The sequence below is a fragment of the Streptomyces pseudovenezuelae genome (assembly GCF_029892565.1).
GTDB lineage: Bacteria > Actinomycetota > Actinomycetes > Streptomycetales > Streptomycetaceae > Streptomyces > Streptomyces pseudovenezuelae_A.
In genome coordinates this window covers 112,256-166,523 of sequence record NZ_JARXVH010000021.1, presented here as the reverse complement: position 1 = coordinate 166,523, position 54,268 = coordinate 112,256, and the positions used below count along the sequence as shown (strand labels likewise).

Annotated in this window: 37 protein-coding genes and 1 rRNA gene; 16 read left to right on the top strand and 22 right to left on the bottom strand. The window is 71.5% G+C overall.

Annotated elements, in window-relative coordinates; all coding sequences use genetic code 11:
- A 5S ribosomal RNA gene (gene rrf, locus M2283_RS43005) occupies positions 1–87 on the top strand; the annotation flags it as partial.
- Between the two features lie 100 nt (positions 88–187).
- Here rrf and M2283_RS43000 read toward each other — a convergent pair.
- Genes M2283_RS43000 through M2283_RS42980 form a run of 5 tightly spaced genes read right to left on the bottom strand, consistent with a single transcriptional unit; the run spans position 188 to position 5,822 of the window.
- A complete protein-coding gene (locus M2283_RS43000) occupies positions 188–1,498 on the bottom strand; it encodes a DUF58 domain-containing protein (protein ID WP_280882025.1) in 1,311 nt (436 codons plus the stop codon).
- Positions 1,498–2,487, bottom strand: a complete 990-nt coding sequence (locus tag M2283_RS42995; protein ID WP_280882024.1) for an AAA family ATPase — start codon at positions 2,485–2,487, stop codon at positions 1,498–1,500. The genes M2283_RS43000 and M2283_RS42995 overlap by 1 nt, the downstream gene beginning before the upstream one ends.
- Positions 2,487–3,680 (bottom strand): DUF4350 domain-containing protein, encoded by a 1,194-nt coding sequence (locus M2283_RS42990; protein ID WP_280882023.1) that lies wholly within the window; start codon positions 3,678–3,680, stop codon positions 2,487–2,489. Before M2283_RS42990 ends, M2283_RS42995 begins: the two co-directional genes overlap by 1 nt.
- Positions 3,677–4,456 carry a DUF4129 domain-containing protein gene (locus tag M2283_RS42985; protein ID WP_280882022.1) on the bottom strand — a complete coding sequence of 260 codons (780 nt, stop codon included), beginning with the start codon at positions 4,454–4,456 and terminating at the stop codon, positions 3,677–3,679. Before M2283_RS42985 ends, M2283_RS42990 begins: the two co-directional genes overlap by 4 nt.
- A gap of 4 nt (positions 4,457–4,460) precedes the next feature.
- Positions 4,461–5,822, bottom strand: a complete 1,362-nt coding sequence (locus tag M2283_RS42980; RefSeq protein WP_280882021.1) for a DUF7544 domain-containing protein — start codon at positions 5,820–5,822, stop codon at positions 4,461–4,463.
- A gap of 140 nt (positions 5,823–5,962) precedes the next feature.
- Here M2283_RS42980 and mtnA point away from each other — a divergent pair, with 140 nt between their 5' ends.
- The 7 genes from mtnA to M2283_RS42945 all read left to right on the top strand — a co-directional run bounded on the left by mtnA (position 5,963) and on the right by M2283_RS42945 (position 14,868).
- Positions 5,963–7,105 (top strand): S-methyl-5-thioribose-1-phosphate isomerase, encoded by a 1,143-nt coding sequence (gene mtnA, locus M2283_RS42975; protein ID WP_280882020.1) that lies wholly within the window; start codon positions 5,963–5,965, stop codon positions 7,103–7,105.
- A 4-nt stretch (positions 7,106–7,109) separates the two neighbouring features.
- Positions 7,110–7,799 carry a two-component system response regulator MtrA gene (gene mtrA / locus M2283_RS42970; RefSeq protein WP_016438163.1) on the top strand — a complete coding sequence of 230 codons (690 nt, stop codon included), beginning with the start codon at positions 7,110–7,112 and terminating at the stop codon, positions 7,797–7,799.
- Position 7,800: 1 nt separating this feature from the next.
- On the top strand, positions 7,801–9,888 hold the full coding sequence (mtrB, locus tag M2283_RS42965) for an MtrAB system histidine kinase MtrB (protein WP_280882019.1): 2,088 nt from the start codon (positions 7,801–7,803) through the stop codon (positions 9,886–9,888).
- Between the two features lie 37 nt (positions 9,889–9,925).
- Positions 9,926–11,722, top strand: a complete 1,797-nt coding sequence (locus M2283_RS42960; RefSeq protein ID WP_280882018.1) for an LpqB family beta-propeller domain-containing protein — start codon at positions 9,926–9,928, stop codon at positions 11,720–11,722.
- A 136-nt stretch (positions 11,723–11,858) separates the two neighbouring features.
- On the top strand, positions 11,859–12,908 hold the full coding sequence (locus M2283_RS42955; protein WP_280882017.1) for a ComF family protein: 1,050 nt from the start codon (positions 11,859–11,861) through the stop codon (positions 12,906–12,908).
- A 315-nt stretch (positions 12,909–13,223) separates the two neighbouring features.
- Positions 13,224–13,916 carry a ribosome hibernation-promoting factor, HPF/YfiA family gene (gene hpf, locus M2283_RS42950; protein WP_280882016.1) on the top strand — a complete coding sequence of 231 codons (693 nt, stop codon included), beginning with the start codon at positions 13,224–13,226 and terminating at the stop codon, positions 13,914–13,916.
- A 205-nt stretch (positions 13,917–14,121) separates the two neighbouring features.
- Complete coding sequence (locus M2283_RS42945) at positions 14,122–14,868, top strand: response regulator transcription factor (protein WP_280882015.1); 747 nt, start codon at positions 14,122–14,124, stop codon at positions 14,866–14,868.
- 28 nt (positions 14,869–14,896) lie between these two features.
- On the opposite strand, the gene M2283_RS42940 is transcribed toward M2283_RS42945, so the two are convergent.
- Both M2283_RS42940 and M2283_RS42935 read right to left on the bottom strand, forming a co-directional pair.
- Positions 14,897–16,105 (bottom strand): winged helix-turn-helix domain-containing protein, encoded by a 1,209-nt coding sequence (locus M2283_RS42940; protein WP_280882014.1) that lies wholly within the window; start codon positions 16,103–16,105, stop codon positions 14,897–14,899.
- 154 nt (positions 16,106–16,259) lie between these two features.
- On the bottom strand, positions 16,260–16,829 hold the full coding sequence (locus M2283_RS42935; protein ID WP_280882013.1) for a GNAT family N-acetyltransferase: 570 nt from the start codon (positions 16,827–16,829) through the stop codon (positions 16,260–16,262).
- A 280-nt stretch (positions 16,830–17,109) separates the two neighbouring features.
- Here M2283_RS42935 and secA point away from each other — a divergent pair, with 280 nt between their 5' ends.
- Positions 17,110–19,953 (top strand): preprotein translocase subunit SecA, encoded by a 2,844-nt coding sequence (gene secA / locus M2283_RS42930; protein WP_280882012.1) that lies wholly within the window; start codon positions 17,110–17,112, stop codon positions 19,951–19,953.
- Between the two features lie 149 nt (positions 19,954–20,102).
- Here the strand turns inward: secA and M2283_RS42925 are convergent, their stop codons facing one another.
- A complete protein-coding gene (locus M2283_RS42925; protein WP_348538964.1) occupies positions 20,103–20,972 on the bottom strand; it encodes an Rv3235 family protein in 870 nt (289 codons plus the stop codon).
- 363 nt (positions 20,973–21,335) lie between these two features.
- Between M2283_RS42925 and M2283_RS42920 the strand changes: the two genes are divergently transcribed.
- Positions 21,336–21,851, top strand: a complete 516-nt coding sequence (locus tag M2283_RS42920) for a DUF6912 family protein (RefSeq protein ID WP_280882010.1) — start codon at positions 21,336–21,338, stop codon at positions 21,849–21,851.
- Positions 21,852–22,100: 249 nt separating this feature from the next.
- Entirely contained in the window at positions 22,101–22,766 is a 666-nt protein-coding gene (locus tag M2283_RS42915; protein WP_280882009.1) for an HAD family hydrolase, read from the top strand.
- Between the two features lie 341 nt (positions 22,767–23,107).
- Here the strand turns inward: M2283_RS42915 and M2283_RS42910 are convergent, their stop codons facing one another.
- Complete coding sequence (locus M2283_RS42910) at positions 23,108–23,674, bottom strand: DJ-1/PfpI family protein (RefSeq protein WP_280882008.1); 567 nt, start codon at positions 23,672–23,674, stop codon at positions 23,108–23,110.
- Positions 23,675–24,254: 580 nt separating this feature from the next.
- Between M2283_RS42910 and M2283_RS42905 the strand changes: the two genes are divergently transcribed.
- Positions 24,255–29,210, top strand: a complete 4,956-nt coding sequence (locus M2283_RS42905; RefSeq protein ID WP_280882007.1) for an NAD-glutamate dehydrogenase — start codon at positions 24,255–24,257, stop codon at positions 29,208–29,210.
- A gap of 104 nt (positions 29,211–29,314) precedes the next feature.
- Here the strand turns inward: M2283_RS42905 and M2283_RS42900 are convergent, their stop codons facing one another.
- Together M2283_RS42900 and M2283_RS42895 are read right to left on the bottom strand one after the other, a co-directional pair.
- Complete coding sequence (locus M2283_RS42900) at positions 29,315–30,181, bottom strand: ABC transporter ATP-binding protein (protein WP_280882034.1); 867 nt, start codon at positions 30,179–30,181, stop codon at positions 29,315–29,317.
- A gap of 37 nt (positions 30,182–30,218) precedes the next feature.
- A complete protein-coding gene (locus tag M2283_RS42895) occupies positions 30,219–31,136 on the bottom strand; it encodes an ABC transporter permease (protein WP_280882006.1) in 918 nt (305 codons plus the stop codon).
- Between the two features lie 286 nt (positions 31,137–31,422).
- Here M2283_RS42895 and M2283_RS42890 point away from each other — a divergent pair, with 286 nt between their 5' ends.
- Positions 31,423–32,049 carry a TetR/AcrR family transcriptional regulator gene (locus tag M2283_RS42890; protein ID WP_280882005.1) on the top strand — a complete coding sequence of 209 codons (627 nt, stop codon included), beginning with the start codon at positions 31,423–31,425 and terminating at the stop codon, positions 32,047–32,049.
- An 80-nt stretch (positions 32,050–32,129) separates the two neighbouring features.
- On the top strand, positions 32,130–32,774 hold the full coding sequence (locus M2283_RS42885) for a response regulator transcription factor (RefSeq protein ID WP_280882004.1): 645 nt from the start codon (positions 32,130–32,132) through the stop codon (positions 32,772–32,774).
- Positions 32,775–32,801: 27 nt separating this feature from the next.
- On the opposite strand, the gene galE is transcribed toward M2283_RS42885, so the two are convergent.
- Positions 32,802–33,782: a UDP-glucose 4-epimerase GalE gene (gene galE, locus M2283_RS42880; RefSeq protein ID WP_280882003.1), complete on the bottom strand. Its 981-nt coding sequence runs from the start codon at positions 33,780–33,782 to the stop codon at positions 32,802–32,804.
- A 229-nt stretch (positions 33,783–34,011) separates the two neighbouring features.
- Here galE and M2283_RS42875 point away from each other — a divergent pair, with 229 nt between their 5' ends.
- Entirely contained in the window at positions 34,012–35,655 is a 1,644-nt protein-coding gene (locus tag M2283_RS42875; RefSeq protein WP_348538963.1) for a glycosyltransferase family 39 protein, read from the top strand.
- On the opposite strand, the gene M2283_RS42870 is transcribed toward M2283_RS42875, so the two are convergent.
- Positions 35,606–36,088: a MarR family winged helix-turn-helix transcriptional regulator gene (locus M2283_RS42870; protein ID WP_280882002.1), complete on the bottom strand. Its 483-nt coding sequence runs from the start codon at positions 36,086–36,088 to the stop codon at positions 35,606–35,608. The genes M2283_RS42875 and M2283_RS42870 overlap by 50 nt on opposite strands.
- 126 nt (positions 36,089–36,214) lie before the next feature.
- Here M2283_RS42870 and M2283_RS42865 point away from each other — a divergent pair, with 126 nt between their 5' ends.
- Positions 36,215–36,628, top strand: a complete 414-nt coding sequence (locus M2283_RS42865; RefSeq protein ID WP_280882001.1) for an organic hydroperoxide resistance protein — start codon at positions 36,215–36,217, stop codon at positions 36,626–36,628.
- Positions 36,629–36,643: 15 nt separating this feature from the next.
- On the opposite strand, the gene M2283_RS42860 is transcribed toward M2283_RS42865, so the two are convergent.
- The 9 genes from M2283_RS42860 to M2283_RS42820 form a co-directional block, all read right to left on the bottom strand.
- Positions 36,644–38,239, bottom strand: coding sequence for a hypothetical protein (locus tag M2283_RS42860; RefSeq protein WP_280882000.1), 1,596 nt, complete (start codon positions 38,237–38,239; stop codon positions 36,644–36,646).
- 64 nt (positions 38,240–38,303) lie between these two features.
- The gene (locus M2283_RS42855) at positions 38,304–39,581 is read right to left on the bottom strand and encodes a hypothetical protein (protein ID WP_280881999.1); all 1,278 of its coding nucleotides are present in this window, start codon (positions 39,579–39,581) and stop codon (positions 38,304–38,306) included.
- Positions 39,578–41,809: a bifunctional glycosyltransferase/CDP-glycerol:glycerophosphate glycerophosphotransferase gene (locus tag M2283_RS42850; protein ID WP_280882032.1), complete on the bottom strand. Its 2,232-nt coding sequence runs from the start codon at positions 41,807–41,809 to the stop codon at positions 39,578–39,580. Before M2283_RS42850 ends, M2283_RS42855 begins: the two co-directional genes overlap by 4 nt.
- Positions 41,810–41,817: 8 nt before the next feature.
- Positions 41,818–44,016: a bifunctional glycosyltransferase/CDP-glycerol:glycerophosphate glycerophosphotransferase gene (locus M2283_RS42845; protein ID WP_280881998.1), complete on the bottom strand. Its 2,199-nt coding sequence runs from the start codon at positions 44,014–44,016 to the stop codon at positions 41,818–41,820.
- A gap of 153 nt (positions 44,017–44,169) precedes the next feature.
- Positions 44,170–46,431, bottom strand: coding sequence for a bifunctional glycosyltransferase/CDP-glycerol:glycerophosphate glycerophosphotransferase (locus M2283_RS42840; RefSeq protein ID WP_280881997.1), 2,262 nt, complete (start codon positions 46,429–46,431; stop codon positions 44,170–44,172).
- 142 nt (positions 46,432–46,573) lie between these two features.
- On the bottom strand, positions 46,574–47,455 hold the full coding sequence (locus M2283_RS42835) for a carbohydrate ABC transporter permease (protein WP_280881996.1): 882 nt from the start codon (positions 47,453–47,455) through the stop codon (positions 46,574–46,576).
- Positions 47,452–48,801 (bottom strand): carbohydrate ABC transporter permease, encoded by a 1,350-nt coding sequence (locus M2283_RS42830; RefSeq protein WP_280881995.1) that lies wholly within the window; start codon positions 48,799–48,801, stop codon positions 47,452–47,454. Before M2283_RS42830 ends, M2283_RS42835 begins: the two co-directional genes overlap by 4 nt.
- A 9-nt stretch (positions 48,802–48,810) precedes the next feature.
- Entirely contained in the window at positions 48,811–50,196 is a 1,386-nt protein-coding gene (locus M2283_RS42825; RefSeq protein ID WP_280881994.1) for an ABC transporter substrate-binding protein, read from the bottom strand.
- A 299-nt stretch (positions 50,197–50,495) separates the two neighbouring features.
- Positions 50,496–54,218 (bottom strand): FHA domain-containing protein, encoded by a 3,723-nt coding sequence (locus M2283_RS42820; protein ID WP_280882031.1) that lies wholly within the window; start codon positions 54,216–54,218, stop codon positions 50,496–50,498.
- Between the last annotated feature and the right edge of the window lie 50 nt (positions 54,219–54,268).

Here is a 54,268-nt window from a genome sequence, read left to right as displayed (position 1 = left end):
GGTTACATTCCGAACCCGGAAGCTAAGCCTTACAGCGCCGATGGTACTGCAGGGGGGACCCTGTGGGAGAGTAGGACACCGCCGAACAATCTTTAAGAAAGCCCCGTACCGGGATGGTACGGGGCTTTCTGCATTTCTGGACTCTTTGATTCGGATGGCGGGGCTTTAGGGAAAAGCCCCGCAGTTGCTACAGACGTCCCGCCGCCTTGAGAGCCAAATACGCGTCCGCCAATGCCGGCGCCAGTTCGTCCGGCGTTTCATCGACGACCGTAACGCCGTGTCTGCGGAGTTGTTCCGCGGTGCGGTGGCGTTCGCTCTGGGCTTGGGCCGCTGCTGCCGCCTCGTAGACGGCGTCGGTGTTTCCGCGGGCCGTTGCCATGCGGGCGATGTACGGGTCAGCTACTGATGCCACCAGAATCGTGTGGCGCTGGGTGAGTTGGGAGAGGACCGGGAGCAGGCCTTCTTCGACGGGGGCCGTGTCGAGGCTTGTGAGCAGCACGATCAGGGAGCGGCGGGGGGCCGTACGGAGCGCCGTGGCGGTCAGGCCCCTCGCATCCAGTTCGACCAGTTCGGGTTCGATCGTCGCCATCGCGTTGACCAAGGACGGGAGGACGTCTCGGGCCGTGCGGCCCTGGACGAGGGCGCGTACCCGGCGGTCGTACGCGAGGAGGTCCACTCGGTCGCCGGCGCGGGAGGCGAGGGCTGCCAGGAGCAGGGCCGCGTCCATGGAGGCGTCGAGGCGTGGGGCGTCGCCGACGCGGCCGGCGGAGGTGCGGCCGGTGTCGAGGACCAGGAGGATGTGGCGGTCGCGTTCGGGGCGCCAGGTGCGCACGGCGACCGTGGACTGGCGGGCGGTGGCGCGCCAGTCGATGGAGCGGGTGTCGTCACCGGGGACGTACTCGCGCAGGCTGTCGAACTCTGTGCCCTCGCCGCGGGTCAGCAGGCTGGTGCGGCCGTCGAGTTCGCGTAGGCGGGCGAGTTTCGAGGGCAGGTGCTTGCGGCTGGTGAACGGGGGCAGGACGCGGACCGTCCAGGGGACTTTGTGGGTGCCCTGGCGGGAGAAGAGGCCGAGGGGGCCGTCGGAGCGGATGGTCACGCGGTCTGCCTGGCGGTCGCCGCGGCGGGTGGGACGTAGCCGTGTGGTGATGCGTCGGCGTTCGCCGGCGGGGACCGTCAGACGGTGGCGGGAGGCCTCGACCTCGGTGCCGGGCTGCCAGCTGCTGGGGGGCCAGGCGTCACGCACGCGTGCGCGTAGCGGGCGGCCTAAGGGGTTGGTGATCGTGAGGGTCACGTCGGCGGGTTCGCCCAGGCGGGCCGAGGCGTCGCCGGAGCGGGTGAGGCCCAGGCGGCGTACAGGGGTGGCAAGGGCGTAGTCGCAGGCGCAGGCGAGGGCCAGGGGGCCGTTGACCGCGAGGATGCCTGCCCAGCTCGGGTCCAGGATGCCGATGGGGAGGGAGCCAAGGGCCGCGAGGAAGGCGGCGCGTCCGGTGAGTGCCATCAGCGGGGGACGGGGACGTGGGCGAGGATCGCGTTGATGACCGAGTCGGCCGTCACGCCCTCCATCTCGGCTTCCGGTCGGAGTTGTACGCGGTGGCGGAGGGTGGGCAGGGCGAGGGCCTTGACGTCGTCGGGGATGACGTAGTCGCGGCCCGTGAGCCATGCCCACGCGCGTGAGGTGGCCAGGAGGGCCGTGGCACCGCGCGGGGAGACGCCCAGGGTGAGGGACGGGGACTCGCGGGTGGCGCGGCAGATGTCCACCACGTAGGCGGTGATCTCCGGGGAGACCGTCGTCTTCGCGACGGCGGCGCGGGCGGCTTCGAGGTCGGCGGGGCCCGCTACGGGGCGTATGCCGGCGGCGCGCAGGTCGCGCGGGTTGAAGCCCTCGGCGTGACGGGTGAGGACGTCGATCTCGTCCTGGCGGGAGGGGAGAGGGATCGTCAGTTTGAGGAGGAAGCGGTCGAGTTGGGCTTCGGGGAGGGGGTACGTGCCCTCGTACTCGACCGGGTTCTGGGTCGCGGCGACCAGGAAGGGGTCGGGGAGGAGGCGCGGGGTGCCGTCGACGGTGACCTGGCGCTCCTCCATGGCTTCGAGGAGGGACGACTGGGTCTTCGGCGGGGTGCGGTTGATCTCGTCCGCGAGGAGGAGGTTGGTGAAGACGGGGCCGGGCTGGAAGGAGAACTCCGAGCTGCGGGCGTCATAGACGAGGGAGCCCGTGATGTCGCTCGGCATGAGGTCCGGGGTGAACTGGACGCGCTTGGTGTCGAGTTCGAGTGCGGATGCGAGGGCGCGGACGAGCAACGTTTTGGCGACCCCGGGGACTCCTTCTAGTAGAACGTGTCCGCGGCAGAGGAGGGCGACGACGAGGCCGGTCACGGCGGGGTCCTGGCCGACCACGGCTTTGGCGATCTCGGCGCGCAGGGCTTCCAGGGAGGCTCGGGCGGTGCCCGGATCCCCGGTGTTCCCGGCGTTGTCAGTGGTCGGGTCCATCATGGACGGCGTACCTCTCTTTCGAGGGCGTCGAGTTGATCGGCGAGTGCGATGAGGGCCGTGTCGTCGCTGGGCGGCGGCCCGAAGAGGAGCGAGTGCAGGGTCTGGCCGTCGCCGCGGAGGTGGGCGGACAGAGCGGGGAGCAGGGTCTCGGGCGAGTGCGCCTGGGTGACGGGGACGCCTACGAGGGGGGCGAGGCGGGTGCGGGTGGTGGAGCGCAGAGCGGCGGACGCGCGGTCGCGGGCGTTGGCCTTGCGGTAGAGGCGCGCGCGGCCTTCGACGGTTTCGGAGGCGCGTATCGCCACGGGGAGTCTTTCGGGCACGAGGGGGCCGAGTCGGCGTGCCCGCCACAGGGCGGCGAGGAGTGCCGCGACGAAGAGCTGAAGTGTGCCCCAGAGCCAGCCGGAGGGGAGCAGGTCGAGGAAGCTCTCCTCGCCGCCGTCGGTGGCCGAGGTGTCGGAGAGCGAGGGGAGGTACCAGACCAGATGGGGTCGGGAGCCGAGGAGTTGGAGGGCGAGCGAGGCGTTGCCCTGGTCGTCGAGACGGTTGTTGAAGAGGACGTCGGGCGCTCCGAGGACCACGGTGTCGCCGTCCCCGGAGGTGTCCGGGATGCGCAGCAGGGTGGCCAGGCGCTCGCTGGGGTAGCACTCGTCGGCGTCGAGGTGCGTGGTGGTGTAGCGGATGCCGCCCGTGTCGGCGGAGCCCGCGGTGCGTGCGGCGGGCAGTGCGCAGTGGGGGGAGAGCGTCGAGTCGAGGCTGGTGGCGGGGTCGGCGGTGACGCCGGGGGCGAGCCTCTCTACGGAGGCGCTGCCGGAGGCGACAAGGACGGTGCGTCCGCCGGAGCCGGCGGTCGCCGCGTGCAGCCGGGCCTGTTGACGGTCGGTCAGCAGGTCGGGGGCGGCGATCAGGAGCGTGGTGTCCGGAGCGGCTGCGGCGCGTGCCTCGCCCAGGGTGGTGACCACGCGCGTGGAGACGCCGCGGTCGGCGAGGAGTTCGGCGACGGCGCGGCTGCCGTAGGGGTCGACGGAGCGCGGGTCGAGTGTGCCGTGCCGGGCGTCGGAGCGGATCACGGCGATCACGACGGCCGTCACCAGGAGGAGTACGACGGCGAGGGCGATGCCTCGCGCGCGAGTCCATACCTGGCGTGCGGTGGGCGAGGCCGAGGTGGCGGGGAGCGTGGCCTCGGCGGTCATTCGGCGGCTCCCTGGCGGGCGTTGGGGGCCGTGCTGGGGCTGCTGCTCGTGAGCTGGGGCCTGGTGCGCTCGAGGTCGCGGTCGAGTTCGGCGATGCGGTGGTACGACTGCTCGCTCGCCCTGCGTCCGCCGTATGTCACGTCGTCGAAGTCCCGGGCGGCGGCGCGCAGCCGGTCTGTCTGGGAGGGCAGCGTGCGGCCGGCCTCCGCTGCTGCCTCGTCGGCGGTGCGCCCGGGGCGGATGTCGAGGAGCGCCCGTTCCTCCAGCGAGCGGACGATGGCGCGCATGCGTTCCTGGACGGCCTGGTTCCAGTGGCCCTGGGCGGCGTGTGCCTCGGCGGCCGCGCGGTGTTCGGCGGCGCTGCGGGGGCGGTCGTCGAACAGGGCGGCCGCGGAGACGGGTTGGCGGCGCGGTGTGCCCAGGCGCCACCACAGCACGCCCAGTACGGCGAGGACGGCCACGATGACGACGGCGAGGCCGAGCGCCCCGCCCGGCGTCGCGGTCGAGGCCGCGCCGAACAGCTTGTCGACCCATTTCCAGAAGGCGTTCAGGGCGCGCTCGAAGAGGCCGGGGTCGTTCTCGTGGTACATGCGCTTGGACAGTTCGCGCCGGGCCGCCTCCCGCGCGGGATCACGCGGGATCGTCACCGGCGGTTCGTCGCCGGAGCGCAGCGACAGTAGGGATGTGTCGCCGACCCGCAGCAGGGCCCGTACGGTCGATTCGGCGGCCCGCGGCAGTGCCGGCACCGCTGTGAGAACTCCCCCCGCCAGGCTCACCGCATCAGCTCCCCGAGCCGGCTGCGGTGCCGTAGTCCTGGACGCCGGCGGCGCGGGCCAACTCGAGGTCGAGGGCCTCGCGACGGATGCGCTGGTCGATGTAGAGCAGCACGGTGACGCCGGCCGTGATCGGGAAGGTGATCATCGAGCCGATCACGGCGCCGACGCCGCTGATGATGAGGTACGTCCAGCCGACGTCGCCGGCCCCGCTGTTGAGGAATCCGCTGACGCCGTCGCCGCTGAAGGCCGAGGCCACCAGCGTGAAGGGGATGACGACGATCGAGGCGACGATGTTGGCGATGACGGTGGCGAGGAGCTGGATGCCGAAGACCCGCCACCAGGAGCCGCGGACCAGCTTCACGGAGCGGCTCATCGACTTCGTGATGCTCTGCTTCTCCAGCATCAGCGCGGGCGAGGACAGCGAGAAGCGGACCATCAGCCACACGGCGACGACTCCGGCTCCGAGGCCGCCCAGGATGCCGAGGGCGGCGCCCGGGCCGCTCGCTCCGGCGACGGCCACGAGGAGGCCGGGCAGGACGCCCACGATGACGATGCCGAACGCGATGAGCAGGAGCAGGAAGATCAGGCCGAACAGCCTGAGCACCTGCGGGCGCGCGTCGCGCCAGGCCTCGCCGATGGTGACGGACTTGCCGAGTACGGCGCGGCTGGTGACGGTCGTGAGGAGAGCGGTGGCGGTGATCGTGCCGATCAGGGAGACCAGGAAGACGACGCCGCTGCTGATCATGGTGTCGCCCAGGGCGCGGGACAGCTCGTCGAAGCTGGCGCTGGGGTCGTTGAGGGCCTCTGTGCTGACGGTGTCGTTCAGGATCAGGCCCTGGACGAGGATGACGATGATCTCCGTGAAGACCGCGACGGTCAGCGAGATGCCGAGGACCGTGCGCCAGTAGGTGCGCATGGTGGAGACCGCGCCGTCGAGGATCTCGCCCACGCCGAGTGGGCGGAGCGGGATCACGCCGGGCTTGGCCGCGGGTGGCGGGCCTCCCCAGACGCCGCCTCCCCAACCGCCGTAGGGACTGCCTCCGTAGGGGCCCTGGCCGCCGTAGCCGCCGGGAGCGCCCGGGCCTCCGTAGCCGCCGCCGGGGGGCTGTCCGCCCCAGCCGGGGCCGGGTGGTGGGGGCGGCGGGGCCTGGCCGGGGTTCGGGGCGCCGGTGGGCGCGGACCACTGGCCGGCCGGAGGCTGTTCCTTGGACCACTTCATGCCTGGGTTCTGCGGGTCCGTGCCGGGCTGGCCGGAGGGCTCCGCGGGGCCTGGACGGTCGTTGGGTGCGGCCGGGTCGGACGCGCCGGGCTCCTGCCCGTCGGACGGGGCAGATCCGGGCGAGGCCCAGCCCGGAGTGTCGTTCATCGTCGCTCCTTCACGGTGCCCGTCCGCGGTCGCGGTGGCAGGTTGGCAGCCATCGTGCCATGGGGTGGTCACCGGGGTATCGGCCGCGGTATGGGCTGCGCACCTTCAATTGTCGGCCCGGTAAGGGGCAGACTGACCGCATGGCTGATCAGCACGCGCAAAGCGGCGAGGACCACAGGCCCACCGAGATACCGGCGATCCGATGGGAGGAGCCACCCGAAGGCCCCGTACTGGTCCTTCTCGACCAGACGAGGCTGCCGGCCGAGGAGGTCGAACTGGTCTGTACGGACGCGTCCGCGCTGGTGGAGGCCATCCGTTCGCTCGCCGTGCGCGGGGCGCCACTGCTCGGCATCGCGGGAGCGTACGGCGTCGCGCTCGCCGCCGCGCGCGGCTTCGACGTGGACGAGGCCGCGAACGTGCTCGCGGGTGCCCGGCCGACCGCGGTGAACCTCGCCCTCGGTGTGCGCAGGGCCCGGTCCGCGCACCGGGCCGAGTTCGCCAAGAGCGGTGACGGCGAGCTTGCCGCCCGGGCGGCGCTGGATGCGGCCCGGCGGCTGCACCAGGAGGACGCCGAGGCAAGTGCCCGGATGGCCGAGTGCGGGCTGGCGCTGCTGGACGAGCTGCTGCCCGGGGGCGGGCACCGGATCCTCACGCACTGCAACACCGGCGCGCTGGTGTCGGGCGGCGAGGGGACGGCGTTCGCGGTGGCCCTCGCGGCGCATCGGGTGGGGCAGCTGCGACGGCTCTGGGTGGACGAAACGCGTCCGTTGCTGCAAGGTGCTCGCCTGACGGCATATGAGGCGGCTCGCAACGGGATGGCGTACACCTTGCTCACGGACAATGCGGCGGGTTCGCTGTTCGCGGCCGGTGAGGTGGACGCCGTGCTGATCGGGGCGGACCGTATTGCGGCCGACGGTTCGGTGGCGAACAAGGTGGGGAGCTATCCGCTCGCCGTGCTCGCGCGCTACCACCACGTGCCGTTCATCGTGGTGGCACCGATCACCACGGTGGATCCGGACACGCCGGACGGGGCGTCCATCGAGGTGGAACAGCGCCCGGGGTACGAGGTGACCGAGGTCACCGCGCCCCAGGCGCCGGTGACGGGAGCGGGAGGCGGGATTCCGGTGGCACCCCTGGGGACCCAGGCGTACAACCCGGCGTTCGATGTGACGCCACCCGAGCTGGTGACCGCGATCGTCACGGAAGAGGGCGCCGTTTCGCCCGTGACGGCCGAGGCTCTTGCAGAGCTGTGTGCCAGGTCACGCCAGGTAACGATTAGCTAATGGGATGATGTCGTTTATGAAGGGACGAGTCCTTGTCGTCGACGACGACACCGCACTGGCCGAGATGCTCGGCATTGTGTTGCGTGGTGAAGGTTTTGAGCCGTCTTTCGTAGCCGACGGCGACAAGGCGCTGGCCGCTTTCCGGGAGAGCAAGCCCGATCTGGTGCTGCTCGATCTGATGCTGCCGGGCCGGGACGGTATCGAGGTGTGCCGCCTGATCAGGGCGGAGTCCGGGGTGCCGATCGTGATGCTCACGGCGAAGAGCGACACGGTGGACGTCGTCGTGGGCCTGGAGTCGGGCGCGGACGACTACATCGTGAAGCCGTTCAAGCCGAAGGAGCTGGTCGCCCGGATCCGGGCGCGGTTGCGGAGGTCGGAGGAGCCGGCGCCCGAGCAGTTGGCCATAGGAGATCTGGTCATCGATGTGGCCGGTCACTCTGTGAAGCGGGAGGGGCAGTCGATCGCGCTGACGCCGTTGGAGTTCGACCTGCTGGTCGCGCTGGCGCGGAAGCCGTGGCAGGTGTTCACGCGTGAGGTGCTCCTGGAGCAGGTCTGGGGCTACCGGCACGCCGCCGACACCCGTCTGGTGAACGTGCACGTCCAGCGGCTGCGCTCCAAGGTCGAGAAGGACCCCGAGCGGCCGGAGATCGTGGTGACCGTCCGAGGCGTCGGTTACAAGGCAGGGCCGAGCTGACATGTCCGGTGACAGTGCCGCTTCGGCGTCCGGGCGCAACGGGGCCCGCGCGGGGCGGCCTGTCGGCCCGGAGCCGGCGGGCTCCCGCTGGGGGAGCCTGCTGGAGGGCGGGTTGCTGCAGGGCGGCGTTCAGGGCAGCCCTGTGCTCCGCCTGTTCATGCGCTGGCTGCGCCGGCCGCTGCTGCCCGTCATGCGGCTGTGGCGGCGCAACATCCAGCTCAAGGTCGTCGTCACCACGCTGCTGATGTCGCTGGGCGTGGTCCTGCTGCTGGGCTTCGTCGTCATCGGACAGGTGCGCAACGGCCTGCTGGACGCCAAGGTCAAGGCCTCGCAGAGCCAGGCCACCGGCGGCTTCGCGGTGGCCAAGCAGCGCTCCGACGAGGCTGCGGCCGGGACCGGGGACGACGGTGCCGCGGCGACCGCGGACGACCGTTCCTCGCAGAACGTCATCGCCTGGATGAGCGACCTCGTGTCGTCGCTGTCCAGCGGCGGCCAGGGCGCCTTCGACGTGGTCACGCTCCCCGCCGGCGACGACAGCGGCGGCGGGCGCGGGCCGCGTGCCTCCGGTGGCGTCGACCCGACGGTGAGCGTGCCCGAGGACCTGCGCGCGAAGATCAACGACGGCTCCACGGCCGCCCAGAGCTACACCCGCATCGTCTACAAGGACGGCGGCAAGGAGTCCCAGTCGGCCCTGGTCATCGGCAAGCAGGTCAACGACCCGAACGGTGACCCGTACCAGCTCTACTACCTCTTCCCGCTCACCCAGGAGGAGAAGTCGCTGAGCCTGGTCACGGGCACGTTGGCGACCGCCGGGCTCTTCGTCGTCGTACTCCTCGGGGCCATCGCCTGGCTGGTGGTGCGGCAGGTCGTCACGCCGGTGCGGATGGCGGCCGGGATCGCCGAGCGGCTGTCGGCGGGGCGGCTGCAGGAGCGGATGAAGGTCACCGGCGAGGACGACATCGCGCGGCTCGGTGAGGCCTTCAACAAGATGGCGCAGAACCTGCAGTTGAAGATCCAGCAGCTGGAGGACCTGTCGCGGATGCAGCGGCGGTTCGTGTCGGACGTGTCGCACGAGCTGCGGACGCCGCTGACGACCGTACGGATGGCGGCCGATGTCATCCATGACGCGCGCGTGGACTTCGATCCGATGACCGCGCGGTCGGCCGAGCTGCTCGCCGACCAGTTGGACCGGTTCGAGACGCTGCTCGCGGATCTGCTGGAGATCAGCCGCTTCGACGCGGGCGCGGCGGCGCTGGAGGCCGAGCCGATAGACCTCAGGGAGGTCGTCCGGCGGGTCCTCAGCGGGGCCGCGCCGCTCGCCGAGCGCAAGGGGACGCACCTACGCGTGGTCGGCGATCAGCAGCCCGTCGTGGCCGAGGCGGACGCCCGGCGCGTGGAGCGGGTGCTGCGCAATCTCGTCGTCAACGCCGTGGAGCACGGTGAGGGCAAGGACGTCGTCGTCAAGCTGGCTTCTGCGGGCGGGGCGGTCGCGGTCGCGGTGCGCGACTACGGGGTCGGGCTCAAGCCCGGCGAGGCCACGCGCGTGTTCAGCCGCTTCTGGCGGGCCGACCCGGCACGCGCGCGTACCACCGGCGGTACGGGTCTGGGGCTGTCGATCGCCCTGGAGGACGCACGGCTGCACGGCGGCTGGCTGCAGGCGTGGGGCGAGCCGGGCGGTGGCTCGCAGTTCCGGCTGACGCTGCCGCGGACCGCGGACGAGCCGCTGCGGGGCTCGCCGATACCGCTGGAGCCCAAGGACTCGCGGCGCAACCGCGGACTCGACGAAGCAGGGCTGCCGCGCGGAGGCGGGGACAAGGTCGCCACCGTGCCCGCGCAGCCGACCGGGGACCAGATACCGATGACGCCGCGGCTGGCCGGCGTGGCCCCCACGGCCGACCCGACGGCGCTGCCCGGCAACGGCGCGCGCGTGGTGCCCCGGCCCGTCTCGGGCGCACGACGACCGGACGGGACGTCCGCCGCCGACGGCGCGCGGAGCGAGACCGCCGGCCGCCAGGACGCCGGGCCGGGGGACGCGAGCAGACAAGCGGGGGACGCGAACAAGCAAGGGGAGGCATTTCGTGGGCGCTGACCGCGAGGGGGGCGTTCGGCGGGGGGCTGCGCGCGGGATGGCGTACGCCGCCTGTGGCGTCGTACTGCTGGCGGGTTGTGCCTCGATGCCCGACAGCGGCGATCTACGCGGGGTCGAGTCCACACCCCGGCAGGACACACAGGTGCGGGTCTTCGCGATGCCGCCCCAGGACGACGCTCAGCCCTCGGACATCGTGTCGGGCTTTCTGGAGGCGCTGACCAGCGACGACCCGGCGTATTCGACGGCACGCCAGTATCTGACCCGCACGGCGTCGCAGACGTGGCAGCCGGGGCTGTCCACGACGGTCCTGCAGGACGGGCCGGGCACCGAGCCGAGCCGCTCGGACGACGTCAACGACCTGACGTTCACGCTGACGGGCACCAAGGTCGCCACGGTGGACGAGCAGCAGGCGTACGCGGCCGCCAAGGGGACCTATGGCGTACCGGTGCATCTGACGCGGGACAAGAAGACCAAGCAGTGGCGCATCGACAGGCTGCCGCAGGGCGTCGTCATGGGGAAGTCGGACTTCCAGCGCAACTACATGTCCGTCAACAAGTACTACCTCGCGTCGAACACCGCCTCGAACGCGCAGGCGCACACGGCGGCGGTCGCCGACCCCGTGTACGTGCGCCGATACGTGGACCCCACGACGGAGATGGTGCGGTCCCTGCTCAACGGGCCCTCGCGCTGGCTCAACCCGGTGGTCCGCACGAGCTTCCCGACGGGCGCGGGGCTGGAGAAGGGTGTCACCTCGCTCACGCCGGACGACCAGAACATGCTGACCGTGCCGCTGAACGAGAACGCCGCCCGGGTCGGCGAGACGAAGTGCAACGAGATGGCGGCCCAGCTGCTGTTCACCCTGCAGAACCTCACCCCGATCGTGGACAAGGTCGAACTCCGCTCCGGCAGCAAGCGGCTGTGCTCGCTCGGCGACGACCGGGAGGGCGCCGGCGCCGACGCCGTCGCCACGCGCGCGTCGTCGCAGCATCCCTCCTACCTGTACTTCATCGACAGCAAGAAGCGGCTGGCACGGCTGTCGGTCGCGACTCCCACCGCCAAGCCCGACCCGGTGCCGGGCGCGCTGGGAGAGACTGGCAAGGAGCTGCTCTCGGTGGCCGTGTCGCGCGACGAGCAGTCCGCGGCCGGGGTCGCCGACGACGGCAAGGACCTGTACGCCGCCTCGCTGGTGTCGGGCGGATCGCTCGGGGACGCCGTGCTGACCAGCCACGGCCCGACGGCGACGGACCGGCTGACGGCGCCCAGCTGGGACGCGCACGGCGATCTGTGGGTGGCCGACCGCGACCCCGACGACCCCCGGCTGCTGATGCTGGAGCAGGGCAGGGGCGAGCCGATCGTGGTGAAGGCCCCCGGCCTTGACGGGCGTATCCAGGACGTCCGGGTGGCCGCCGACGGAGTGCGGATCGCGCTCGTGGTGACCAAGGGCGATCAGACCTCCCTGCTCATCGGGCGGATCGAGCGGACCGGCGAGACGGGCGGCAAGGACGAGCGGCCGACGGTCTGGGTGCAGGAACTGCGCTCCGCGACACCGGAGTTGGAGGACGTCACCGCCATGTCGTGGGCCGGGGACAGCCGGCTCGTGGTGGTCGGGCGTGAGCAGGGCGGCGTGCAGACCATGCGGTACGTCCAGGTCGACGGCTCCACGCCGGAGGGACCCGCACCCGCGGCTCTGACCGGGGTCAAGGAGCTCACGGCGGCCGAGGACGACGGGCTTCCGCTGGTGGCGTACTCGGAGGACGGGATCGTACGGCTCCAGTCCGGGGGGCAGTGGCAGAAGGTGGTCACGGACGGGATGGCGCCGGTCTATCCGGGGTGACCGGTCCGTCCTGGGTGAGGCGCCGCTAGAGGGTTCTGCCTCGGTCACGGCAGCGGCTGCGTGTCGGGCGGAGTTGTCCACAGGGAGTTGTCCACAGGGGTGGTCGGGCGGCTCGGGCCTTGGCACAGTGGTGGGCATGCGGGGGTGGTGGCAGGATCTCACCGATCTGGTGCTGCCGGCCGAGTGCGGAGGCTGCGGGAGGCCTCGCACGGTGCTCTGCCCGGAGTGCCGTGCCGTCCTGAGCGGGGCCGCGCCGTGCCGGGTGCGACCGGTGCCGGAGCCGCCCGGGCTGCCCGTGGTGCACGCGGCCGCCCGGTACTCCGACGAGGTGCGGGCCATGCTGCTGGCCCACAAGGAGCGCGGCGCACTGGCTCTCACGGCACCGCTGGGCGCGGCTCTGGCGGGGGCTGTGCGGGCGGGGCTGGGGGAGGCCGAGACGTCAGGGGCCGAGATGTCACGGGGTGGGGCGCGATTCGGCGGGGCCGTACCGGAGCGGCGAGCGGGCGCCGGGGTGCAGGCTCAGGGCGACCTGAGCGGTGGCGCTCCCGTGCTGCTCGTCCCCGTTCCGTCCGCCGGTGGGGCGGTGCGGGCGCGCGGGCATGACCCGGCGCGGCGGATCGCGCTCGCGGCGGCCGGTGAGCTGCGGCGGACCGGGACCCGGGCCCGGGTGCTGGCGGTGCTGCGGCAGAAGCGCGCCGTGGCCGACCAGTCCGGGCTGAACTCCCGGCAGCGGCTGGACAATCTCGCGGGCGCGCTGGCGGTGGCTTCCGGCGGCGCGGGGCTGCTGCGCGGCGGGCGGGTCGTGCTCGTCGACGACCTCATGACTACGGGCGCCTCGCTGACGGAGGCGGCGCGGGCGGTGTGGGCCGCGCGAGCCGCGGGGGCGGCCACAGGGGTGAGGGCGGAGGCGGAGGGGCTGGTCTCGCAGGGGCGTGTTCCGGGGCGCGGGACGGAGCCTGGGACGGACCGGCGCGGCGAGCCGTACGGCCGCTCCCACGACTCCCACGGCCGCTGCTCGTACGACTCCCACGGCCACGCCCACGACGATCCGCGGACGCCCGTGTACGCGGCGCTGAGTCGGGAAGACGGTGGGGAACGTACGACTGGATCAAGCGATGCCGTTGACGTGATCTGCGCAGCTGTGGTCGCGGCGTCGCCTGATTCTTTCGAAATAAACCGGAACTGACTGGAAACTTGCATCGTTGCAGGTAATGAGAGGGTCAATTCACCGGAACGGAGGTACGCGGCGGTAGAGGGTGACGACATCCGTCCGGGCGAGATATGTTCGGTTGTGAGGAAAAGGCGCAGGCCATACCTCGCGTACCGGAATGCCGTGCTGCGGGTTTTGCAGAATCACCCGCACCGGTGGGGTGGAGATCTTGCCCGTGGGGGAGGAGGAGGTGGAAGTCACCGAGTCCGAGGTTCCGGTGGTTCACCGGGACCGGGTGCAAAGGGAGATGCTCCGCAGGCGAAGCGGGGCTATCCGGGAACGGAGTTCTGCGTGGACATCGTCGTCAAGGGCCGCAAGACCGAGGTGCCCGAGCGGTTCCGCAAGCACGTGGCCGAGAAGCTGAAGCTGGAGAAGATCCAGAAGCTCGACGGCAAGGTGATCAGCCTCGACGTGGAGGTGTCCAAGGAGCCGAACCCCCGACAGGCCGACCGTTGTGACCGAGTGGAGATCACGCTCCGCTCCCGCGGTCCGGTGATCAGGGCGGAAGCATCGGCCAACGACCCGTACGCGGCACTCGACCTCGCGGCGGAGAAGCTGGATGCCCGGCTGCGCAAGCAGCACGACAAGCGGTTCTCGCGCCGCGGTGCCCGCAGGATCCCGGCGGCCGAGGTCGCCGACCACGTCCCGGGCGCGGCGACGCTGAACGGGAACGGCCACCCCGTCCACGAGGACGAGTCGGACGGCGTTCCCACGAAGAAGATCGGCTCGCTGGAAGTGAAGGGTGACGGCCCCCTCATCGTCCGCGAGAAGACCCACGTAGCCTCCCCGATGACTCTCGACCAGGCCCTCTACGAGATGGAACTGGTCGGCCACGACTTCTATCTGTTCGTCGACTCCGAGACCAAGGAACCGAGTGTCGTCTACCGACGGCACGCCTACGACTACGGCGTCATCCACCTCAGCACGGACCCGATGGTGGCGCAGGCGCAATCTCCCGCGCCGGGGGGCACGCTGGGCGGCTGACCGGCCCCGCGGACCGCTGAGCCTGTGCCCCTGGAGCGCGTGTGCGCCCCCAGGGGCACCGGTGTGCGACCATTTCGCGCCTCGCGCGGTCACCGCGTTGTCATCCAGGCATGGAATCATGGCCACAGCGGCCCAACCGGTGGGCCGTTGCCTTGGGTTGGCGATGGCACAGCACCACAGGCCACAGCCTTCAGGGGGAGGAACGATGGCGGACAGCTTCGGACCGATGCATGACGGGGATGCCGACGGCGGCACCGTCGCCATGGGCCCGGACGTGGGCACACCACGCAAGGAGCCGATCAGGGTCCTGGTCGTGGACGACCACGCCCTCTTCCGTCGTGGCCTGGAGATCGTGCTCGCGGCCGAGGAGGACATCCAGGTCGTGGGCGAGGCCGGGGACGGCGCGGAAGCCGTCGACAAGGCCGCCGACCTGCTGCCGGACATCATTCTGATGGACGTGCGGATGCCCAAGCGCGGCGGTATCGAGGCCTGCACCTCCATCAAGGAGGTGGCCCCCAGCGCGAAGATCATCATGCTGACGATCAGTGACGAGGAAGCCGACCTCTACGACGCGATCAAGGCGGGCGCGACCGGATATCTCCTCAAGGAGATCTCCACCGACGAGGTGGCCACCGCCATTCGCGCGGTGGCCGACGGACAGTCGCAGATCAGTCCGTCCATGGCGTCGAAACTGCTCACCGAGTTCAAGTCGATGATCCAGCGCACCGACGAGCGCCGGCTGGTGCCGGCACCGCGGTTGACCGACCGCGAACTCGAAGTGCTGAAACTCGTCGCCACGGGGATGAACAACCGCGATATCGCCAAGGAGTTGTTCATCTCCGAGAACACCGTGAAGAACCACGTGCGCAACATCCTGGAGAAGCTGCAGCTGCACTCCAGGATGGAGGCCGTGGTCTACGCGATGCGGGAGAAGATCCTCGAGATCCGCTGACCCCGCTCGGCGCATCGCGTGATCCCGGTCAGCGCATCGCGGTGGTCAGCGCGCGAGACACCTCCTTGACGAGGGTGTCGCGCAGCTCAGGGGCGTCCACCCGCTCCACGCGTACGTTCGTGCAGTCCACCCAGCTCGCCGCCTCGACGAGCGCCTCCGCCACCTTCGGGACCGCCTTCGCGCCGTCCAGGGTGACCTGCCTGGCGACCAGGGTCCGGCCTTCGCGGGCCGGGTCCACCCGGCCGACGAGGCGGCCGCCGGCGAGGACCGGCATCGCGAAGTAGCCGTGGACGCGCTTCGGCTTGGGGACGTAGGCCTCCAGGCGGTGGGTGAAGCCGAAGATCCGCTCCGTGCGCGCCCGTTCCCAGATCAGGGAGTCGAAGGGCGACAGCAGCGTGGTGCGGTGGCGGCCGCGCGGGGGTGTCTCCAGGGCCGTGGGGTCGGCCCAGGCGGGCTTGGACCAGCCCTCGACCGTGACCGGCACCAGGCCCGATTCGGCGATCACCGCGTCGACCTGCTCGCCCTTGAGGCGGTGGTAGTCGGCGATGTCCGCGCGCGTGCCGACGCCCAGGGACTGGCCCGCGAGGGCGACCAGGCGGCGCACGCACTCGGCGTCGTCCAGGTCGTCGTGCAGCAACTCGTCCGGGATCGCGCGCTCGGCGAGGTCGTAGACCCGCTTCCAGCCGCGGCGCTCCACGCACACCACCTCGCCGTACATCAGCGCGCGCTCCACGGCGACCTTCGAACCCGACCAGTCCCACCACTCGCTGGTGCGCTTGGCGCCGCCCAACTCCGTGGCCGTGAGGGGGCCTTCGGCGCGGAGTTGCTTGACGACCTGGTCGTAGGTGCCGTCCGGGAGGTCGTGGTTCCAGTGCGGGCGGGCGCGGTAGGCGCGGCGGCGGAAGGCGAAGTGCGGCCACTCCTCGACGGGGAGGATGCACGCGGCGTGCGACCAGTACTCGAAGGCGTGCGGCCGGGCCGGAGCCGTGCCGGGGGCGGTCTTCCAGTAGGCGTCCTCGACCGTCCTGCGGCCCACCGCGCCGAGGCGGGCGTACGGGATGAGCTCGTGGGAGCGGGCCAGGACCGAGATCGTGTCCAACTGGACCGCGCCGAGATGGCGGAGGACGCCCCGGACGCCCGCCCTGCGATCGGGGGTGCCCAGGAAACCCTGGGCGCGCAGTGCGATACGGCGGGCCTCGTCTGCCGAGAGGTCGGTGAAAGGACGCGGGGTCGTCATGGTCCGCACGATAGAGGGCGGCACTGACAATGCGGCGTGAGCTGCGGGTTTGCCGCTGTGCCGGCCCCGACGAAAGCACCGGTCCCAGGCGAAGGCACCTGCCCTGCGAAGGCACCTGCCCTGCGCGGGCACCTGCCCTGCGCGGGCACCTGCCCTACGCGGGCGCCGGCAGATACGGCGCCGTCGACGGCAGTCCCAGGTCCGACGGCAGCAGGGAACCCACCCAGCAGTCCCGTCGTACGCCTTTGTTGTTGATCGAGGAGCGCAGGGTGCCCTCGACGACGAAGCCCGCCCGTTCCGCCACCGCGCGGGAGCCCGTGTTGCCCACCTCCGCGCGCCATTCGACGCGGTCGATCGACATCTTGGTGAAGGCCCAGTGGGAGGCGGCGAGGGCGGCCTCGGTGGTGTAGCCGTGACCGCGGTGCTCCTTGGCGCCCCAGAAACCGACCTCGGCCACCCCCAGGGAGCGCATCGAGAGACTGAGCATGCCCACCAGGTCGCCTTCGGGAAGGAAGGCGCCGAACGTGAACATGGAGGCGTTCGCCCAGCCGTCGGGGACCAGTTGTTCCGTGAAACTCTGCGCGTGCTCGGGCAGATAGGGAGACGGAATCGTGGTCCAGCGCTGGATATCGGGGTCCTGGGCGGCCGCGTACACGGCGTCGGTGTCCTGCGGACCGACCGTGCGCAGGAGCAGGCGGGCCGTCGTGAGCGTCACGGGTTCCATCGGCCGATTCTGCTCGGAACGCCCGCGAGAGCGCCATCTTTTAGCGCTCCGTGAGCGGGTGATCACAATTCGCGCAATTCGTCGGCGGGGCGCGGCACCATCGGCAGGGCCCGGCCGTTGTTCCCTTTGAAGAAGATTTGAAGCAGCGCGCGAAGCAGTGAGAGGTCGTCGTCGCGACAGGCCTCCCGGCTTGGTGGTGTCCTCGCATACGATGGCCGTTGCTCAGTAAGTCCAAGGAAACCGACTCTGCCAGGCCCGACCGGCAAGGAGACCAACCCCCGTGTCCGTCCTCTCGAAGATCATGCGTGCAGGCGAAGGCAAGATCCTGCGCAAGCTGCACCGCATCGCGGACCAGGTCAACTCCATCGAAGAGGACTTCATCGACCTCTCCGACGCCGAGCTGCGGGCCCTCACCGATGAGTACAAGCAGCGGTACGCCGATGGTGAGAGTCTGGACGACCTGCTTCCCGAAGCGTTCGCCACCGTGCGCGAGGCCGCCAAGCGCGTCCTCGGCCAGCGGCACTACGACGTGCAGATGATGGGCGGCGCCGCCCTCCACCTCGGCTACGTGGCCGAGATGAAGACCGGTGAGGGCAAGACCCTGGTCGGCACCTTGCCCGCATATCTGAACGCGTTGTCCGGCAAGGGCGTTCACCTGATCACGGTCAACGACTACCTGGCCGAGCGCGACTCCGAGATGATGGGCCGCGTCCACAAGCTCCTGGGCCTGGAAGTCGGTTGCATCCTCGCCAACATGACGCCGGCCCAGCGCCGCGAGCAGTACGCGTGCGACATCACCTACGGCACGAACAACGAGTTCGGCTTCGACTACCTGCGCGACAACATGGCGTGGGCCCAGGACGAGCTCGTCCAGCGCGGCCACAACTTCGCCATCGTCGACGAGGTCGACTCCATCCTGGTCGACGAGGCCCGTACGCCGCTGATCATCTCCGGCCCGGCCGACCAGGCCACCAAGTGGTACGGCGACTTCGCCAAGCTGGTCACGCGCCTCAAGCGCGGTGAGGCGGGCAACCCCCTCAAGGGCGAGGAGGAGAGCGGCGACTACGACGTCGACGAGAAGAAGCGCACCTGCGCGATCCACGAGACCGGCGTCGCCAAGGTCGAGGACTGGCTGGGCATCGACAACCTCTACGAGTCGGTGAACACCCCGCTGGTGGGCTACCTGAACAACGCCATCAAGGCCAAGGAACTCTTCAAGAAGGACAAGGACTACGTCGTCATCGACGGCGAAGTCATGATCGTCGACGAGCACACCGGTCGTATCCTCGCCGGCCGCCGCTACAACGAGGGCATGCACCAGGCGATCGAGGCGAAGGAAGGGGTGGACATCAAGGACGAGAACCAGACCCTCGCCACGATCACCCTCCAGAACTTCTTCCGCCTCTACAAGCGCCACGACCAGGCGGGCAAGGAGCAGTCCGGCCTGTCCGGCATGACCGGTACGGCGATGACCGAGGCCGCCGAGTTCCACCAGATCTACAAGCTCGGCGTGGTCCCGATCCCGACGAACAGGCCGATGGTCCGCAAGGACATGTCCGACCTGATCTACCGCACCGAGGTCGCCAAGTTCGAGGCGGTCGTCGACGACATCGCGGAGAAGCACGAGAAGGGCCAGCCGATCCTCGTCGGTACGACGTCGGTCGAGAAGTCCGAGTACCTCTCGCAGCAGCTCTCCAAGCGCGGCATCCAGCACGAGGTGCTGAACGCCAAGCAGCACGACCGTGAGGCGCCGATCATCGCCCAGGCCGGCCGCAAGGGCGCCGTGACGGTCGCCACCAACATGGCCGGCCGTGGTACGGACATCAAGCTCGGCGGCAACCCCGACGACCTCGCCGAGGCGGCGCTGCGCCAGCGCGGTCTCGACCCCGAGGAGCACATCGAGGAGTGGGCCCAGGCCCTGCCCGCCGCTCTGAAGAACGCGGAGCAGGCGGTCAAGGCCGAGTTCGAGGAGGTCAAGGACCTCGGCGGGCTCTACGTCCTCGGTACCGAGCGGCACGAGTCGCGGCGTATCGACAACCAGCTGCGCGGCCGCTCCGGCCGTCAGGGCGACCCGGGCGAGTCCCGCTTCTACCTCTCCCTCGGCGACGACCTGATGCGGCTGTTCAAGGCGCAGATGGTCGAGCGCGTGATGTCGATGGCGAACGTCCCCGACGACGTGCCGATCGAGAACAAGATGGTCACGCGCGCGATCGCGTCCGCCCAGTCGCAGGTCGAGCAGCAGAACTTCGAGACCCGCAAGAACGTCCTCAAGTACGACGAGGTCCTCAACCGGCAGCGCGAGGTCATCTACGGCGAGCGCCGCCGCGTCCTGGAGGGCGAGGACCTGCAGGAGCAGGTCGTGCACTTCATGGACGACACGATCGACGCGTACATCGGCGCGGAGACCGCCGAGGGCTTCCCTGAGGACTGGGACCTCGACCGCCTGTGGGGCGCCTTCAAGCAGCTCTACCCGGTGAAGATCACCGTCGAGGAGCTGGAGGAGGCGGCCGGCGACCGCGCCGGGCTGACCGCCGAGTTCATCTCCGAGTCCATCAAGGACGACATCCACGAGCAGTACGAGGGGCGCGAGACGCAGCTCGGCTCCGAGATCATGCGTGAGCTGGAGCGCCGGGTCGTGCTGTCGGTCCTGGACCGCAAGTGGCGCGAGCACCTCTACGAGATGGACTACCTCCAGGAGGGCATCGGCCTGCGCGCGATGGCCCAGAAGGACCCGCTGGTCGAGTACCAGCGCGAGGGCTTCGACATGTTCACCGCCATGATGGAGGGCATCAAGGAGGAGTCCGTCGGCTACCTGTTCAACCTGGAGGTCCAGGTCGAGCAGCAGGTCGAGGAGGTTCCGGTCGAGGACGCCGAGCCGGTCGACATGTCCAAGCAGGACGCGGTGCCGGCGCAGGCGAACGGCCGTCCGGAGATCCGCGCCAAGGGCCTGGACGCCCCGCAGCGCCGGAACCTGCACTTCTCCGCCCCGACCGTGGACGGCGAAGGCGGCACCATCGAGGGCGACTTCGCCGGCGACGACGAGCCGGTGCGCTCCGAGGCCGACGGCCTCACGCGCGCGGAGCGACGCAAGCAGTCGCGAGGCCGCAGCCGCCGCAAGAAGTAGCCACGAGAAGCATGTGACGGCGCCTGGAGCGCCGTAGCGCAGGAAGGGCCGGGCCACCCCAGGGTGCCCGGCCCTTCGGCGTGCGGTGGGGCGTGCACGGCGTCGGGGCCGGGGACGGGGCGCCGGGCAACGGGCCTCTGGGGCGGGGCCTAGTCGTCGTCTGCGGGGTGGGCCGGACGCGGGCCGCCCATCTCCACCGCCGTGCAGCGCCAGCGCAGGTCCGCGCCCTGTTCCAGGCGGAAGGCCATGGCCCGCACCTGGTCGCCGGCGCCGATCCGGGCGAAGGCCTCGATGGCACCGGCGCGCGGGACGAAGTAGCCGATGTCGCGTACGACGGGTCGGGCGCCACGCGTGCGTAGGGGCGTGCGGTCGGCGAGCAGCGCCAGTTCGTCGTAGGCGCGGCCCGCGGTGTGCCGGAGCATCCAGTGCACCGGGCGCTGACCGCTCAGCACCGCCAGGAGCCGGTCGGCGAAGAGGTCGGTGGGGCGGGGCTGCGGAGCGGGCGGCCTGCGGCGGGCCTGGGCGGGGACGGTCGTACGGCTCGGGGGACTCATCATGCCGCCGCTTGCGGTGACCGGGGCGAGGGCGGTGCCGGGTGGGGCGTGGGCGGGGGTGCGCGAGGAGGGCGCGGCGCCGGGGGCGGTATGCGCGGTGAGCCCAGCGGCGGCGGTGGCGGTACGCGCGGCAGGCACCCTCGTGATGTCCCGCGACGGCGTTGCCGGGACCGGAGCCGTGGTGTCCCGGGTCGGCGTGACAGCGCCCGGAGCAGGCGTGCCACGTGGCCGCGTGACGGTCCCCGGGGCGGTCGTGGTGCTCCTGCCCGGCCCCGTCGGTGGGCGGCCGTCCGTGGGCCTTGTGCGCGGGGTGAGGGTGCCCCCGCGGGAGCCCGGCGGGCGGTCGCCGTCCGGAGCAGTGAGGGGCGCGGTACCGCCCGGCGTGCGGGGCGGGGTGCCGCCGGGGCGGCTCGTGTCGCGGCGGGCCGGTGGGCGGGTGGCCGTGCGGTGCTGTGCCCTGGTCATGACCTTGTGCATGGGTGTCCCCGTTCGCTCGGCCCGATTCATACCGGGCAGTAACTTTTGCGTTGGGGATCTTGTACGGCGGCGGAGGCGGCCGGGGCAAGGAAGCGGTGGCCCGGGTCGGGGTGGCCGGAATGTTCACTTATCCGAGTGATCGAGGGGGCGTGAAACCCCGAGATCTCCGGGGTGCACCGGGTTAGTTCCGAGGACTGAGGTGGACGCCCTTCGAGGTGCGGACGGGGACTCGAAAGGGGACTCCAACCGAGTCCCGTACGAGTCCCGCACGTATCCTGAAGACCCTTCGGGAGGCGCGGCTCAGCCCTCCCCGGGACCCCTGCGGAACCCATCGACCGAAAGCGGCCAGCCATGCGCGTCTACGTCCCCCTGACCCTCTCCGGTCTCGCCGAGGCGTACAAGACGGGCGAGTTGGCGACCGGGCCGTTCCTCGCCTACGCCGTCACCCCCGCCTTGCGCGAGTGGTACCTCTCGGACGACATCGAGGAACTGGAGTACGCGGCGCTGAACCGGGCCGCGCTGGCCTCCCTGCGGCAGCTGGCCGCGGACGCGGCGGCGGTACGGCGCCGGGTCGTCGTCGCCGTCGACGTGGCGGACGGTGCCGCGGTCGCCGACCCCGACCGGGGGCTCGACCCGGCGGCGCTGGGTGAGGTGCGGGTCGCCGGGACCGTGGCGCTGGCGAAGGCGGCCGCCGTGCACGTGGACGCGGACGACGCGGAGACGGACTTGGCCGCCGCGGCCGACGCCGTCGGTGCGGCGGACGGTGGGGACGACGACGCGCAGTTCGTGGTGGACGGGGCCGAGGACCACGAGCTGCTGTGGTTCGCGACGCAGGAGATCCCGAACCTGGTCGGGCTCGCGGACTGAGTCGGCGCCTGCGCCTGTGCCTGTGCCTGCGGCGGGTGGTGCGGATGGCTGTGTCGGATGGCTGTGGCGGACGCCTGCCGTGCTCGCGTCGCCCCTCCGGCCCCGCGCCGGCCCGCCTCGCCCGCTTCGTCCTTCCCGCCTTCACCATCCCGCGGGCCCCGCCTTGCCTACCTCGCCCCTCCCACCGCTTCCGTACCCATCTGACCTGCGGTTCTCTTGATTGTCAGTGGCGACGGGTACGTTTTTGGCATGGGGATGCAGACAGGGGCCCACATCGTGTGGGACTGGAACGGGACGCTGTTTCACGACAACGACGCGATCATCGGTGCGACGAACGCGGCCTTCGCCGAGCTGGGCCTGGAGTCGATCACGATGGAGCGGTACCGGGCGCTGTACTGCGTGCCGGTGCCCAAGTTCTACGAGCGGCTGCTCGGGCGGCTGCCGACCGACGCCGAGTGGGAGGTCATGGACGAGACCTTCCACCGGTACTACACCGAGCACCGGGTGGGGTGCGGGCTCACCGACGGTGCGGTGGAGCTGCTCGCCGGGTGGCGGTCGGCGGGGCGCAGCCAGTCGCTGCTCAGCATGTACGGGCACGACGAACTGGTCCCGCTGGTCCGGGGATTCGGTATCGAACCGCACTTCCTCCGTGTCGAAGGACGGATCGGGCCCTCCGGTGGCAGCAAGGCCGAGCACATGGTCCGCCACCTCGGCGCACTGGAGTTGGTGGAGCCCGCGCGCACGGTGGTGATCGGGGACGCCGCCGACGACGCGGTGGCCGCGCTGCACGTCGGTGCGCGAGCCGTGCTCTACACCGGCGGTTCGCACGGCCGGGCGAGCCTGGAAGCGGTGGGCGTACCGGTGGTGGACACGCTGGCGGAAGCGGTCGCGGAGGCGGAGCGAATAGCGGCGTAGCCCTGCGGGGGGCGGAGCGGTGTGAACTCACCGGCGCGATGGGCGGTGTGAGCCTGTCAGGGTGCGGGGCGTGGCGCGACGCAAGCCCGTGGGGGGCCGTGTGCGGCGCGCATCCGTCGGCAGCGCACAGGGGCAGCGACGCGACTGCGTCGGGGTGCGACGCCCGAGAGGACACCGCGCCCCGCCGCCTGGTCGAGCCGGCCTCGCCGGCCGGTTGCGCCGGCGTGCGGACCGGTCACGTCGACCCGCCGAGCACTCACGCCCGGCCGACCCACCCCACCTCGCCGACCGGTCACGCCGACCCGAATCGACCCACCGACCCACCTCGCCCCGCCGACCGCCTAGGTCACCGGTGCCTTCGCGCGCAGCACCGTCAGGAACTCCCGCATCCAGGCCGGGTGGTCCGGCCAGGCGCGGGAGGAGACCAGGGTGCCGTCGACGACTGCCTCGGCGTCCTGGAAGGTGGCTCCGGCGGCCTGCATGTCGGGCTCAAGAGCGGGGTACGCCGTGACCCGGCGGCCGCGGAGGCTGTCGATCGCCGCGGTGAGCAGGGGGCCGTGGCAGATCTGGGCGACCGGTTTGTCCGCGTCGAAGAAGGACTTGAGGATCTTGCGCAGCTCCGGGTCGTTGCGCAGGTACTCGGGGGCGCGGCCGCCGGGGATGACGAGGGCGACGTACTGACCGGGGTCGACGTCGGCGAAGGCCAGGTCGGCCGGCCAGGTGTAGCCGGGCTTCTCGGTGTACGTGTCGAAGCCGGGTTCGAAGTCGTGGACGACGAACCGGAGCTGCTTGCGCGTGGGGGCCGCGATGTGGACCTCGTAGCCCTCTTCGCGGAGCCGCTGGTAGGGGTACAGGACCTCCAGGGACTCCGCCGCGTCGCCGGTGACGATCAGGATTTTGGCTGTCATGTCGGCAACGTGCCCCCGTCGGGCGCGCTTGCCAAGGGGGCGTGCGCCGAACGGAGGAGGGAGGGAGCGCATGGGGACTTTCACGGCGGACTGTCACCACTGTCCGCCCTGTCTGCGCTTGCGCGGGATACGCCCTCGGCGCGTACTTCGCTCCTGTGCAGAACGTCAAAGTTCCACCCCTGGTTTTGTACACATACGGCTCATGACGGGGCCCCCGCAGGGAGCGATAGCCTGGGTGGCGTGATCAGCGCGATAGCTCGCGGGGGCACTGTCGCCCCTGCCCTGCGCCCGGTGAACACGGACCACATCCGTGTCCGGGCGGCGGTCGCTGGTCCGCGCGGGCGGGACGGAGGCGTGAGCGCCGCCGAGGCGCCGCGCACCCCCCTGGAAGAGGCGCCGCCGAGAGCAGCGTCACACCCATCGGGGGCGCCGACATTGGCTGATAACCCCCCGCTCATCTCACCTTGCGGCATAGCGTCGGAGCAGACCGGAGACCCCGGGCCGTGGCGTCGAGCCGCAGGGGAAGACCCCGTACTTCCTTCTACGTCACGCAACGGCGCGCGACAGGAGCCAGAGGACAATGCAGACCAAGCTGGACGAAGCCAAGGCCGAGCTGCTGGAGAGGGCCGCTCGGGTAGCTGAGAACAGCCCGGTCGGGGGGAACCTACCGACCGGGACGGCGGACGAGGGCGATCCGGACACCCCGGACAGCGAATCCGTACTCGCGTTCCTCCAGCGCTACTACCTGCACACGGCCCCGGAGGATCTGGGCGACCGTGAGCCGGTCGACATTTTCGGGGCCGCCTTCTCGCACTACCGGTTGGCCGAGAACCGCCCGCAGGGCACGGCCAACGTGCGGGTGCACACCCCGACCGTCGAGGAGAACGGCTGGACGTGCAGCCACTCCGTCGTCGAGGTCGTCACCGACGACATGCCCTTCCTCGTGGACTCCGTGACGAACGAGCTGACCCGGCAGGGCCGCGGTATTCACGTGGTGATCCACCCGCAGGTCGTCGTCCGCCGTGACGTCACCGGCAAGCTCATCGAGGTGCTCACCACGCCGTCGGGCGGCGAGCTGCCGCACGACGCGCACATCGAGTCCTGGATCCACGTCGAGATCGACCGCGAGACCGACCGCGACGACCTCAAGCAGATCACCGCCGACCTGCTGCGTGTCCTGTCCGACGCCCGGGAGGCCGTCGAGGACTGGGACAAGATGCGGGACGCGGCGCTGCGCATGGCCGACGAACTGCCCAAGGAGCCCGTCGCCTCCGACCTGCGCGCCCAGGACGTCGAGGAGGCGCGCGAGCTGCTGCGCTGGCTGGCCGCCGACCACTTCACCTTCCTCGGCTACCGCGAGTACCAGCTGCGGGACGACGACTCGCTGGCCGCCGTGCCCGGCACCGGCCTCGGCATCCTGCGCTCCGACCCGCAGCACGCCGGTGACGAGAGCCACCCGGTCAGCCCGTCCTTCGAGCGGCTGCCCGCCGACGCCCGCGCCAAGGCGCGCGAGCACAAGCTCCTGGTGCTGACGAAGGCCAACAGCCGCTCGACCGTGCACCGGCCGTCGTACCTGGACTACATCGGCGTCAAGAAGTTCGACGCGGACGGCAACGTGATCGGTGAGCGCCGGTTCCTCGGGCTGTTCTCGTCCGCCGCGTACACCGAATCGGTGCGCCGGGTTCCGGTCATCCGCCGCAAGGTCGAAGAGGTCCTGGACCGGGCCGGCTTCTCGCCCAACAGCCATGACGGGCGCGACCTGCTGCAGATCATGGAGACGTACCCGCGCGACGAGCTCTTCCAGACCCCGGTCGACGAGCTGCAGTCCATCGTCACCTCGGTGCTCTATCTGCAGGAGCGCCGGCGCCTGCGCCTCTACCTGCGCCAGGACGAGTACGGCCGCTACTACTCGGCCCTCGTCTACCTCCCGCGCGACCGCTACACCACCGGCGTCCGGCTGCGGATCATCGACATCCTCAAGGAGCAACTGGGCGGTACCAGCGTCGACTTCACGGCCTGGAACACCGAGTCGATCCTCTCCAGGCTGCACTTCGTGGTGCGCGTCCCGCAGGGCACCGAGCTGCCGCAGCTGTCCGACGCCGACAAGGAGCGCATCGAGGCCCGCCTGGTCGAGGCCGCCCGCTCCTGGGCGGACGCGTTCGGGGAGGCGCTGAACTCCGAGTGCGGCGAGGAGAAGGCCGCAGAGCTGCTGCGCCGGTACGGCAGTGCCTTCCCCGAGGGCTACAAGGCCGACCACTCCCCGCGCTCCGCGGTCGCCGACCTGGTCCACCTGGAACAGCTCAGCGACCCCCACTCGGAGAGCGGCAAGGACTTCGCGCTCAGCCTGTACGAGCCGGTGGGCGCCGCACCCGAGGAGCGCCGGTTCAAGATCTACCGCAAGGGCGGCTCGATCACCCTCTCCGCGGTGCTGCCGGTGCTCAACCGGCTCGGCGTCGAGGTGATGGACGAGCGGCCCTACGAACTGCGCTGCTCGGACCGCAGCATCGCCTGGATCTACGACTTCGGCCTGCGCATGCCCAAGTCGCAGAACGGCAGCGGGGACTACCTCGGCGACGACGGCCGCGAGCGCTTCCAGGAGGCCTTCGCCGCCACCTGGACCGGCAAGGCGGAGAACGACGGCTTCAACTCGCTGGTGCTGAGCGCCGGTCTCAACTGGCGCCAGGCGATGGTGCTGCGGGCGTACGCCAAGTACCTGCGCCAGGCGGGCTCCACCTTCAGCCAGGACTACATGGAGGACACCCTCCGGAACAATGTCCACACCACCCGGCTGCTGGTCTCCCTGTTCGAGGCGCGGATGTCGCCGGACCGCCAGCGCGCGGGCCACGAGATCGTCGACGCACTCCTCGAAGAGGTCGACGCGGCCCTCGACCAGGTGGCCTCCCTCGACGAGGACCGCATCCTGCGGTCCTTCCTGACGGTCATCAAGGCGACGCTGCGGACGAACTTCTTCCAGGAGGCGGCGGGCGGCAAGCCGCACGCGTACGTGTCCATGAAGTTCGACCCGCAGGCCATCCCGGATCTGCCCGCGCCGCGACCGGCGTACGAGATCTGGGTGTACTCGCCGCAGGTGGAGGGCGTGCACCTGCGCTTCGGCAAGGTCGCGCGCGGTGGTCTGCGCTGGTCGGACCGCAAGGAGGACTTCCGCACCGAGATCCTCGGCCTGGTCAAGGCGCAGATGGTGAAGAACACCGTCATCGTGCCGGTCGGCGCCAAGGGCGGCTTCGTCGCCAAGCAGCTCCCGGACCCGAGCGTGGACCGGGACGCGTGGCTCGCGGAGGGCATCTCCAGCTACAAGACGTTCATCTCGGCCCTGCTCGACATCACCGACAACATGGTGGCCGGCGAGGTCGTGCCCCCGGCGGACGTCGTGCGGCACGACGAGGACGACACGTACCTCGTGGTCGCCGCCGACAAGGGCACGGCGACGTTCTCGGACATCGCCAACGGGGTCGCGGAGACGTACAACTTCTGGCTCGGCGACGCCTTCGCCTCCGGCGGCTCGGCGGGTTACGACCACAAGGGCATGGGCATCACCGCCCGCGGCGCCTGGGAGTCCGTGAAGCGGCACTTCCGGGAGCTGGACGTCGACACGCAGAGCGAGGACTTCACGGTCGTCGGCATCGGTGACATGTCCGGTGACGTGTTCGGCAACGGCATGCTGCTGTCCGAGCCCATCCGCCTGGTCGCCGCCTTCGACCACCGGCACATCTTCATCGACCCGCACCCGGAGGCGGCCCCCTCCTACGCCGAGCGCCGCCGCGTCTTCGAGCTGCCGCGCTCCAGCTGGGCCGACTACAACACGGAGCTCATCTCCACCGGCGGCGGCATCTTCCCCCGTACCGCCAAGGCCATTCCGGTCAACTCCCACATCCGCGAGGCCCTCGGTATCGAGGACAAGGTCGCCAAGATGACCCCGGCCGACCTGATGAAGGCGATCCTCAAGGCGCCGGTGGACCTGCTGTGGAACGGCGGCATCGGTACGTATGTGAAGGCGTCCACCGAGACCCACGCGGACGTCGGCGACAAGGCCAACGACCCGATCCGCGTCGACGGCGCCGACCTGCGCGTCAAGGTCGTCGGCGAGGGCGGCAACCTCGGGCTGACCCAGCTGGGCCGGATCGAGTTCGCGCTGGCCGGTGGCAAGATCAACACGGACGCGATCGACAACAGCGCGGGCGTGGACACCTCCGACCACGAGGTGAACATCAAGATCCTGCTCAACGGCCTGGTCACCGACGGCGACATGACAGTCAAGCAGCGCAACAAGCTGCTCGCCGAGATGACCGACGAGGTCGGCCGGCTGGTCCTGCGCAACAACTACGCGCAGAACACCGCGATCGCCAACGCCCTTGCCCAGTCCAAGGACATGCTCCACGCCCAGCAGCGGTTCATCCGCCACCTGGTGCGCGAGGGCCACCTCGACCGGGCGCTGGAGTTCCTGCCGACCGACCGCCAGATCCGCGAACGCCTCGCTCAGGGCCAGGGGCTGACCAGCCCGGAGACGGCCGTGCTGATGGCGTACACGAAGATCACGGTCGCCGACGAGCTGCTGCACACCACGCTGCCGGACGACCCCTACCTGCGCGCCCTGCTGCGCGCGTACTTCCCGACGGCGCTGCGCGAGAAGTTCCCCGAGTACATGGACAAGCACCCGCTGAGCCGGGAGATCGTGACGACCGTGCTGGTCAACGACACGGTCAACACGGGCGGTACGACGTATCTGCACCGGCTCCGTGAGGAGACGGGGGCGTCCCTTGAGGAGATCGTCCGGGCCCAGACCGTGGCGCGCAGGATCTTCAGCTCGGCGCCGGTGTGGGACGCGGTCGAGGCCCTGGACAACCAGGTCGAGGCCGCCGTCCAGACCCGGATCCGGCTGCACTCGCGGCGGCTCGTCGAGCGCGGCACGCGCTGGCTGCTCAACAACCGGCGCCAGCCGCTGCAGCTCGCCGAGACGGTGGAGTTCTTCGCCGAGCGGGTCGAGCAGGTCTGGCAGCAGCTGCCGAAGCTGCTGCGCGGAGCGGACCTGGAGTGGTGGCAGCGGATCTACGACGAGCTGACCGGCGCCGGTGTCCCGGGCGAGCTGGCCACGCGCGTGGCCGGTTTCTCCTCGGCCTTCCCTGCGCTGGACATCGTCTCGGTGGCCGACCGCATGGGCAAGGAGCCGATGGACGTCGCCGAGGTCTACTACGACCTCGCCGACCGCCTCCACATCACCCAGCTCATGGATCGCATCATCGAGCTGCCCCGCGCCGACCGCTGGCAGTCCATGGCCCGCGCCTCCATCCGCGAGGACCTCTACGCGGCGCACTCGGCGCTGACCGCCGACGTCCTGGCCGTCGGCAACGGCACCTCGACCCCCGAGCAGCGCTTCAAGGCCTGGGAGGAGAAGAACGCGCCGATCCTCGGCCGGGCCCGCACGACGCTGGACGAGATCCAGAGCTCGGAGGCGTTCGACCTGGCCAACCTGTCGGTGGCGATGCGGACGATGCGGACGCTGCTGCGGGCGCATGCGTAGCCAGTAAGAACAGAAAGGAGCCCCGGACCGCGTCGAGCGGTCCGGGGCTCCTCTGTCCGGGTGCCGGGTGCCGGGTGCCGGGTCGGCCAGGCGGGCCAGGTAGGTCAGGCCGTCACAGCCGCCGCAGGCTTCGGCTTCGGCTTGGCCTTGGGCTTCGCCGTCTTGTCGCTCTTGTCGCCGGTGAAGGCCTCGTACTCCGCGAGGACCTCCTCCGTCGGACCGTCCAGGCGCAGCACCCCGCGCTCCAGCCACAGGACGCGGTCGCAGGTGTCGCGGATCGTCTTGTTGTTGTGGCTGACCAGGAACACCGTGCCCGCGTGCTTGCGCAGCTCGCGGATGCGCTGCTCGGAGCGCTTGCGGAAGGCCGCGTCGCCGGTGGCCAGCGCCTCGTCGATGAGCAGGACGTCGTGGTCCTTGGCGGCGGCGATGGAGAAGCGCAGCCGGGCGCCCATGCCGGAGGAGTACGTCCGCATGGGCAGGGTGATGAAGTCGCCCTTCTCGTTGATGCCGGAGAAGTCGACGATGTCGTCGTAGCGCTCCTTGATCTCCTCGCGGGACATGCCCATGGCGAGGCCGCCGAGGTAGACGTTGCGCTCGCCGGTCAGGTCGCTCATCAGGGCCGCGTTGACGCCGAGGAGGGAGGGCTGGCCGTCGGTGTAGATCCGGCCGTTCTCCACCGGCAGCAGGCCCGCGACCGCCTTCAGCAGGGTCGACTTGCCGGAGCCGTTGGTGCCGATCAGGCCGATGGCCTCGCCCTTGTACGCGACGAAGGACACGTTCCTGACGGCGTGCACCTTGCGGACGCCCGAGGCCTGGTCGGCCTGCTTGCGGCGCAGCATGCGGTTGAGGGCGGCGGTCGCGGAACCACGTCCGCCGCTGGTGCCGTTGACCCGGTAGACGATGTCGACGCTGTCGGCGACGACGGTGGGGATGTCGCTGCGGGAGGTCTGGGCGGCGTCCTGGTCGGTCATGCGGTCGGTGATCCCGTCTGCGAACTCTTCGGTGTGCTCAGCCACGGCCGTACGTCTCCTCGGCCTTCCAGAAGTAGATGAAGCCACAGACCCCGGCGAGCAGCGCCCAGCCCACGGCGAGCGCCCACACGTGGGGCGGCAGCTGGCTCGCGTGGAAGCTGTCGATGAGGGAGTAGCGCATCAGGTCGATGTAGACGGCGGGCGGGTTGGCCTTGAGCGCCGGAGCCACCCAGCTGGGCAGGTCGTCGTGCTGCTTGGTCAGCTTGTCGATGCTCCACATGACGCCGGAGATGTACATCCAGGTGCGCAGCACGAACGGCATCAGCTGGGCGATGTCAGGGGTCTTGGAGCCCAGCCGGGCCATGATCATCGCGATGCCGGTGTTGAACGTGAACTGCAGCACCAGGACCGGGATCGCCAGGAACCAGGAGAACGAGACCGGGATGCCGAAGCAGAGCAGGATCACGACCAGGGCGCACATCGAGAACAGCAGCTGCTGGAGCTGCTGCAGGCAGAAGGAGATCGGCAGCGCGGCCCGCGGGAAGTGCAGGGCGCGGACCAGGCCGAGGTTGCCGGAGATGGCGCGGGTGCCGGTCAGGATCGAGCTCTGGGTGAACGTCCAGATGAACACGCCCGTAACCAGGAACGGGATGTAGTCCGGCACGCTCCGCTTGGTGTCGAGCAGCACGCCGAAGATGAAGTAGTACACCGCCGCGTTGAGCAGCGGGGTCATGACCTGCCAGACCTGGCCGAGCTTCGCCTGGCTGTACTGGGACGTGAGCTTGGCGGTGGAGAAGGCGGCGATGAAGTGGCGCCGGGCCCACAGCTCACGGACGTACTGGGGCAGGGTGGGGCGGGCGCCGCTGACCGTGAGGCCGTGTCGCGCGGCGAGTGCCGCGAGATCGTCGTCGTCGGCAGTCGACGTCGGGGGCGGTGTGTGGAGTACCTGGCTCACATCCGCTGCTTTCGCTCGGGGGGTGGGGGTGCGGGCGAACCGGCCCGTCGGCCGGCCGGTCCGTAACCCGGCGTTTCCTTACGCTTCTCTTCACGTTCTCTTACGTCGGGACGGGACCGTATCGTCGCAACGTGAGCGTAGGCCGTCCGGGCGTCGGAACGCAACCGTTTCGTCGTCACGTTCTTCGCCGGGCCGAGACCGTTTCGTCGCCGGGACGGAACCGTTTCGTCGTGACGCGCAGCGTGGGGACGGGACCGTATCGTCGCAACGCCCTATGCTGGGCGGCATGACGACGAACGCCGACGAGCCCCAAACCCGTCCGCGCCGCCGCACCCCCGCCGGAGCGGCCGTGCTCCGTCCGGATGTGACGGAAGCCATTCGGGCCGCCGTCTTCGAGGAGCTCGCGGCCGTCGGCTACGCGCGGATGTCCATCGAGGGGATCGCGCGTCGCGCGGGCGTCGGCAAGACCGCGGTGTACCGCCGCTGGCGTTCCAAGCTGCACCTGGTGCTCGACGTCGTCTCGGCGCTCGCGGTGCAGGGCCTGCCGGTGCCCGACACGGGCTCCCTGGAGGGCGACCTGCGGCTGCTGTACGAGTTCACCTCGCGCGCGTTGCGCCACCCCGTGGCCTCGCAGATCATCCCGGACCTGCAGGCCGAGGCGGCCCGCAACCCCGAGATCGCCGAGGCCATGCAGAAGGCGCTGCGCGAGGGTCAGGAGGGCGTCGCCAGCAAGATCGTGGTGGCGGCGGCGCAGCGCGGGGAGGTCAACGGCGACCTCGACGAGGACCTGGCCCTCGACCTGATCTCCGGGCCCCTGTACTGGCGCTCGGTGGTGATCCGCAGCCCGAAGCTGCCCAAGGGATACCTGGGCGCGCTGGCGCGGGCCACCGCGGAGGCGATCAAGGCACTGTGAGTAGGCTGCGGTGATCAGGCCGCCGGTGGCCGACAGGACGTCGCCGTGCGCACGGTGACCGGAGTTGAGGCGGAACTGCCGTGAGAGTCGTGATCGCCGAGGACAACGCCCTCCTCAGGGAGGGTCTCGTCCTCCTGCTGACATCCGCGGGACACGACGTGGTCGCCGTCGCCGGCACCGGCCCGGAGGTGCTGCCCGCCCTGCTGGAACACCGCCCCGACGCCGCCGTCCTCGACGTCCGCATGCCCCCCGGCTTCCGCGACGAGGGCCTGCGCGCCGCCCTGGAGGCACGCGAGCGGATCCCCGGCCTGCCGGTCCTGGTCCTGTCCCAGTACGTCGAGGAGTCGTACGCCGCCGAGCTGCTGACCGGCGGCGCGAGCGGCCTCGGCTACCTCCTCAAGGACCGGGTCGGCCGGGTCGACGAGTTCCTCGACGCGCTGGAACGCGTCGCCGCCGGCGGCACCGCCCTCGACCCCGAGGTCGTCACCGAACTCCTCACCCGCCGCAAGGACTCCCCGCTCGACTCCCTCACCCCCCGCGAACGCGAGGTCCTCGCCCTGATGGCCGAGGGCCACGACAACGCCACCATCGCCAAGACCCTCGTGGTCACCGAACGCGCCGTCCACAAACACATCGGCAACGTCTTCCTGAAACTGGGCCTGCCGCCGAGCGACAGCGGGCATCGGCGGGTGCTGGCGGTACTGGCGTATTTGAACAACCAGTAGCGGCGGGCCGGCAGTTGGCGGTGCGGGTCAGCCCCGCCCCGCCCCCGGATGCCGCCGCACCCACCCCTCCCAGGCCGACGTGATCATGTCCTGGACGTCGTGTTTGGCCTTCCAGCCCAGTTCGGTGGCGGCGCGGTCGGCGGAGGCGACTACTCGGGCGGGGTCGCCGGGGCGGCGGGGAAGGGCGGTCGGGGGGCGGTCGTAGCCGGTGAGGGTGTTGATGTGGTCGATCATTTCGCGGACCGAGACGCCCTCGCCGCGGCCGATGTTGAGGGTGAGGTCGCGGCCGGGAGCGGAGCGCAGGGCGTGGGCGGCGGCGACGTGGGCCTCGGCGAGGTCGACGACGTGGATGTAGTCGCGTACGCAGGTGCCGTCGGGGGTGTCGTAGTCGTCGCCGAAGATGCGTGGGGGCGCGTTCTCGGTGAGCTTCTCGAAGACCATGGGGACGAGGTTGTAGACGCCGACGTCGGCCAGCTCCGGGGCCGCCGCGCCCGCCACGTTGAAGTAGCGGAGGGAGGCCGTGGAGAGTCCGGTCGCGCGGCCCGTCGCGCGGACCAGCCACTCGCCGGCCAGTTTCGTCTCCCCGTACGGCGACATGGGCACGCAGGGGGTCTCCTCCGTCACCAGGTCCACGTCCGGCATGCCGTACACGGCCGCGGAGGAGGAGAAGACGAAGGACGGGACGCCGGCCGCCGTCACGGCCTCCAGGAGGACGCGCAGGCCCTCGACGTTCTCGCGGTAGTAGTGCAGGGGGAGTTGCACCGACTCGCCCACCTGCTTCTTCGCCGCGAGATGGACGACTCCGGTGACCTCGTGGTCGGCCAGCGTGCGCGCCAGCCGTTCGCCGTCCAGCGTCGAGCCGGTCACCAGGGGCACCCCGTCCGGCACGCGCTCGGCGATGCCGGTCGACAGGTCGTCGTACACCACGGCCTGTTCGCCCGCCTCGGTCATCGCGCGCACGACGTGCGCCCCGATGTAGCCGGCGCCGCCGGTGATCAGCCAGGTCATGTGCGACCGTCCCCTCGTCGGTGTGTCCCGCGTATCAGTGAAGCAGGCGGGGGTGTCAGGCGGGACCGGCGGCGGGCTCCCTGTGGACAGAGGCCGGTGAACGTCGCGAACGTCCACATACCTCCTCATGCATCGTCAATCATCAGTAAGAGGCTACTAGTAGTACAAAATGATTTCCGTGGAGAACGAAGGTGCGGCAGCGGGCCGTCGGAAACCTACGGAGGCCGTCGTGGCCGTGGCGGTGCCCGCGGCCGTCATGCTCGCGATCGGACTGTGGGGGCTCGACCGCGGCGGCATATGGCGCGACGAGGGCGTCACCTTCCAGGTCGCACGGCGCTCCGTGCCGCAGATCTGGCGGCTGCTGCACGGCGTGGACGCGGTGCACGGCCTGTACTACCTGCTCATGCACGCCGTCCTCGCCGTCCACTCGGACGAGATCGTCCTGCGCCTGCCGTCGGTCTGCGCCGCCGCCGCGACCGCGGGCCTCGTCGGGGCGCTCGGCGTCCGGCTCGCGGGGGCGCGCGTCGGGTTGTGGGCCGGACTGCTGTACGCCGTGACCCCGATGGTCGGGCACTACGCGCAGGAGGGACGGTCGTACGCCCTGGTCGCGGCCGGCGTGGCGGGCGCGACGCTGCTCCTGGTGCGCGCGCTGGACGGACGGTCCTGGTGGCCGTACGCGCTCGTGCTCGCCGCCACCTGTCTGCTGCACGAACTGGCGGTCCTGGTGCTGTGCGCGCACGCGGTCACGCTGGTCTGGACGCGGGCGCCGAAGCGGGCCTGGTGGGGCTGGGCGCGCGCGACGGGGGCCGTCGGCGTCGTACTGCTGCCGCTCGTGCTGGTGTCGCGGGCGCAGTCGGGCCAGGTGGAGTGGTTGCCGGTGCCAGGGTGGGGGAGTGCGGAACGGCTGCTGCGCGGCTTCACGGCCGGGCCCACCGGCGTGGTGTTCTGGGGGTGCCTGATGCTGGTGGTGCTGGGGCTGCCGGTGCGCCAAGTGGCCGCCGTCGCGCTGCCGTTGGCGGTGGTGCCGCCCGCGCTGCTGATGACGGTCTCGCAGGTGCGGCCGATGTACGACGACCGGTATGTGCTGTACGCCCTGGCCGGAGTGCCGTTGCTGGTGGCGGCGGGAGCGGACCGGATGGTCTCGGCCGATGCCGGCCGGCCGACGATGCGCCGCCTGCTCCACACGCCCGCCGCGGGCGCCCTCGCCGTCACCCTGGCCTTCCTGCACGCCCTCCCCGTGTACCGCCAGGACCGCACCCCCGCCCACCGCCCCGACGACCTCGCCGCCGTCTCCGCACTCACCGCCCGGCAACTGCGCCCCGGCGACCCGGTGGTGTACCTCCCGTCGATCGGCCGGCGCTCGGCACTGGCGTACCCCAAGGGGTTCCGGCGGGCCTGGGACATCGCCCTCGGCGAGCCCGGCCCACCGTCCGGCACGCTCTACGGCCGTGAGGTCGGCGCCGGCGAACTGCGCCGCAGACTCGCGCGCGTGCACCGCCTCTGGGTCGTCACCGAGCCGTACGCCCTGCGCTCCCGCTGGTACCCCGGCGACCCCACCGAACGCACCAAACTCACCGCCGTGGAAGAGCAGTTCGTGCCCGCGAGCGCGCAGCGGACGCGGTACGTACTCGGGGGCGTCGCCCTCCGGCTCTACGTCAGACGGCCGGACGCGTTCGGTCCGACGGTGGGGCCGGGTGCGGCAGTTGGGCTCGGCCCGACGGCCGCGCCCAGCCCCACCGGCACGCCCGGCCCGGCATCCAACTCCCGCCCGACAGTCACGCGCGGCCCAACAGGCAAGCACAGCCCCGCAATCGCCCCCGCGCTCACTCCTCCGACGCCCGCTCCAGCGTCGCCGCGTCCAGAGCCGAGGTGAGTTCGTCGAGGCGGGAGCGCAGTTCGCGGATCTCGTCCACGTCGAAGCCGGTCGCGGCGGAGATGCGGCGGGGCACCGCGAGGGCGCGCTCGCGCATCGCGTCGCCCTCGTCCGTCAGCCCCACCTCCACCGAGCGCTCGTCGCGGGCGCTGCGCTCGCGGCGGACCAGACCGGCCGCCTCCAGCCGCTTGAGCAGCGGGGACAGGGTGCCGGAGTCGAGCCGCAGGTGCTCGCCGAGCTTCTTGACGGGCAGCTCGCCGTGCTCCCACAGCACCAGCATCACCAGGTACTGCGGATACGTGATCCCGAGGTCCTTGAGGACCACCCGGTAGACACCGCCGAACGCGCGCGAGGCCGCGTTCAGGGAGAAGCAGATCTGCTGGTCGAGACGGAGCCAGTCGGTGGTGGGCGGAGTGGGAGTCGGCGTGGTCATGCGACCAGGATAGCCCTTGCAGGCCATTTAGTTGTACGCAATTGAATTGTGTGCTCTACTTGAGTCCGTCAGGCGGCCGAAGAAGCCGAAGCCGCCGGCAGATGACTTTGAGAGGGATGGTTTTCCATGGACGCGCTCTACACCGCTGTCGCCACCGCCACCCACGGCCGCGAGGGCCGTGCCGTCTCCTCCGACGGCAAGATCGACGTCCCGCTGGCGTTCCCGGTGGAGATGGGCGGCAACGGCCAGGGCACCAACCCGGAGCAGCTCTTCGCCGCCGGTTACGCGGCCTGCTTCGGCAGCGCTCTCGGTGCCGTCGGCCGGCAGGCGAAGGTCGACGTCAGCGACGCGGCCGTGACCGCCGAGGTCGGCATCGGCAAGGTGGGCGAGGGTTTCGCCCTGAAGGTCACCCTGCGCGTCGAGCTCCCCGACACCGTGGACGAGGCCACCGGCCACAAGCTGGTCGAGGCCGCCCACCAGGTCTGCCCGTACTCCAACGCCACCCGCGGCAACATCGAGGTCACCCTCGTTGTCGAGTAGCAGCCGGGCACGACCTCACCCGACCCGCGCCAGCACCTCTCCCGTCCGCGGACTCCACGCCACCACCACGGCCTCCCCGGGCACGGGGTGCCAGCGCGTCAGCAGCAGCCAGCGCACGTGATAGCGGCGGACTACGGCGGTGCGCTCGGCGCGGGTCGAGGCCGGGGCGAGGTAGCCGCGGACGTCGGCCAGCCGGCGCAGCCGCTCCGGTTCGGCCAGGGCCGGGTCCGGCCAGGCGGGCGCGGCGAGGTTCGGGCCGTAGCCCGCGATCGCGTGGACGGCGTAGTAGCCGTCGGTGATCACGACCTCGCCGGGCCCGATGTGCCGCGCGGCCCACGCGTACGACGGCCAGCGCGGCGGCTGTGCGAAGCCGACCGGATCCAGTGACCGCGGCACCACCGCCCCCGCCTGCACGGTCAGAAAGCCGATGCAGGCGCCCACCGCGACGACCTCGCCCAGCATCCGCCGCCGCGCCGACCACGGCCCGGGCGCCGCCAGTTCCACGGCGAGCGCGAACTGGAGCGGCAGGAGCGTCAGCCCGAGGATCCTGCCGTACGTGTAGTGCCCGCCGAGCCAGCCGTACGCCACCACCAGGCACTCCAGGCCGAACATCAGCACCAGCGGATCCCGCACCCCCGACCACCACCGGGCCCCCGTCGTCCCTGGCCCCGAAGCCGCCCGCCGCGCCCGCAGCCACAGCGCCGGCAACCCCAGCAGCGCCAGCCAGAAGTGGCCGGTCAGGCCCCGGTAGAGCCGCCGGTGCATCGCGTCCACGCTGCTGTCGGCGGCCAGCGCGAACACGTCGAAGTACGGCCACACCATGGCGACCAGCAGGGCCGTCCCGCACGCCAGCGCCCAGCGCCCCGCCGTGGCGAGCCCCCAACTCCGCTGCCACCCCGCCACGAAGGCCACCGCGCCGAGCACCGCAGCCACCGCCGTGATCGGGTGGATCAGCAGGATCAGCCCGTACAGCGCGCCGAGCCCCGCGTACCCGGCCGGGCCCGGCAGTCCGCTCGGGCCGACGAACCGCACCCGCTCCGCGTTCCGCGCTCGCGCACCCGTCAACGCCCAGGCCCAGAAGGCGAGGCCGATCGCGAACGTCGACGGGTAGCCGAGGTTGCCCGTCATCGACATCAGCCCGAGGTAGCCGCTCCACCAGGCCCGTTCGGTGCCCCACAGCAGCGTCATCGAGGCGACCGCGAGGACCGGGGCCCACTGCCTCGGCGTCAGCACGCGCGTGAAGCGGCCGATGCCGGTCAGCAGGACGAGGAGGTTCAGCGGACCGGCCAGCCGCAGCACCTCCCAGCCGCCCAGGCCGGTCAGCCGGGCGAACGCGCCCTGTGCCACCGCGTACGGCGAGTAGTACGGGCTGCCCGCGCCCGGCAGGTCCGCCATCGGGTGGCGCGGATGGAGCAGGCCCGCCTTGAGGCGTTCGACGACCGCCGCGTGCTGGCCGGCGTCGCAGCACAGCGGCACGCGCCAGTACGCCAGTGACATCACCAGCCAGAACAGGAAGCCGAATGCCTGGTACGGCGTCGGGCGCCGGAGTCGGCCGCCGCGCAGGGCCGTCGCGCCGCGCACGATGCGCCGGGTGGCGAGAGCGGTGCTCACCGGTGATCAGAGGGTCGGGGCATTTGCCGTATGTTCCCGTCGGGGGCAACGGCACCACCCGAGATCACCTCATCGAGTGAACCGCCGGCTCCCCGAACCCCTGCCCCGGCACCCGGGCCCGCCCCCGCACCACCGGTTCGAGCAGCAACGGCACCCCCACCACCGGCAGCAGCCACGCCAGCACGATCAACCGGTCGCCCCAGATGTTGATGTCCGGGTGCCCGGCCTGCGTGAGGATCCCGGTGAACGCGGCCGCGACCAGGAAGACGCCGAACGCCGGCCGCCGCAGCGCGCCCCACGCCCCGGCGGCCAGCGCCGTCAGGAACAGCGGCTCCCACAGTTGCCGACGCAGCCACTCCACCCAGAAGTTGAGCTGCAGGTGCAGGAACTCCGGCCACAGCCGGGTGCGGTCGGGCCGGGCGAAGTGGTCGGTGAGCAGATCCTGGAGGCTCTCCGACTCGGACGGATAGCGCAGCACCTTCGCCAGGAGCAGCGTCCCGAGCGCGGCCCCCAGGCCGACCCACGCGACCGCCACCAGGGCCCGTCCCGGCGACCGGCCCCGCCTGCGCCGGTGCACGGCGATCAGCGCGCCCGCCGCCGCCAGGCACAGCCCGAGGAACAGCGCCTGCGAGTGCTTCACCGTGAACAGCGCGAGCAGCGAGCCGCCGACCAGCGCGAGGCCCGCCCGCGCCCGCCGGCCCGCCAGGACCAGCGCGCAGCCCCAGAGCGCCGCCAAAGTCAGCGTCAGCATCAGCCCCTCGGTCATCGGGCGCATCGCGGTCGCCCCGCACGGCAGGACGTAGAACAGCGCCTGTCCGGTCAGGGCGAGCGGCACCCGGACCGACAGGGTGCGCAGGATCAGGAAGGCGAGGACCCCGCCCGCGACCGTGACGACCACGCTCGACACCCACAGCCCCCACGTCACGCCGAACACCGTGACGAACGGCACCAGGAACAGCGGATATCCGGGCCGCACCTCGAAGATCCGCATGAACCGCTCCGGCATGAACGGCACGGTCGGCCCGCCCGACTGCCCGGCCCTCAACCTCGCCTGGACGCCCCGCAATTCAGCCGCCCGGCACTCCGCCATGACCCGCGCGGTCGGATCGGGGGCGTGGAAGCGCACGACGTCCACGCCCTGGTCGCGGCGCGCGATCGACGCCTTGCCCGCGCACGCGTAGTCGATCGTGGCGGCCGCCGCCGCCCGCTTGCCGTCGCCGCGCAGACTCAGGGCGTAGGAGAGGTAGTTCTTGGTGTCCGGGGTGTCCCGGCCGGTGACGTTCGCGAGTTGGAGCACGGCGAACACCCCGGCCAGGACCAGCACCCAGGTGCGCGGCCTCACGACCGGGCGAGCAGATCGTGTCCGACGGCGGGGGCGGGGACACGGGCGGTTGCAGGCCGGGGCATCTCCTCCCCGAGCAGCAGGGTGCGTACGACCCTCTCGGCGGCATGTCCGTCGTCGAACTCGCAGTAGCGCGCCCGGAATCCGGCCCGCAGCCGCGCCGACTCCTCGTCCTGCCAGGTCCCGGAGGCCAGCAGCCACGCCAACTCCCGGTAGGAGCGCGACACATGGCCCGGCGCCTGGGCCGTGATGTCGAAGTAGGTGCCCCGGCTCGCCGTGTACGCACCCCGGTCGTCGGCGTGGACCACGATCGGCCGGTCCAGGTCGGCATAGTCGAACATCACTGCCGAGTAGTCCGTGACCAGCACGTCCGAGGCGAGCATCACGTCCTCGACGTGCGGATCGTCCGTCGCGTCGACCAGCACGCCCCGCCGGTGCAGTTCGGCCAGGCCCAGGCCGCGCGCGGGGCCCGTGGCGAGGGAGGGGTGCAGGCGGACGACGAGGGTGTGCCCGGCGCCCAGGTCCTCGGCGAACCGGGCCAGGTCGACGCGGTCGACGTGACCGCCCCTGCGGTAGTCGCGGCGGGTCGGGGCGTACAGCACGACGGTGTGCCCGGCCGGGATGCCGAGCCGCTCACGGACCGCCTTGCCGTGGCCCGTACGGCCGCTCTCCGTACGGGCGTTGACCAGGACGTCGTTGCGCGGGCTGCCGGTGCGTGCCGAGGCGAAGTGGCACGGGTACGCCCGCTCCCACACCAGCTCGGAGTGGAGGTTGGCGACCAGGCTGTGGTCCCAGCGGTCGGCGCGGCGCAGCATCTGCGGCACGTCGAAGCCGTGCCGGGCGCCGGGCCGCTCCAGCAGGTCGGCGCCCATGTACTTGAGCGGGGTGCCCTGGTGGGTGTGGATGTGGACGCTGCCGGGGCGCTTGGCGAGGCCGCCGGGCCAGTTGACGTTGTTGACGAAGTACGTGGCCCGGGCGGCGACTTGGCGGTACTGCGGGGAGTCGAGCAGGACGTGCTCGACGTCCGGCGGCAGCAGGGCCGCCGCCTCCTCGTCCCGGACCACCCACACCCCGCGCAGCTGCGGGGCGATCTCGCGGGCCTTGCGGTAGATCGCGCCCGGGTCGCCGAGGACGCCCTGGTGCGAGGAGGCCGAGTAGAGGACGAGGTCCGGGTCGAGGGAGCGGCGCCCGGTCGGCGCGGTGCGGCCCCGGGTGAGGCGTACGCCCGCCGCCCGGCGCAACTGCCCTGCCCGCCGCCCCAGTTCGCGCCCGGCCCGCCCCGCCTGCCGCTTGGCGCGGTAGGCCGCGTAACTCCCTTCCAGGACCCGGAGTTCGGGGGCCACGGCGACACCCTCGGGCCGATGCGCGCGAAACAACTCCGCCGTGCGCCGGAAGAACTCGGCCTTGTCGCGGGGCGGCAGCCGGTCCGGCTTGGAGAGGATGTCCAGACAGTGCTCGCCCATCTTGGCGTGCAGGTAGGACTGCCAACTCGCCGGCTCCGGGCGGCCGGAGAGGAACGCGAAGACCCGCTCGTACTGGTCGTGGATGTCGAAGTGCCTGCGGCTGGTGGTGGACAGGATGTTGCCCTGGCGGCGCTGGCGGTAGTTCAGGCAGATCCGGTCGAGGGTGGCGATCCGGTCGGCGCTGAGCAGGACCGGGAAGGTCCAGGGCGTGTCCTCGTAGTAGCCGGGCGGGAACTCGAAGCCGTGCTTGTGCACGAAGTCGCGGCGGTAGACCTTGTTCCACACGACCATCAACAGGTCGAGGATCTCCGGGCGTTCGGCGACCGTGAAGGTCGAGTCGGCGGCCTCCGCGAGCACGTGCGCCAGCGCGTTCCGGCGTGTCCCGCCCCACCAGTACGTGCGCGCGTAGTCGAAGACCAGGACGTCCGGGTCGGACGTCTCGTCGAGGCGGTCGGCCAGGGCGCGCAGGGCGCCCGGGGTGAGGGTGTCGTCGCTGTCCAGGAAGAACAGGAAGTCGCCGGTGGCGTGCGGCATTCCGGCGTTGCGGGCACGGCCCAGACCGACGTTCTCCGGCAGGTGCAGCACACGCACGCGCGGGTCGCGGGCCGCGTACTCGTCGAGGATCGCGCCGCAGCCGTCGGGGGAACAGTCGTCGACGGCGATCACCTCGATGTCCCGATAGGACTGCTCCAGAACGGAGTCGAGGCACTCGCGCAGAAAGCCCTGCACCTTGAAGACGGGGACGATGACGCTGAAGCGGGGCACTGCGGAGGTCACTTCCTTACGAGGGTGGCGGCGGGGGCCGGGACGCGCTGCGCGAGCGGGATCACGGACGGGATCGCCTCCGGCGGCTGGGCGAGGAACACCCGCCGTACGACACGCTCGGCCGCGTATCCGTCGTCGAACTGGCAGAAGCGGTCCCGGAATTCGGTCCGCGCGGCCGTCGACTCCGGGCCCGCCCAGGAGCCGTCGCGGAAGACGCGGGCCAGCTCCTCGGGCGTCCGGGTCACCGGGCCCGGCGGTGCCTGCAACAGGTCGAAGTAGACGCCCCGCGTCTCCTGGTAGACCTCCCAGTCGTCGGCGTACACGACGATCGGCCGGTCCAGGTTGGCGTAGTCGAACATGATCGACGAGTAGTCGGTGACCAGCGCGTCGGCGGCCAGGCACACGTCCTCGGCGGAGCGGTGCGCGGTGACGTCGATGATCCGGCCGCTGCCCTGGGCCGGGCCCCGGTCGTAGAAGTAGTGGGCGCGCAGCAGCACCACCACGTCCTCGCCGGCCGCGTCGCAGAAGGCCTCCAGGTCCAGGCCGGTCTCGAAGCCGGTGTGGTGGTCGCGGTGCGTGGGGGCGTACAGGACGGCCGTCCTGCCCTCCGGGACGCCCAACTCCCGCCGGATCCGGGCCACATCGTCGGAGGTCGCCGTGTAGAAGACGTCGTTGCGCGGATAGCCGTACTCCAGCTGCTCGTACGAGCCCGGGAAGGCGCGCTCCCACATCTGGGTGGAGTGGCTGTTGGAGGAGATGTTGTAGTCCCAACGGTCCACCCGGCCAAGGAGCTTGGCGAAGCTGCCGGTCGCGGCGGCCACCACCGGGTACGTCGACTGGTCCACGCCCATCTTCTTCAGCGGGGTGCCGTGCTGCGTCTGGACGTGCACACTGCCGGGGCGCTTGACCACGCCCTCCGCGAAGTTGGCGTTGTTGACCAGGTACTTGGCGCGGGCCAGCACCGACCAGTACCGGCGGCTGCCGATCACGGCGTGGTCGATCCCCTCCGGCACCGAGTCCACCGCGTCCGGCTCGACCAGGAACACCGAGCGGACGTGCGGGGCGAGTTGGCCCGCCATGGCGTGGATCGCGGCCGGGCTGCAGGCGTAACCGCGGCCCCAGTACGCGCAGTACACGGCGAGGTTCTCGTCCAGCGGGCGGCGCAGATCACGCGCGTACAGCAGTCGGGTGCGCAGACCGCGTGGGCGCGGGAGGTGCTCGGCCGCGCGGGTCGCCGAGCGGTTGGCGACGCGCAGGGCGCGGAAGGCCGCGTACGACCCGCTCGCCAGCAGCCGGTGCTGCACGCCGAGGCTGCCGCCCGGGGGCCGGTGGCCGGCGGGGCGGTGACCGCGGTACAGCAGGCTCGCCCGGCGGAAGAAGGCGCGGCCCCTGCCGCCGAGGCGCGTCGGGTGGGCGGCCGTCTTCAGCGCGGCGGCGAAGAGCTGCTCGAAGAGCGGGACCAACCGGTCGGCGGACAAGCCCTGTTGAGCCGCCCGCGTGAGCAACAGGTCGGTCTGGTCGAGGAGTTCGAGGTGATGCTCGCCGGGCAGGCCGAGCCGACTGCCCTGGCGGCGCACGAGGTGCCGTACGACGACCGAGCGCTCCACCGCGACCTGCTCCGCCTTCATCGCGGCCAGTCCGCAGAAGCCCACATCGGTGAAGTGGCCGTCGGGGAAGGCGAGTCGGTGTTCTGTGAGGAAGGCCCGACGGTAGGCAGCGCTCCACGCCGGCAGCTGCACGCCGGTCAACTGCGGTACCTGGTCGGGGGAGAAGACGCCGGGTGGGGTCTTCGGCAGCAGCAGCGCGGCCGGGTTGGTCGGCTCTCCCTCCCACCAGGGGGTGCGCTCGTGCTCGAAGTGCAGGATGTCGACGTCGCCGGTCTCCGTCAGGCGGGCGTCCAGTGCCGCCAGCGCGCCCGGGACGAGGACGTCGTCGCCGTCCAGGAACAGCAGATGGGTGCCGTTCGCCGCGCGGATCCCGGTGTTGCGCGCCCCGGCCAGACCGGCCGACGGCGGCGAGTGCACCGGCGCCACCCGGGAGTCCCGCACGGCGTACCCGGCGACGACGTCCGCCGCGGGCGCGTCGGGAGCGTCGCAGATCGGGACCAGCTCGAAGTCGCCGAAGGACTGCGCGAGGACCGAGTCCAGCGCCAGGGACAGCCGTCCCGCCACCCCATGGGACGGGACGATGATACTGAAGCGGGGCATTCTGCTCTTTCTGTCAGTGTGCTGCGGGTTCTTCGGCGCTCAGTTGGCGGGGCGGCGGCCCGGTCGGCCGGTCGGGCGCCACGTGGTCGGCCGGGTCGGCGTGGGCCGCGACGGGCTGGAAGGCATGTCAACTCCCCGGTGTGAGAACGGTGTTCAGAGACGGTCGGTGAGGGTCAGCGGACCGGCGGGCTGCGGCACGGTGGCCTGCGGGGAGTGCGCGCGGGTCGCGGCGGTCGACGGCACCGGGTGGCGCGCGTCGAGCGGGATCACCGACGGGAGGTCGCTCTCGCCGAACACGACGTGGCGTACGACCCGTTCGGCGGCGCGGCCGTCGTCGTACGGGCAGAAGCGCTCGCGGAACGCGGCCCGCAGCTGGGTCGAGCGGGAGCCGCGCCAGTGGCCGCTGGCGAAGATGTCGATCAGCTCGTCCTCGCTGCGGGCGACCGCGCCCGGCGGGAAGTCGCGCAGGTCGAAGTAGGTGCCGCGGGCCGCCTCGTAGGCCTCGCGGTCCTCGGCGTGGATCACGATCGGGCGGTCCAGGCCCGCGTAGTCGAACATCAGGGACGAGTAGTCGGTGACCAGGGCGTCCGAGGCGAGACAGAGGGACTCCACGCTCGGGTGGTCGGTGACGTCGATGACCCGGCCGCCGTGCGGCGCGAGCGGGCCGCCGTGCAGGAAGTGGGCGCGGGCCAGCACGACGAAGCGCGGACCGAGGCGGCGCAGGACGCGCTCCAGGTCGAGGGCGGCGCGCTGGGTGCGGCGGTAGTCGCGAATGGTCGGCGCGTAGAGGATCGCGACCGTGTCGTCGGGGATGCCGAGGGAGGCGCGCAGCCTGGAGACGTCCGCCGAAGTCGCCTTCTGGAACACGTCGTTGCGGGGGCAGCCGTATTCGAGGGTGGTGTAGGTGCCCGGGAAGACGCGCTCCCAGGTCAGGGTGGAGTGGCGGTTGGCGGAGACCACGTGGTCCCACTGGTCGACACCCGCGAGGAGTTGACCGAAGTCCATGTCTCGGGCGGCCGCCGGGCGTTCCTGGAGGTCGAGGCCCATGTGCTTGAGCGGGGTGCCGTGTTGGGTCTGCACGAAGACCTGACCGCGCCGCTTGCGCATCCTGCGGTCGAAGTCGGCGTTGTTGACGAGGTACTTGGAGCGGGCCAGCGCGGTCCAGTACGCGGCCGTGTCCGGGGTCAGCCGGCGGGTGGCCGTCGGGACGGTGTGGTGGTGCTCGGGGTGGGCGATCCACGCCGTGCGGATGTGCGGGGCGTGCGCGCGGAACGCCTCCTCCAGCGCGCCCGGGTTGCAGCCGTGGCCGCGGCCACGGTGGGCGGCGAACACGGCACGGTCGGCGCGCAGCGGGAGGCGGAGCTGGACGCGGTAGTGCAGCCGGAGGGTGAACGCCCGGACGGCGCGCAGGAGTTTGACGGTGCGCTTGGCCGTCCTGCGGTTCAGCGCGGACACCGACTGGAGCGTGTTGTAGGTGCGGTGCAGGCTCCAGCGGACCAACGCGTGCCGCAGGCGCGAGGACAGCGGGACGGGGCTGCCGGGGACGCGGTAACGGCGGTAGTGGGCACGGGCCTTGCGCAGGAACTCGGCGCGGGCCGCGCGGGGCAGCCGGTCGCGGTGCGTGAAGACCTTCGCCAGGTGGTCGACCATGCGGCGGAACAACACCGGGCGCCAGCCGGCCAGTTCGGGGCGCTCGGCGACGTACGCGAAGACCCGGTCGTACTGCTCGAAGACGTCGAAGTGGCTGCGGCTCGTGGTGGACAGGATGTTGCCCTGCCGGCGCTGGCGGTAGTGGACGCAGACGCGGTCGAGGGTGGCGATCGACTCGGCGGCCAGCAGGGTGGGGTAGGTCCAGGGGGTGTCCTCGTAGTAGCCGGGCGGGAACTCGAAGCCGTGCTCCTGCACGAACTCCCGGCGGTACGCCTTGTTCCAGGCCACCATCAGCAGATGCAGCAGGCCCGGGCGGTCCTCCAGCCGGAAGGGGGCCGGGCCCTGTTCGGTGAGTTGTCCCGCGGCCTGGTTGCGGACGGTGCGGCCCGACCAGTAGGCGCGCGCGTAGTCGTAGACCAGGACGTCCGGTTCGCCCGTCTCCTTCACCCGGTCGGCGATCGCGCGCAGTGCGTGCGGGGTGAGGGTGTCGTCGCCGTCCAGGAAGACCAGGTAGTCGCCGGTCGCGACGGTCAGACCCGCGTTGCGGGCGGGGCCCAGACCGGCGTTCTCCGGCAGGTGCACGGCGTGCACGCGCGGGTCGCGGGCCGCGAACTCGTCGATGATCGCCCCGCATCCGTCCGGCGAGCAGTCGTCGACCGCGATCAGTTCGAGGTCGGGATACGACTGCGACAGCACCGATTCCAGGCATGCGTGCAGGTAGGCCTGAACCTTGTGCGCGGGGACGATGACACTGAACCTGGGCAAGACACATCCAGTCGGTCGGCGCGGGCGATAAGCCCTGTCGGGCCTTGCCCGGGAACGGCCGATGGAGTGACTTGGTTACGGTTTCGTACGGCATAAGGGGGACGCCGGGTGAACGGCGTCCCCCTTTCCCGTTGATTTCCGGCTACTTGACCGCGCCCGCCATCACACCGGACACGAACTGCCGCTGGAACGCGAAGAACACGGCCAGCGGGATCACCATCGAGATGAACGCGCCGGGCGCGAGGATCTCGATGTTGCTGCCGAACTGCCGTACCTGCTGCTGCAGTGCGACCGTCAGCGGCTGCGACTCCGAGTTGGAGAAGACCAGCGCGACCAGCATGTCGTTCCACACCCACAGGAACTGGAAGATGCCGAGGGACGCGATCGCGGGCGCGCCCAGCGGCAGGACGACCGTCAGGAACAGCCGGGTCTCGCTCGCGCCGTCCAGCCGTGCCGCCTCCAGCAGTTCGCGGGGGATCTCCGCGAAGAAGTTCCGCAGCAGGAAGATGGCGAACGGCAGCCCGAAGCCGACGTGGAAGAGCACCACGCCGATGATGTCGCCGAAGATCCCGATCTTGCCGAAGAGATCGGAGAGCGGGATCAGCGCCACCTGCACCGGCACGACGAGCAGCGCGACCACGAGCAGGAACCACCAGTCGCGGCCCTTGAAGTCCAGCCAGGCGAAGGCGTATCCGGCCATCGCGCCGAACAGCACCACAAGGAGCGTGGCCGGGACCGTGATCCACACCGTGTTGAACAGCGCGTGCGTGATCGCGTCCTTCTCCAGGAGCGTCTGATAGCTCTTGGCGGTCAGCTGGCTCGGCGCGGTGAACACCTTCCACCAGCCCGAGGAGGCGATGTCGGTCGGGTCGCGGAACGAGGAGACCAGCAGCCCGAAGGTCGGCACCAGCCAGAACAGGGCGACCAGGATCAGGAAGACCCGCATCACCCCGCCCGCCGCCCCGCTCGCCACCCGGGCGGCGAAGGAGCGCTTGCCACGCACGATCGTGTCGAGGGCGGTCACCGCTCACGCTCCTTCCGCAGCCGCCGGAGGTTGACGAACATCACCGGCAGCACGAGCAGCAGCAGGATGACGCCGATCGCACTGCCCACGCCGTAGTTGCCGCCCCCGCCGAACGAGGACAGGAACAGTTGCAGGGCAAGGACGTTGGCGTCGTCCTGACTGGGCTGTGGCGCGATGATGTACACCAGGTCGAAGATCTTCATCACGTTGATCATCAGCGTGACGAGGACGACGACCAGGACCGGCGCGAGCAGCGGCACGGTGATCCTTCTGAACACCTGCCACTCGTTGGCGCCGTCCACCCGGGCCGCCTCCAGCAGATTGCGGTCGACGCCGGCCAGCCCCGCCGCGATCAGCACCATCGCGAAGCCCGCCCACATCCACACATAGCTGCCGATGATCGCCGGGGTGACCAGCGTCGGCCCGAGCCAGTCGATGCCGTCGTACGGCGCCGCGAAGTTCGAGCCCGGCAACCGTAGTTGGCCCCCGTCCGCCGAGGCCGGCAGCGTGAAGACACCGTCGGCGCCGCTCTTGGCGGAGGCGACCACCTTGCCGCCCTTCACGGCCTCCACCTTGACGCCCTTCAGCGCCTTCTCACCCGGGTCGACCTGCCCCTTCGTCCCGCCGCCGCCCAGCTTGAAGTCCAGCCAGACGGTGCCGGTGACACCGGCACCGCTCGCCGCCCTCGCGTTCTCCGGGGTGCCGGGGAGCTTGTTGGGGGCGATGCCCACGAGGGGCAGCAGGGCCGGGGTGCCGGCCCGCACCGTGCCGGTCGTGGTGAACGAGCCGCCGCCGGACGCCTTGAGATCGCTCGCCGTCGCGTTCGGCCGCGCCTTCGGATAGACCGACGACGACACGAAGGTGTCGTGCACGGCCTTGGCTACCGCGTTGGCGGCGCCCTGACTCGGATCCTGCTCGTAGACCAGCCGGAAGATGATGCCGGCCGCGAGCATCGAGATCGCCATCGGCATGAAGACGATCAGCTTGAACGCCGTTCCCCAGCGCACCCGTTCGGTCATCACCGCGAAGATCAGACCGAGCGCGGTGACCAGGGCGGGCGCCACCGCCACCCAGATCGCCGTGTTGCGTACGGCGGTCAGCGTGGAGGAGTTGGAGAAGATGTCGCCGTAGTTGTCGAGACCGACGAAGCCCGAGCCGTCGGCGTCGTAGAGGCTGCGCCAGATCGAGTACCCGATCGGGTAGACCACGAGCGCGCCGAGGAGGATCAGCGCGGGCAGCAGGAACAGCACCGCCACCCACAACCGGGTCCCCATCACGCTCTTGCGCGGTTTCGCGGAGGGCGTCGGCAGTGCGCCGGCGCCCTCCGCCTTCGCGGCGGTTGTCATGACCGCGCGTCAGCCGGTCGCATAAGCCTTGGCCGCGTCGGACTCCAGTTTCTTCTGGGTGCCGGCCACGTCCGTCGGGTTGCGCAGGAAGTCCTGCAGGTCCTTCCACTCGCCCACGCCCTGCGTACCGCCGAACGCGGCCGGCGCCTGGTCGGACATGTCGAAGCGGAAGTTGTCACCGGCCGCGATCAGCGCCTGGGCGATCTGCTTGGTGACGGCGTCCTTGTACTTGGCCGGGTCCATCTCCTTGTTGGGCGAGATGACACCGCCCTGCGCCGTCCAGATCTCGGCCGCGTCCGTGGAGGCCAGGAACGTCAGCAGCGCCTGCGCGCCCGCGCCGCTCTTCAGCGCCACGGCCACGTCACCGCCGCTGACCACGGGCGACTCGCTGCCGACCGCCGGGAAGGGGAAGACCTTCGCGTCCGTGCCCAGCTTCGCCTTGGTGTCGGCGTTGATGTTCGCCGTCACGAAGTCGCCCTCGTAGACCATCGCGGCCGGGGTGTCACCGGAGAAGGCCTGGGTGACCGACTTCGGGAACTCGGTGTTCAGCGCGCCCTTGCGGCCGCCCGCGATCAGGTCGTCCTTGCCCCACAGCTGCGCGAGCGTGGTGAGGGCGTCCTTGACCGACGGATCCGTCCACTTGATCTTGTGCGTGGCCAACTGGTCGTACTTCTCCGGGCCGGCCTGCGAGAGATAGACGTTCTCGAACCAGTCGGTCAGCGTCCAGCCGTCCGCGCCGCCGATCGACACGGCCGGGGAGCCGGCGTCCGAGAGCGTCTGCGCGGTGGAGAGGAAGTCCTTCCAGGTCTTCGGGGTGTCGGTGATGCCGGCCGCCTCGAAGGCGGCGGTGTTGTACCAGACCAGCGACTTGTTGGCGGCCTTGGCGTAGATGCCGTACTGCTTGCCCTTCCAGGCCCCCAGGTCCACCCAGCCCTTGGAGAAGTTCTTCTCCAACTGGGCCTGCGCGTCCGCGCCGAGGGGCTTGAGCCAGCCCTTGTCGGCGAACTGGTGCAACACGCCCACCTGGGGCAGGAACGCGACGTCCGGCGGCTGGCCGCCCTCGATCTTCGTACCGAGGAACGTGGAGGTGTTGTTGCCGGTCGGCACGAAGTCGACCTTGGCGCCGGTGCGTTTCTTGAACTCGTCCAGGACCTTCAGGAAGTTGTCCTGCTCGGGTCCGGTCCAGACGGCGGCGACCTCCAGGGTCTGGCCGTTCAGTTTGGGGAGCTTCAGACCGCTGCTGCTCTCCGAACTCCCGCCGCTGGCGCTGGAGTTGTCGTCCTTGTCGTCGCTGCCGCCGCATCCCGTGAGTGCGAGTGCGAGTGCTGCCGCGAGGAGGGCGGCTGCGGATTTGGCGGCCCTGCGTGTCCGGATCTTCCTGCACGTGCTGCGCATGACTGCCCCGTTCATCGAGCTTCGTCGTACGTTCAGCGCTGTCCCGTGCGATCTGGTCTACGCCGGGTGGGTGAGGGCGGCAAGAGTGCGATCCGTGTCAAGTGGGGGATCGTGACCACGTCGTGATGGGGGCGCGGCTTGGTGGGGGTGCGCGGCCCCCGGGGCTACGCCCCCGGACCCCCATCGGCCCGAAGGGCCTCGTCCTCGAACGCCGGACGGGCTGAGATTGCCTGACCGGCGTCGAAGGAGCCTGGGGCGGGCTACGGGATCGCCCGCCCGGCGAAGAGGTGCCGCGGCATCTACAGCAGCGACGGGACCGCCGTTGCCGACACCTCCCGCGTCGCCCGCTCCAGCGCACTCGCCAGCAACGCCAAGTCCGTTGGACCGTTGCCCAGTTCGCGGACGTGGCGGCGGGTCGGGGGGTCGCCCATGCGTCGCCAGTCGACGGGGACGACCGTGGGGCGGAGGGTGGCCGTGCGGGGGATGCGGCCGGTGACTCGGCCGCCCTGGAAGGGGGTCGCCCTGCCGTCGGACCAGGTCAGGCGGCCTCGGCCGGGGGACGGTTCGTCCGGGCCCGGGGTCGGGGCGTCCAGGGTGACGCGGAGGGCGGCTCGGCGGGACGGTTCCGTCTCCGCCGTACGACCGCCCGGGCTGGCCGCCGCCACCAGGTGGACGCCGAGTCGCTCGCCCTCCCGGGCCACCGCCTCCAGCGCCCGCATCACGGAACCCGCCGCCGGCCGGCCCGGCGAACCGAGCGCGGGGGAGACCAACGCGTCCAAGTCGTCCACGACCACGACCAGTCGGGGCAACGGCGGTGCCGCCTCCGTCTGCCGCCGCGCCGCCGCCGGACGCAGTCGCATGGTCGAACTGGGCGGGGTGTCCAAGTCGCCGGCCCCGGAGGTGCCGGGCGCGCCGGATGCCCCCTGCGCCGCCGACGATCCGCGCGTCGCCGCCCGCTGTGACACCAGTCGGCCGGACATCTCCCGGCTCGCGTGCCACTCGGCGAAGTCGCCGCGGCCCAGCAACTCGGCCCGCCGCTTCAGCTCGGCACTCAGGGACTGGGCGAACTCCCGCATCCGCACGGGGTCGTTGGCGGCCAGATGGGTGGTCACATGCGGTACGTCCGTACAGACCCGCAGGCCCTCGCCGTGGCCGGCCGCCGTGCCCACGCTGTCCCGGCCGTCGATCAGGACGATGCCCAGCCGGTCGGGGCGCTCGGCCGCGGCCAGCGAGGCGACGACCGCCCGCAGCAGCTCCGTGCGTCCACTGCCCGCCGGGCCCTCGATCAGCAGGTGCGGTCCGTCCACCACGAGGTCCGCGCCGACCGGGCCGCGCGGGCCCGCTCCGAGCACGGCACTGGCCCGGCCGCCGAGCGCCTGGGTATCGTCCGCCGCGTCCGCCCAACGCGCCATCAGCGACGCCGGGGTGGCCCTGGCCAGCCCCAACTCGTCCAGCAGCCGCGCCGCTTGAGGCAACGGCAGGGACACGCGCGCGTGCCGGTCCCGTCCGGCGCCGTCCACCCGCAACGGCGCCAGCGCCCGCGCGAACCGCTCGGCCCAGGCGAGCGAGACGGCGTCCACGGCGGCGACGGTGCCGGGGCCCACGGGGCCGGATTGGGATTGGTCGGGGGGCAGGGTCGGAGAGACGGGCGGGGTGGCATCGGAGGGTGCCGAGGGTTTCGCGCTGCCGCCGTTCACGCCCGCACTCGTGCCCTTGGGCGTGCGCGCAGACGTGGGCGCGTGCGTGGTGACGGTCCGTTCGCTTCCGGTGCTCGCCGGGGCCGCGGTCTTCGTCGTCCCCGTGACGCCGGCCGGCGTCAACGCCCCGCCCCGCGCCACCCGCATCAACCGCAGCGCCGTCGCCACATCGCCGCTCAGCAGCGCGACCGCGCCGCACTCCCGGAACGCCGGCGCCACCGCGCACGCCGCCTCGTACGTGTCCGTCACCGGAGACGCGGGCGACGCGGGTGCCGTCTCGGCCAGGCACAGCACGTGGATGCCGACGCGCGGTCCCTCCACGGCCAGCCGCGCCACCGCCTCGCGCACGGCGGCGCCACCGGTGTCGCCGTCCACGATCACCAGGGTGTAGGGCCCCACGAAGCCGTCGGTCTCGTCGGTGCCTCCGTCGTCCCTCGCCCAGGAGGGGCGTCGGGGCGCGCTCCGGACCTCGCTCCGCCGTGCCGCCGGGATGGTGTGCGCCGTCGCCGGGGTCTCTTCCAGGCGTCGTAGGAGCTCGTCGGTGCGGGCCGTGGCCTGTTCGCGGTCGTAGGCGAGCAGGAGGCCGCAGTCCTGGCCGTGGCCGGGGCGCAGATGCGGGAGCCAGCCGAGCCAGGACCACTCCGCGGCGCGGTCCTCCGCGGGGCGGGCGCGGTCGGCGCTGATCAGGACGATCTCCAGCGCCTCGGGGGAGTGCAGCGCGGCGAGTTGGGCCACTACCGCGCGGGCCAGCCCGGACAGCCGGGTGCGGGGGCCCGCCAGGCCCAGGGCCCCGGCCTCCCGCAGATCCGCCGTCACCGGCACGGCCGGCAGCAGGCCGGAGCCGTCGGGTGCCGTGCGGTCGGCCGTGCCGAGCCGCACCGTGAGCGCCTCGCGGTGTCCCGGCTCGCGCTCCCACAGCCGCGGTCCCGGGCCGAGCGCCGTCAGCAGCAGAGCCGCGAGGTCCGGCCAGATCTCCGGGGCCTGGGAGCGACCGGCGGTGGACACGAGGCCCGCCGTCAGGTCGGCGTCGGCATCCGTCTCGTCCGTCTCGTCCGTGTCGTACACGTCCTGGTCGGCCGCCGAGTCCCCGCGCCCGCCGGTCAACCGCCGCGCCCACCCGGCGAGGCCACCGCGCCTGCGCACGCCGTGCGGGATGTCGGTGCCCCGGAGCGGGGTCCCTTTGCGCCCCTCGCCGGGGGAGTCCGCGGCGCCCTCGTCCTCGATGCCGTCACGCGTGCGCGTGCGGGACGGGTCGCCGTGCGGGGCCGTGTCGTGGGTGGTCGCAGCAGCCGTATTCGCAGCAGCCGTATTCGTAAAAGGCGTATTCGTAAAAGAAGGGGTGCTTTCCGCCGAAGCCGCTCCCGCGTCGGTCGGCCCGTCCGCGTCGGCGCTCGGCGCCCACGCCCCGACACCGAACCGTCCGGCGTGCGTGTCACCGCTGCCGCCGGTCGATCCGCCCGGTCCCCTGCTCTCGATCCGGGGCGCACCGCCCTGTCCGGGCACGAGCGGGTCGGCGGAGCCGTGGGTCTGGGTGGGCAGGCCTCGGGAGGGGGTGGAGGTGTCGCCGCCGTCGGCCACGCGTGCGTGGAGGGGGTCGGTGGCGGAGGTCTTCGCGTCGGTCCCGGGGTGCTGGCCGTCGCAGGACACGCGTACGTGCCCCTCGCCGTCCGGAGTCGTCGGCACGCGTGCGCCCGGGCCGCCGGCCGGAGTGAGGCGCAGGGCCGACTCGCCGACGCGCAGGAGGGCGCCGGGGGCGAGCCGCACGGGGCGGGTGCTCACGCGGGTGCCGTCCAGGAGCGTGCCGTTCGTCGAGCCGAGGTCGGCGACCGAGACGCGGCCGTCCGTGCCGACCGTCACCGCGCAGTGCAGCCGGGAGACGTCCGGGTCGTCGAGCGGGACGTCGGCGTCGGCGGAGCGGCCGATGCGGATCTCGCCGCCGTGCAGGAGATGGACGCCGCCCGCGTCCGGGCCCGTTATGACGTGCAGTTGGGTCGGGGCGTCGTCCAGCTCGGGGTGCGGCTCGGGCTCGGCCGGGGCGCCCAGGGAGAGCACGGCGCCGTCGATCAGTGGGGGCTCGCCGAGGGTGCAGCGCTTGTCGTCGAGGCGCTCGGCACCCGCGTACAGCACCACCGGGCCGCCGCCCTCGCGGCCACGCTCGGGAGGGGTCGCGCCTCCGTCGCCGGAGACCGCCGACGACAGCGCCGACGCCACCTCGGCCAGGGCCGTGCCGGCGGGCGCGGTGACCAGCACGTCGCAGCTCGCGGTGCGGCCCCGGACCCGATCGGGCGGGCCCAGCGGGTCTACGACGGTCAGCCGGATCTGCATCGCCGTCAGCGGTCCCTTCTGCGCGGGTCTGCGCGGGCGCGGACTTTTCC

Coding starts and splice junctions, on each gene's coding strand:
- M2283_RS42945 (WP_280882015.1), top strand. CDS start 14,122: ATGGCGGACAGCTTCGGACCGATGCATGACGGGGATGCCGACGGCGGC.
- M2283_RS42890 (WP_280882005.1), top strand. CDS start 31,423: ATGACGACGAACGCCGACGAGCCCCAAACCCGTCCGCGCCGCCGCACC.
- M2283_RS42865 (WP_280882001.1), top strand. CDS start 36,215: ATGGACGCGCTCTACACCGCTGTCGCCACCGCCACCCACGGCCGCGAG.
- mtrB (WP_280882019.1), top strand. CDS start 7,801: ATGTCCGGTGACAGTGCCGCTTCGGCGTCCGGGCGCAACGGGGCCCGC.
- M2283_RS42915 (WP_280882009.1), top strand. CDS start 22,101: ATGGGGATGCAGACAGGGGCCCACATCGTGTGGGACTGGAACGGGACG.
- M2283_RS42940 (WP_280882014.1), bottom strand. CDS start 16,105: ATGACGACCCCGCGTCCTTTCACCGACCTCTCGGCAGACGAGGCCCGC.
- M2283_RS42955 (WP_280882017.1), top strand. CDS start 11,859: ATGCGGGGGTGGTGGCAGGATCTCACCGATCTGGTGCTGCCGGCCGAG.
- mtnA (WP_280882020.1), top strand. CDS start 5,963: ATGGCTGATCAGCACGCGCAAAGCGGCGAGGACCACAGGCCCACCGAG.
- M2283_RS42925 (WP_348538964.1), bottom strand. CDS start 20,972: ATGACCAGGGCACAGCACCGCACGGCCACCCGCCCACCGGCCCGCCGC.
- M2283_RS42920 (WP_280882010.1), top strand. CDS start 21,336: ATGCGCGTCTACGTCCCCCTGACCCTCTCCGGTCTCGCCGAGGCGTAC.
- M2283_RS42900 (WP_280882034.1), bottom strand. CDS start 30,181: ATGACCGACCAGGACGCCGCCCAGACCTCCCGCAGCGACATCCCCACC.
- M2283_RS43000 (WP_280882025.1), bottom strand. CDS start 1,498: ATGGCACTCACCGGACGCGCCGCCTTCCTCGCGGCCCTTGGCTCCCTC.
- M2283_RS42905 (WP_280882007.1), top strand. CDS start 24,255: ATGCAGACCAAGCTGGACGAAGCCAAGGCCGAGCTGCTGGAGAGGGCC.
- M2283_RS42935 (WP_280882013.1), bottom strand. CDS start 16,829: ATGGAACCCGTGACGCTCACGACGGCCCGCCTGCTCCTGCGCACGGTC.
- M2283_RS42990 (WP_280882023.1), bottom strand. CDS start 3,680: ATGACCGCCGAGGCCACGCTCCCCGCCACCTCGGCCTCGCCCACCGCA.
- M2283_RS42980 (WP_280882021.1), bottom strand. CDS start 5,822: ATGAACGACACTCCGGGCTGGGCCTCGCCCGGATCTGCCCCGTCCGAC.
- M2283_RS42845 (WP_280881998.1), bottom strand. CDS start 44,016: ATGCCCCGCTTCAGTATCATCGTCCCGTCCCATGGGGTGGCGGGACGG.
- M2283_RS42995 (WP_280882024.1), bottom strand. CDS start 2,487: ATGGACCCGACCACTGACAACGCCGGGAACACCGGGGATCCGGGCACC.
- M2283_RS42960 (WP_280882018.1), top strand. CDS start 9,926: ATGGCGTACGCCGCCTGTGGCGTCGTACTGCTGGCGGGTTGTGCCTCG.
- galE (WP_280882003.1), bottom strand. CDS start 33,782: ATGACCTGGCTGATCACCGGCGGCGCCGGCTACATCGGGGCGCACGTC.
- M2283_RS42825 (WP_280881994.1), bottom strand. CDS start 50,196: ATGCGCAGCACGTGCAGGAAGATCCGGACACGCAGGGCCGCCAAATCC.
- mtrA (WP_016438163.1), top strand. CDS start 7,110: ATGATGTCGTTTATGAAGGGACGAGTCCTTGTCGTCGACGACGACACC.
- M2283_RS42910 (WP_280882008.1), bottom strand. CDS start 23,674: ATGACAGCCAAAATCCTGATCGTCACCGGCGACGCGGCGGAGTCCCTG.
- M2283_RS42820 (WP_280882031.1), bottom strand. CDS start 54,218: ATGCAGATCCGGCTGACCGTCGTAGACCCGCTGGGCCCGCCCGATCGG.
- M2283_RS42870 (WP_280882002.1), bottom strand. CDS start 36,088: ATGACCACGCCGACTCCCACTCCGCCCACCACCGACTGGCTCCGTCTC.
- M2283_RS42830 (WP_280881995.1), bottom strand. CDS start 48,801: ATGACAACCGCCGCGAAGGCGGAGGGCGCCGGCGCACTGCCGACGCCC.